This window comes from Winogradskyella sp. 3972H.M.0a.05 (assembly GCF_040493455.1).
Lineage (GTDB): Bacteria > Bacteroidota > Bacteroidia > Flavobacteriales > Flavobacteriaceae > Microcosmobacter.
Window position 1 is genome coordinate 173,015 of the sequence record NZ_JANFDA010000006.1, and the last position, 54,979, is coordinate 227,993.

A 54,979-nucleotide genomic window follows, 5' to 3' on the forward strand; every position below is an offset into this window, starting at 1 on the left:
TGAGATCAACAATGGATTTTGCCATGCAGCGAAATATTGTTGAAGCACTAAATGAACAAGAATCGTGGGATAGAGGGCTTGTGAAAATGTACGAAGGTCTAGCAAACGACTTTGCTTATGTGACACCAAAAGACATTATGATTTTCCCAGACAACCACGACATGAGTCGTATCTATACACAACTCAAAGGAGATATTCCAAATACCAAAGCAGCTTTGAGTTATTTACTCACACTACCTAGAACACCACAAATTTATTACGGCACCGAAATCTTAATGGACGATTTCGATAAGCCAGGAGACCATGGCCTTATTCGTACGGACTTCCCTGGAGGCTGGCAAGGTGATGCAGTCAATGCATTTACAGGTGAGGGATTAGCAGACGACAAGAAAGACATGCAATCTTATCTCAAAAAGGTATTGAATTACAGAAAAACAAGTGATGCGATTCATGATGGAAAAACAGTTCACTTTGCGCCATTTATGGGAACCTATTTCATATACAGAGTCAAAGGTGATGAAACTGTAGTACACATCATCAACAAGAACACAGAACCAATTGAAATAGACCTTAAGCGTCATGCTGAAATGGGCTTAGAAGGAAAAACTTTGAAAAATATTGTCACGGGAGAAACCATGACTTGGGGAGATAGTATCAAATTGTCCGAAAGAGGAAGCACAATATTAACCACTAAACTATGATAACACTTGTCTCAAATTCTACATGGACACTGAGCGGAGTCGAAGTGTAATGCAGAAGGCAAGATTGACATATATAACATGAAGTACATCATTTTCATAATATCGCTATTACTAGTTATCTCTTGTAAGGACACTAATTCAGAAAATGAAAGCGTAACCTTTATTGTTGAAGTACCCAATGATACACCAACTGATAAAGATGTTTACATCTCTGGAAATTTTGAAGGCTGGTCTGGTGGTAGAGAACAGTTCAAACTAGATAAAGAAGACGACAGACATACCATTACAATCCCTGCACATCAAAAAGATATTCAATACAAGTTCACTTTAGGTTCATGGGATTATGTAGAGCGGGATGCAAAAGGCAGTAATATTGAAAATCGATTTTACACATTCAACAAGGCAAATGATGTAGTCGAAATAAAAGTAATATCCTGGGCTGAACCAGACGTTAATCCAACAGCAAACTCTACAGCTTCCAAAAATGTAACCGTTTTGGATAACGCAATGAAAATCCCTCAACTAGATAGAGAGCGAAGAATCTGGATATACACACCTCCGAATTATGAAAATTCAGAGGAGTCCTACCCAGTACTTTATATCCATGATGGGCAAAACGTCTTTGACGTTGCAACCTCTTATGCTGGAGAATGGGAAGTTGACGAAGTTCTTGATAAGCTTCAAACTTTAAACGGATTAGAACTTATTGTTGTTGGAATTGATAATGGCGATGAACATCGTATGAATGAATATGCGCCTTGGGACAACCCTAGAATAGAAAACCCCGAAGGAGACGCTTACCTAGATTTTATTGTCAACACTTTAAAACCAAGAATCGATTCCACTTACAGAACCAAGACAGATAAAGCAAACACAGGAATAATGGGAAGCTCCATGGGTGGATTAATCTCACACTATGCAGGCTTAAGACATCCTGATGTATTTGGTAAAGTTGGTGTATTCTCGCCATCGTTTTGGATTTCTGAAAAAGGATTTGATTATGCGAAGTCCCGAAGTGCATTAGAAGACAACAAGATGTTTTTCTTAATCGGAACAAAAGAAGGTGGTGATATGGTTGAGGATATGGAACGAATGGTAGATGTAATGAAAGCTAACGGTTTCAAGGCCTCAAACCTAAAGTCTAATATTGTTGAAGGCGGAACACATAGTGAAGGCTTTTGGCGAAGTGAATTCCCAGAAGTCATCTGTTGGTTATTCGACAAAACACTTCCAGAAAATTTTCAAATGGAGACTCAAGTCACGGCAAAAAAAGTTACTGATGTAACATTAGCAGGAGGAACATTGATGCGAGTGGATAAATTCCCTACACAAAATATAACACCTCGACCTGTCGATATTTGGCTTCCTGAAAACTATTCCGAAGACAAAAAATATGCAGTCCTCTATATGCATGACGGACAAATGCTTTTTGATGCCAACACGACTTGGAACGGTCAAGAATGGAAAGTCGATGAGTGGGCTTCACGATTAATGAAAGAAAGAAAAACTAAAGACTTTATTGTAGTAGCGATTCATAATATTTCTGAAATCCGTTGGCAAGACTTATTCCCGCAAAAGGCTATGAGCTATCTATCCGATGAAGCAAAAGATAAGCTCACCAAATATGCACTACAACGCAATGCCAATGTAGAACTAAAAGGTGATGATTATTTGAAATTCATTGTTGAAGACGTAAAGCCATTTATTGATACAACGTATAGTGTTCACACCAATAAAGAAAACACGTTTGTTGCAGGTTCGAGCATGGGTGGACTCATGTCTATGTATGCCATTTCTGAATATCCAGATGTTTTTGAAGCTGCTGCATGTATTTCTACACATTGGGTAGGTGGACACGTTATGGAAGACAACCCATTACCCGAAGCTATTTTTGAATATATGAAAGCTAATTTGGCAGCCTCAGAATCGCATCGCTTATACTTTGACTATGGCAACATGACTCTCGATGCACATTATCCGCAATATGCGCCAAGAGTCAATGAAATACTTGCATCAAAAGGATATAATAAAACCAATTCCAAAAACCTGTTTTTTGAAGGTACGGACCATTCAGAAAACTCATGGAATCAACGTTTAGACCAACCACTTACTTTCTTATTAGGCAATTAATGAAGAACCTGTTTTTATACATACTGACCTTTTCCATTTGTGCTTTTGGATTTTCTCAAGACCCAGATAGAGTTTATCAATCACACACACAAGAAAAGGGAAAGCTAGAAGTCATTACTTCAGATGGCACATATATTTTCGATCTGCTCTCCTATGCAACTATGGAAGCTTCTTTTATTCCAAATGGTGAAACATACAATCCTAATTCTCATGCTGTAGTCAATAGAAAATCTGGAATAAAAAAAGTTAAGTATAGCTATAAAGACAATATCATCAATTATGGTTGTAATGGTATTTTGGTAAGTATTACCACATCACCTTTCAAGGTTAGTTATTCTTTTAAAGGACAACCTATTATTTCTGAAAAACGAGGTTATTACAAATCTGCTCACGAACCTATGGAAATGGTCAGCGGAAATATTGTATACGGCACGACCGAAAAAATAGAATTCAATTTAAATTCAGACGAAGCACTCTATGGAGGTGGCGCCAGAGCACTCGGTATGAATCGTAGAGGAAACCGATTACCGCTTTACAATAGAGCTCATTATGGTTACGAAACACATTCAGAACTAATGAATTTCACCTTACCAATTGTATTATCCTCCAAAAAGTACATGGTACATTTTGATAACGCTGCAATTGGTTATTTAGACTTAGACAGTAACAAGAATAACACACTAACCTATGAAACTATCTCAGGGCGAAAAACCTATCAAGTTATAGCAGGAGATTCATGGAAGCAGGTCATAACCAATTACACGAAATTAACCGGTAGACAACCTATGTTACCAAGATGGGCTTTAGGTAATTTTTCCAGTCGATTTGGGTATCATACACAACAAGAAACTGAAGCCACAATAGACAAGTTCAAAGAAGAAGAAATTCCTGTAGATGCTATAATCTTAGACTTGTATTGGTTTGGAAAAGACATCAAAGGCACTATGGGTAATCTTGAAGTCTATAGAGATTCTTTCCCTGATTTTGAAGGCATGGTAAAACGCTTAGATGATAAAGGCATAAAAACCATCACCATCACAGAACCGTTTATTCTGAGCACATCGAACCGTTGGCAAGAAGCAGTAGACAAAAATATTCTCGCAAAAGATACTATAGGAAAACCTGCTCAATATGAATTTTACTTTGGTAATACAGGAATCATAGACATTTACAATCCAAAAGCAGAACAATGGTTTTGGAACATCTATAAAGGTCTAGCAGATAAAGGCGTAGCTGGTGTTTGGGGAGATTTGGGAGAACCAGAAGTATTACCTGCTTGGGTGAACTTTTCAACAGGTACAGCAGATGAAGTCCATAACACTTACGGACACGATTGGGCACGATTAGTCTATGAAGGTTACCAACGAGATTTCCCAGACACTAGACCATTTATTTTAATGCGTGCAGGCTACTCAGGGTCGCAGCGCTATGGTATGATTCCATGGTCTGGAGATGTAAGCAGATCTTGGGGAGGTTTACAATCTCAACCAGAAATCGCGTTACAAATGGGAATGCAAGGTTTAGCCTATATGCATAGTGATTTAGGTGGGTTTGCTGGAGCAAACTTAGATGACGAGTTATATGCACGATGGTTGCAATATGGTGTCTTCAATCCTATCTTCAGGCCTCATGCACAAGAAGATGTTGCAAGCGAACCTGTATTCAGAAGTGAAAAGGCGAAACGATTTGCGAAATATGCAATCCAAATGCGATATAGATTGTTGCCATACAATTATCATTTAATGGCGATAAATCATCTTGAAGGTTTGCCAATGATGCGACCATTATTTTTTGAAGAGCCAGATAATCCTGAGCTATATGATTATTCCAAAACCTATCTATGGGGAGATGATATGCTCGTTTCTCCAGTTTTAGAAGCAGGTAAAAAAGAGCAAGACGTGTATTTTCCAAGAGACTCTAAATGGTTCGATATTGAAACAGACGAACTTATTGAAGGTGGACAAACTAAGATAGTGAAACTTCATGAAGCCTTTATCCCAACCTACGTTAGAGCAGGTGCTTTTATTCCACTAGCCAAAGCAATGCAAAACACAAGAGAGTTCGATGCTAATGCTTTTCAGCTTCATTATTATCATGATGATTCAATCGAAAAATCTGAACGTGAATTCTATTTTGATGATGGACTTACAGCCAATGCAATAGAAAAAAAGCAATATCAGGTTTTAGAATTTGAAGCTGAGCAAAAAGGACGTTGGCTAGAGATTGAACTTGAAGCAGATACAGGTTCAAATTTTAAACCAGAAACAAAAACCATCGCTTTGATACTTCACAATATCGCAAAAGAACCAAAGCGTATCAAGATTGGAAAAGAAAAAGTCAATGGCTCGTACAATTCCAAATACAAAACCCTATCACTTGCTATAGATTGGGATACTTCAGAAGAAAAAGAAATACGAATAAAGTTCAAAAAATAAATTCTAATGAAAAACGCAAAAATTTTACTGCTCACACTTTTTACAATTGCTTTCATTGGATGTAAAGAGGACACCACAAAAGAAAGCGGTTCTCAAGAGGAACAGGCAAAAGAGATTACCAAAAAAATGAAGAAAAAAGAAGTCGTCTATCAGGTCTTTACACGATTATTTGGAAATACAAACACTACCAATAAACCATGGGGAACCATTGAAGAAAATGGCGTCGGAAAATTCAATGATTTTACAGACAAAGCCCTTAAAGAAATCAAAGACCTTGGCGTAACTCATATTTGGTATACAGGTGTACCACACCACGACGTTATTACAGATTACACCAACTATGGCATCTCCAATGATGATGCAGATGTAGTAAAAGGTCGAGCTGGTTCGCCTTATGCCGTTAAGGATTATTACAACGTAAATCCAGACCTAGCTGTCGACCCAGCCAACAGATTAAAGGAATTCGAAGCTTTGATAGAAAGAACACATAATGCTGGTCTTAAACTTATTATCGATATTGTTCCAAATCATGTAGCACGAAACTATCAAGGACTTACCAATCCAGACGGTGTTACAGATTTTGGTGCAGAAGACGATACTTCAGTTCAGTATAACGTCAATAATAATTTCTATTACAATCCAGGCGAAGCTTTTAAAGTTCCAGAATGGAGAGATGGATATTTACCACTTGGAGGAGAGCAACAAGCTACTGTTGATATGGCTTTTGAAGAAAACCCAGCGAAGTGGACAGGCAATGGGTCTAGAGCATCTCAGCCAAATATGTACGACTGGTACGAAACCGTGAAAGTAAATTATGGTATAGACCCAGAAGGCAACAAAAACTTTGACACATTGCCAGAAGGTTATGATAAAGAGGCTTACAAAGCTCACTACGAGTTTTGGCAAGGAAAAACAGTACCAAGCTCTTGGAAAAAGTTCAAAGATGTAGCGCTGTATTGGATCGATAAAGGTGTTGACGGTTTTAGATATGATATGGCTGAAATGGTCCCTGTGGAATTTTGGAGCTATATGAACTCTCATGTAAAAATGAAAAATCCTGATGCCTTCCTATTAGCAGAAGTTTATCAACCACATTTGTATAGAGACTATATCCACAAAGGAAAAATGGATTACCTCTATGATAAAGTTGAATTATACGATACACTTAAGCATGTGATTCAAGGATACGGAAAAACCGACAATATCCCTCCCATTCTTGAAGGCTTAAAAGATATAGAGCACCACATGTTGCACTTCTTGGAAAACCACGACGAACAGCGTATCGCTAGTCCAGATTTTGCTGGAAGTGCTGAAAAGGGAAAACCAATGATGGTAGTTTCAGCCACAGCTTCCACAGCTCCAACGATGATTTATTTTGGGCAAGAATTGGGAGAAGATGGTTCAGAAGATGCAGGTTATGGCAAACCAACAAGAACATCCATCTTCGATTACATTGGAGTGCCTGCACATCAACGTTGGATGAACAATGGAGAATTCGATGGAGGCCAGTCAACAGAGGAAGAAAAGCAATTGAGAGATTTCTATAAACGTGTACTCAACTTTACAATCAATAGTGAAGCGCTTATGGGTAAGTATGCAGATTTGCATGCGTTCAATAGAGAACATACAGAGAACTATGATGATAAAGTTCTGTCTTTTGCTAGATGGAGCGATGAAGAAAAGCTTATTGTCGTTGCTAATTTTGAAGAAACCGCGAAAGAGTTCACCCTAAAAGTTCCTTCAGACATCTCAGCATCTTGGGGCTTAACAGATGGTGACTACGAGTTTAGCGATCAAGTTTATAACAACTATAAAACATCCTTGAACGTGAATGGCTCAGACGTGACTATGGTCATCTCTCTCAATCCTCTCGAATCATTCATCCTTAAACTTAAAGACAACTAAGCATGAAAAAGTTAATGCCAATTCTAATTATCCTTATAGCTTTTATAAGTTGCAAAAACACAGAAGCAAAGAAAAGCGCAGAAGTTATTGAAGTGGAAACACCTTTCGTATGGGAAGCCGCTAATCTATATTTCCTATTAACGGATCGTTTTAATAATGGAGATACGTCAAACGATGTCAATTTTGACCGTACCAAAGAAACTGGTAAACTAAGAGGCTTTGAAGGTGGAGACCTCAAAGGAATTACCCAAAAAATCAACGAAGGTTATTTTACAAATTTGGGTATCAATGCCATTTGGATGACACCAATAGTAGAACAAATTCATGGAGGCACCGATGAAGGCACAGGTGTTACTTATGGGTTTCATGGCTATTGGGCTAAGGACTGGACAAAAATAGACCCTAACTATGGTACAAAAGAAGACTTAAAAGCTTTGGTTGAAGCAGCCCATGCTAAAGGAATTAGAGTGCTTTTAGACGCTGTAATTAATCATACAGGCCCTGTTACCGAAAAAGACCCTGTTTGGCCAAACGACTGGGTAAGAACAGAACCGCAATGCAAATACAATAATTATGACAATACTATTTCCTGCACATTGGTAAAGAACCTTCCAGATATCTTAACCGACAGTAACGAGAATGTTGAATTACCACCTCAACTAGTCGAAAAATGGAAAGCAGAAGGTCGTTATGAGCAAGAAGTAAAAGAACTAGATGGGTTTTTCACAAGAACTGGTCACCCTAGAGCACCGCGATTCTATATCATGAAATGGTTAACCGATTACATCACAGAATTTGGCATCGATGGCTATCGCGTAGACACCGTTAAACATACAGAAGAATATGTATGGCAGGAATTCAAAGATGAATGCGATTATGCCTTTGCAGAATATAAAAAAGATAATCCAGACAAAGTTCTTGACGATAATAACTTCTACTTAGTTGGCGAAGTTTATGGCTATGGAGTTAGTGGAGGTCAATTCTATGATTTTGGAGATAAGAAAGTGAATTATTTCGATGATGCTTTTCAAAGTCTCATCAATTTTGAATTCAAGTGGAATTCCAAAGAGCAAGGTTATCAAGACATATTCAATCGCTATTCCAATCTTTTACAAACAGATCTGAAGGATTATGGTGTACTCAACTATCTAAGTTCACATGATGATGGTCAACCTTTTGATGCTAAGCGCGAAAAACCTTATGAAACGGCGAACAAGCTATTATTATCTCCTGGTACATCACAAGTGTATTATGGTGACGAATCTGCAAGATCTTTAGTTATTGAAGGAACCCAAGGTGATGCAACATTGCGTTCATTTATGAATTGGGATGAAATGCCTCATAAGCAAGATGTCTTAATCCACTGGCAAAAATTAGGTCAGTTTAGAGCTAATCACCCAGCAATAGGTGCCGGAACTCATCAAATGATGACACAAGAACCTTATGTGTTTAGTAGAAGTTATCAAAATGAAGATTATAAAGATAAAGTTGTTATCGGTTTAGGGTTTGGTGAAGAAGAGCAAAACATAGATGTATCAAATATATTTGAGGAAGGAGAAGAAATAACTGATTTTTATTCAGGGCAATCTTATACAGTTAAAGATGGAAAAATAAATGTCCAAGCAGATCATGAGGGCGTTATACTACTCGAAAAAAAATAGTGCTATGCTAAGAGTTTTTGGTTTTTTAATGTGCTTTTTAGCACTATCTAGTTGTTCAAAAGAGATAGAACACACCTCTATATCATCTCCAAATAAGGGTATTCAAATAGACTTTGGTCTTTCAAACAATGGAGAAGCGTATTACCTTGTGAGCCATCAAAGCAAGGTAGTGATTGACACTTCATACCTAGCTTTTGATTTTAAGGATTCAGACCCTTTAAAAGGAAATTTAAGTCTTATCAATTCCAACATTTCAGAATTTAATGAGACTTGGCAAATGCCATGGGGAGAGCAGATAGATGTTGTAAACCATTACAATGAATTAAAAGTACAACTCCAAGAAACTTCAGAATCTCAAAGAAAAGTGAATATCACTTTCAGAGTTTATGATGACGGTATTGGCTTTCGCTACGAGTTCCCAGAACAAGATGGCTGGACGGAAGCTCTGATTGAAGAAGAACATACCGAATTCAACCTCACAGAAGACTATAAAACATTTTGGATTCCTGGTGATTGGGACATTTACGAGCATTTATACAGCACAACCAAACTATCTGAAATTGACGCTAAATCTTACATTCCAAAAACCAACTTGGCACAAACTTACATTCCAGAAAATGCCGTAAATACTCCAGTAACTATGATTGGTGAAGATGGTACACATCTCAGCTTTCATGAAGCAGCCTTAGTAGATTATTCTGGCATGACCTTATTAGTCGATACTAAAAACCTCAACCTCAAAAGCAACTTAGTAGGTTCAGAAAATAGAGATTACAAGGTAAAACGCACTTTACCTTTCAATACACCTTGGCGTACCATTCAAATTACAGACAATGCGCCTGCACTAATAGAATCAAATCTTATTGTCAATCTCAACGAACCAAACAAACTTGGAGATGTGTCTTGGTTTACACCTATGAAATACACAGGTGTTTGGTGGGAAATGCATCTAGGCAAGTCCTCTTGGGATTACGGTATGGAAATGGTTGATGGCAAATGGACAGATACTGGAAAAGCCCATGGACGACATGGCGCAACAACCGAGAACGTTAAGAACTTCATAGACTTTTCAGCAAAAAATGACATTAAAGGTGTTTTAGTTGAAGGTTGGAATACTGGCTGGGAACGATGGATTGGATTTGAAGATCGCGAAGGCGTTTTCGATTTTGTCACTACCTATCCAGATTATGATTTAGATGAAGTTACTAGATATGCTAAAGACAAAGGTGTTGAAATCATCATGCATCATGAAACGTCCTCAGCAACGGACACTTATGAAAAACAACAAGATACTGCCTATGCCCTAATGCAGAAATACGGCATGCATTCTGTAAAGTCTGGTTACGTTGGAAAAATACTCCCAAAAGGTGAATATCATCATGGACAACACATGGTAAACAAATACAACAACGCAGCCATTAAAGCGGCAGCATATGAAGTCGCAGTGAATGCTCACGAACCGATTAAAGCCACAGGACTAAGAAGAACATATCCAAACATTATCTCTCGAGAAGGATTGCGTGGTCAAGAATTCAATGCCTGGGCAGGTGATGGTGGCAACCCTCCAGAGCATTTACCAATTGTAGCATTTACAAGAATGCTAGCTGGCCCCATTGATTTTACACCTGGTATTTTCAACATAAAATTTGACGAGTATAGAAAAGAAAATCAGGTTAACACAACCCTAGCGCAACAGTTGGCATTGTATGTTGTGATTTATAGTCCAATACAAATGGCAGCTGATTTAGTAGAACATTACGAAGCAAAACCAGAACCGCTTCAGTTTATCAAAGATGTTGGTGTAGATTGGGAAATCTCCAAAGTCTTAAATGGGGAAGTTGGTGACTATGTTACCATTGCTCGTAAAGAACGTGACACAGGTGATTGGTTTATTGGTGGGATTACTGACGAAAACTCAAGAGAAATTACTATAGACTTTAGCTTTTTGGATGAGAACACAAACTACGATGCTAAGATTTACAAAGATGCTCCCGATGCACATTGGAACGACAATCCAGAAGCTATAGTTATTGAACAGCAAACGATTAATAGCACATCTCAGCTTACAGTAAAGCTTGCCGAAGGCGGTGGCTTTGCTGTAAGCTTAAAGAAATCCTAATTCGCCTATGAAAGCCTCATTATTAATAATCTGTTTTTGCCTATCGACCACGGTGTATAGTCAAGTGGGTATCGGCACTACAGACCCTCAAAGTACACTAGACATTTATGGAAACTTATCGCTTAAAGTAGTAGGCTATAATGGTGGTCCAGGAGGCTCTGCTACAGTTATAGATGATGGTATTTATCTAAATCTTACACCTACCGCTGGCAATGTTGAGTTTATTTTACCAGATGCTACTACTGTTCCTGGTAGAATATACATTATGCGAAACGTATCCGATAATCAAACAGCTGTTATTTATACATTTGGAGGTAATGCCACCCCAGGTGCTGGAGTTGAGTTCTTCCCAGGCGATAGCAGAATAAGTCTCGGCCCTTTTGGCTCAGTAAGTATGACGCCTGATACTGCTGGTGATGGTGGTGATCGAACCAAGACACTTGTCTTTATAAGTGATGGTTCCAACTGGACCTATGGACACTTAGGTTTTTAAAGTCTTTTTATACTATTCATCCCTTAAATTTTAACACCTTTTCCGGTAACATTTTCGGTGTTATTTAGTCTACTAAATACCGACTAAATGTTTAATTAGTACCTTTGCTAATGACTAATGATTTAAAAATGAAGGTAATTCATTCTAAAAATAAAGACATACAACTACCTTTCAAGCAATATATTAGCTTTAAAAAGGTATTTGAATTTTATAAAAAATATACTGAGGATGAGAATCATCCTTACTATAAATCTGCCGTAGAGATTACAGATCACTTAGGTCAGTACACAGACCTCATCGAAGGGTTTGATGATTTTTCGTTACTCGAAAAGTACAATGCTGAGATCGATTTGATGTTAGAAGGGCTTTTCCCTGAAATCCTAACACTCAATGAGATTAAAGCGGCAAGTATCCCATTTTCGTTTACATCATTTAAATTCTCTAAGCGATTAGAAACTATTATTGAAAATGCAGGTGATGATTATGAGTTTCAGATAAGAAACTTAGAGGAAGACAAAATGTATATCAACGCCTGTGCCATGATTCTTGGGTTCTACTATCAAAAACCAATGGATTTGAAACGTCCATTTTTAATTGATATCCCAAATGTAAAAACAGGTGTTCTACACCATTACCGATTGGCATTTAATGCAGATTTTGCTGAAATAGAAAAGACAGATGCAGCACCAGAGATTACAGACGAAGACTACAAGCTGTTATTAGACAGTTTTGATAATATTGATATCTGGAAGGAAAAGTTCCCTCCAAATAGCTATATCTTCAAGGGGTTTGGCATTATGAACATGTTCGATGTCACTACAGACGAAACGTTATCGTCTATGCGAACTGATCTATTGAGGACTGGTGATGATCTTATCAATAATCTTCAGAATGATCTTAGAGAGTTTTTCAATATCAAAGATTTGATGATGGGATTCTCCATATTTGATGTTCAGAACAATAGCCTTTGTGGCACTAAAGCCAAAAAGTCTAAAAGCTTAATTCTCTCTGGTGAGACTTCAGAAAGCTGTGGTGGCTTTTTCTGTGATCACATTATTGATACTGTGTTTACCAAGAAAGAACCTATCGCAATTTCTAATGTTGACCGATACGGAGAGCTTTCAAACAAAAACCTGTTCTTCAAGCGTCTCAAAGAACGAGGCATTAATAGCATCATTCTGTTACCAATTCAAGCTAATGTTAACAATGACTTAGCTGTTCTTGAAATTGCATCACCAAGACCATTTGAGCTGAATTCCGTAAATCAGCAACGATTACGAGATATTATTCCTGCTTTTGAAGCTGCGGTAGAACGTTCTTCGGAAGAACATAGAAATATCTTAGAGGCAACAATTCAGGAGCATTATACATCTATTCACCCAACAGTAAAGTGGCGCTTCTATGAAGCAGCCGAAAAGTATTTTGGTGAGGTAGAAGCCAAAGAGGATAATCCAAAGATTGATGAAATTGTTTTTAATGACGTTTATCCATTGTATGGTCAGTCAGACATAAAAGGATCATCATTGGCAAGAAATCATGCTATACAGGAAGACTTAACCACACAATTGACTTTGGCTATCAATGTATTGAATGAAGCCTGCAAAAGTGAAAATTTACCAATCTATAAAGAGTTAATGTTCCGTGTAGAAGGCTATCTTACTGAAGTAAAGAAAGGTCTGAAAGCTGGTGATGAGATTGGTATCTTAGATTTCCTGAAGATGGATATCTATCCTGTCTTCAATCATGTTAAGGATATTAATGATGATCTTAAGAAGGTTGTCGAAGTGTATATGAACCGCTTAGATAAAGATCTTCATGTGGTTTACGAAAAGCGTAAAGCCTATGAAGATAGCGTTATGATTCTTAACGATAAGCTTTCAAGATATATAGATAAGAAGCAAGAAGAAGCACAAGGCATGTTCCCGCACTATTTTGAGCGTTACAAAACCGATGGTGTGGAGTACAACATGTATATAGGGCAATCTTTAGTGAAGCATAAAACCTTTGATGAACTATATCTCTACAACCTTCGTTTATGGCAATTGCAAAACCTCTATGAGATGGAGCAAGTAGCGTATAACGCAAGAAAGGATATGGATCATGACCTACAAGTTGCGTCTTTGATTTTGGTGCATAGCAATCCTATGGCTATCAAATTCAGAATGGATGAAAAGCAATTTGATGTAGATGGTGCTTACAACATTCGTTATGAGATTATAAAAAAGCGTATCGACAAAGCACATATCAAAGGGACTAATGAGCGCTTAACAACACCTGGAAAAATTGCGATTGTATACTCACAAACTAAAGATGCGCGTGAGTATAGAAAGTACATCAAATATCTTCAGTCTAAAGGTCAACTAGGCAAATTAGAAGAGTTAGAATTAGAAGATTTGCAAGGTGTTTCTGGGCTTAAAGCGTTGCGTGTTGAAGTTATCTATCAAGAGGATTTCAATGAAAAATCTTCAATCACCATTGATGAGTTAATGGAGGAATTAAAGTAATTTCTTATTTTGTAGAATAAACCAAATGTTTTTTCGACTGGACATTGAGCGGAGTCGAAATGACAAGTCATTAACCATTATATGCGCGACGAAAATTTACCCATTTACAAAGCTGTTATTGATAAATGTCCTGACATAGAGCTGAAAGGCAAGAACATGCTCTATACTTCGGACAATGGCTACATGTTTTCATTAATAAATAAAGCTGGAGAATTTGGGTTTCGATTTTCTGAACAACGCAAAAAGGAACTCATCGAGACTTTGAATACTACAGATTTAAAATCTTATGGTGCTATTATGCGAGGCTATGTAAAAATCCCCGAAAACTTATTTGGCGACACTGACTTACTTGCAGAATATCTCAAGGAAAGTCATGCTTACGTCATGTCTTTAGAACCTAAATAGCGTTTAATTCTTTTTTTGATTTTTTGGATCATTTTGCATCAAGACAAAATAGACAAGACTAATTAATATAACATGCTCAACGCAGCTCTAGGATCTTCTCCTCCACTCTGAAGATAGAATGCCACAGCAAAGGCTATAACACTAACTACAATACCAATCATAAAGACTGTGTATGTTGTTCTAAGAAGATTGTATTTCCTATTGAGTACAAGGCCTAGGAAGTAAAGGTCTTTGGATAAAGATCCATACAGATAATCGCGATCTTGCATCATTTCGTTCATAGCCCATTCAAACTCGGACAGGCTCATCTTGTGGAAATTCCCGAAGAAAATAAGATTCACTTTTTTATTGGCTACATCTTCCTTAGTAAACTTTCCTTTAGTAACATTTGGTCTTGTAGCCATAACAGATAATACGATTGAAGCCACAGTAAACCCTGCAAAAATAACCGTTGGCCAGATAAGATAATCGTTAGATGGATTATCGAGTTTAGACACCAAATTAGACAATACTAATGAAATAATAATCGCATTTACAGACAGTAAGATGTTCGCTTTCGTATCGGCAATATCACTCAAAGTGATATGGTTTCTTAATGCCACTCTGAACATGGTTTCAATACCACGTTCTGGCAGTACTACTTTACTTTTCTTAAAAGCAAGTTCCTCCTTCTTATGTTTTAGCTTTGTGCTTTCTTGCTTAAGTTTCTTTTGAGATTTTAGTAACTGCGCAAGGTTTTTGCCTTTAGCCTTTTCCCAATTCGATGATGCATGGTCTGTATAAAATCGATGATGATTAGATAAGAAATCGATATTCATCTCTAACCATTCACTCTCAGTCATTACTTTTTGCTGTGTTAGCTCCCACTCTTTTCTTAGCAGTGCTTTATAATCTGCATAATTTTTACTCCCTATATGAGCACAATCCGCATCTCTAATGATTTTCTCTAGAATATTCTTAGGCTCATACTCCATTTCTGTAGCCAAAATAATGGCTTCAATAGCTACAATATCTTTTTCTGAAACACTTTCATTTTGTAAAAAGTTGCGTGCAATTAAAGCACTCTGTGCTTCATGTCCCTTAAGCACTTTTGTATACCCTGTGTCATGAAACCATGCTGCTAGAAGCAATTGGTGTGCTTCATCTTCAGCTATTGCTTCACCTTCTATAAGCTCTTGGGTTTTCTCAACAACACCTTTGGTATGTGCCAGATTATGAAACACGAAAGTATTCTCGAGATTCTCATTCAAGTAATTAACAACATACTTTTCAGCTTTTTCAATTAGTGAGCTCATAAGTCTAAAGGATTTATCAAGTAAAAATACTAAACTTTAATTTACCAAAAATTCAAGTATAGATAACGCACTTTTTTGTCGTAAATTATAGCAAAAATTACATCTTGTAATGACCAGCCAAATCTGTAAGGAAATTGGCTGTTTTTCGACTATGTATAAGTTGTAAAAAGCATATCATATTAACTAAAAAAGAAAGGAACCAATAGTATGCTTACATGGAAAGACGTCATTAACTTTTCCGTTAATGGAAACCCAATTCCAGACAGACGTGTCGAGAAGACTGAAGCCGAATGGAAAGCTCAGTTAACTCCAGAACAATTCAGAATTGCTAGGCTAAAAGGAACCGAAGCTCCACATAGTGGCGCCTTGTGTAGTATCTATGACGAAGGCAAGTACAATTGTATTTGTTGTGATACACCTTTGTTCGACTCTACCATAAAGTTTAGTTCTGGTACAGGATGGCCAAGTTTTACACAGCCCATTAAAGATAATGCCATAAAGTACGAAAGAGATACGTCTTATGGTATGGTTAGAGTTGAAGTTATGTGCAACACTTGTGATGCGCACTTAGGGCATGTATTCCCAGATGGCCCTGAACCAAGTGGATTGCGCTATTGCATTAATTCTGAATCTATGCAGTTAGAAAAGGAGGCCACACATGACAACTAAAAACATACAAACAGCAACGTTTGGAGGTGGCTGTTTTTGGTGTACCGAAGCTGTTTTCCAAGAAGTAAATGGTGTAGAAAAAGTAGTTTCAGGATATTCTGGAGGAAATGCTCCAGGGAAACCTACTTATCGTGAGGTATGTTCTGGATTGACAGGTCATGCTGAAGTCGTCCAAGTGACTTTTGATGCGAATGTGATTTCGTATGAAGACATTTTGGTGATTTTTATGACGACTCACGATCCCACAACCTTAAATCGCCAAGGTGCAGATGTTGGCACGCAATATCGTTCCGTAATCTATTATCATGATGATATACAAAAAGAGATTGCAGAAGTCGTCGTTAAAGAGATTACGCCTTATTATGATAATCCAGTGGTAACGGAAATAAGCCCGCTAGATATATTCTATGAAGCAGAAGATTATCATCAAGATTATTACAGAAACAATCAGTCTCAAGGCTATTGTAGCTTTGTAATTACGCCTAAATTGACTAAACTTCGAAAGCTTCAAGCGGATAAGTTGAAATAATTCAAACTAAAAAAGAAAGGACAAGTAACATGTCAAATCATACAGAGCAAGCACAAGTGTTTCATGCTCCCAAATTTAATGTAGACCAATGGATTGATGCTAATGGGCAAAAGACAAGTCCAATTAAGCTTTCAGACTTTAAAGGGAAGTTTAAGATTGTCTATTGTTTTCAAAGCTGGTGCCCAGGTTGTCATAGCAAGGGCTTACCAGACTTAAAGAAAATGGTCGATGCACTAGAAGGAAACGAGGATATTGTGTTTTTAGCTATTCAAACAGTTTTTGAAGGTTTTGAGTCCAACACTTATGAGAAGATCATCAAAACCCAAGAGCAATATGAACTTAAAATCCCTTTTGGGCACGATGCTGGCGACGATGGTAAATCGCGTTCCAACATAATGACCAGTTACCAAACTGGAGGCACGCCTTGGTTTATATTCATTGATAGAAATGATAAGGTTGTATTCAGTGATTTTCATCTAAATCCAGATGCAGCTATTGCATTTTTGAAGGAGATTACCAAATCATGAGTGCAGTAATAAAACTCTATGGCGTAGATCGCTGTCATAAAACTCAATACTACAAAACATTCTTAGGAACTCGTAATCTAGATTACGAGTTCCTAGATGTTGAAGCCAATACAGATTATGCAGAAGAATTGCGTAACTTATACGAGAATAGGAAACTTAATTTCCCTACAATAACCATCGGAACAAAGAAGCTAAGAAATCCATCTGATAAGGATTTACAAAAGTGGATTGATAAATTACTATGAAACTAAATCTAGACGATACGTTCAATATAGAATTACCTGCAGATCCTGTCATGGAGAATACTAGACGACAGGTTTTTGAAGCATGCTTCTCTTATGTAAAGCCAAGAAAACCTTCTGCTACTCAATACATACATGCATCACAAGAAATGGCTAAAGCTCTTGGAATAAAATCCAAAGATTTAGACTCTAAAGCTTTTTTGGATATCTTTTCTGGGAATGAAGTCATGGAAGACTCCAATCCTTATGCGATGTGTTATGGAGGTCATCAATTTGGACATTGGGCAGGTCAGCTTGGAGATGGTCGTGCAATTAATCTTGGCGAAGTTGTTCATGATAATAATCGTTGGGCGCTACAGCTCAAAGGCGCAGGAGAAACACCATATTCCAGAACCGCGGACGGATTGGCTGTATTGCGATCGTCCATAAGAGAATACCTGTGTAGTGAAGCCATGTATCATCTCGGTGTACCAACAACTAGAGCCTTATCTTTAATGTTAACCGGAGATCAAGTGTTGCGAGACATGCTGTACAATGGTAATGCTGCTTACGAAAAAGGCGCTGTCGTTTGTCGAGTAGCACCAAGTTTTTTGAGATTTGGCAATTACGAAATTTTTGCAGCTAGACAAGACCACAAGAATTTAAAAGTCCTAGTGGATTACACTATCAAACATTTCTTTTCGCATCTTGGTGAACCTTCAAAAGAGGTATACTTAAAGTTCTTTCAGAAAGTCACAGATAGAACCTTAGACATGATTATTCATTGGCAGCGTGTAGGTTTTGTACATGGCGTCATGAATACCGATAATATGTCCATCCTAGGATTAACTATAGATTACGGTCCTTATGGATGGCTGGAAGGTTTCGATTTTGGTTGGACACCAAATACCACAGACAAGCAACATAAGCGCTATCGTTATGGTAATCAGCCTAACATAGGATTATGGAATTTATACCAATTGGCAAATGCCTTATATCCATTAATTGAAGCGACTGAACCTCTGGAGACTATTTTAAATTCTTATAAGTCAAATTTTGAAGTCAAGTCTTTGGAAATGATGCGTTCCAAGTTAGGTTTAATCGATACGGATAAAGATGATAAAAAGCTTATCGCTGCTCTCGAAGATTTACTATTAGCTTCAGAAACTGATATGACTATTTTCTTTAGAAACCTTAGCAGATTGAAAAAAGATAATTCTGAAAATGGCTTGAAATTGGTTCATGATGCGTTCTACAATCCAACCGAGATTTCAGATAGTCTGAGGCAACAATGGACTCTTTGGCTTGAAAGTTATACAGAACGTCTTCAAAAAGAATCTTTATCTGATGACGAACGACAAGCTAAAATGAATTCTGTAAACCCAAAATATGTGTTGAGAAATTATATGGCGCAATTGGCAATAGATGATGCTGACAAAGGTGATTATAAACTCATTGACGAGCTATTCAATATGCTCAAAAACCCTTATGATGAACAACCTGAATACGAAAAGTGGTTTGCTAAACGTCCCGAATGGGCTCGACACAAAGTAGGCTGTTCCATGCTATCCTGTAGTTCATAAATACGTTATGTTAGAAAAAATTGCATTAGGAGGTGGTTGTCATTGGTGTACCGAAGCTGTGTTTCAGGCGTTGCTTGGTGTAGAAAAAGTTGACCAAGGCTATGTAGCATCTAGTGGTGATTTTGAAAGTTTTTCTGAAGCGGTTATTGTTCACTTTAATCCTGAAATGATTTCGTTAGAAATACTGATAGAAATTCACTTGCATACCCATAAGGGTACTAGTGACCATTCTATGCGAGACAAATATCGTTCAGCTATCTATACCTATTCAGCAACACAAAACACAACGTGCAAGCAAATTATTGATAGGCTTCAAGATGAATTTGAACATCAATTGATAACCAAAGTTTTACCCTTTGAAACTTTTAAAGCATCGCGCGAAGCCATTCAAAATTATTACAGGAAGAATCCCGAGAAACCGTTTTGCGAAAAATTTATTAATCCAAAACTGAAGTTTCTGTTAAATACTTACGACAAACATGTCGATGAGAATAACATTTTATACAAAACAGTGTAAGTAGAATCATGAAAAGTACTAGACTAAACATACCAAATCATAAAGGCATAAACCTTAACGCTTATTTAGAGCTTCCTGCCAACCAGAAACCAAATTACTACGCCATTTTTGCACACTGCTTTACGTGTAGCAGCACGCTTGGTGCCGTAAAAAATATTAGCAGATCATTGACCAATCATGGTTTTGGTGTATTGCGTTTCGATTTTACAGGCTTAGGAAGAAGCGAAGGGGAATTTGCAGACAGCCATTTTTCAGCCAATGTAGATGATTTAATAGCTGTACATAGCTATATGAAGGAACACTACGATGCGCCTTCATTACTCGTGGGGCATTCGTTGGGTGGTGCTGCAGTACTAGTTGCAGCATCAAAACTAGATGATGTAAAAGCTGTAGCTACTGTAGGCGCTCCTGCAACTGTTGGCCATGTAAAACACTTATTCTCTCATGCTATTGAAGAGGTGCAAGATAAAGGCGAAATTGAAGTCAATATAGGTGGAAGACCATTTGTGATTGATTCCGATTTTGTGAATGATTTTGATAATACCGATTTACCAACAATTGTAAAACAACTAAGGAAGCCACTTCTTATTATGCATTCGCCTTTTGATACTATAGTTGGTATAGAAAACGCGCAACAATTGTATCATAATGCGCATCATCCTAAAAGTTTTGTTACTCTCGATAATGCCGATCACTTATTGAGCAAAACTGAAGACAGTCTTTATGTTGGAGATGTTATAGGCACTTGGGTGAAACGTTATTTTCCAAGGAAAGACAATAGAATTTTGGATACTGAAGGTGAACAGTTAGTAGGTCACCTCAACTTAGTTGAAGATAATTTTACAACCTATATCCAAACCAAGAATCATAGTATCGTAGCTGATGAACCTGCGTCTATTGGTGGCGATGACTTTGGTCCTTCTCCATACGAATACCTCAATGCTGGTTTGGCTGCATGTACAGCTATGACTCTAAAAATGTATGCCAATAGAAAACAATGGGATTTGCAAGAAGTCTTTGTATACATTACCCATTCTAGAAAGCATAGTGATGACTTGAACATAGAGTTAGACAAGCCAACTTACTTAGATCATATCAACAAAAAGTTGAAGTTTGTAGGTAATCTAGATGAGGCACAGAAGCAAAGACTTAAAGAAATCGCTTCTAGATGCCCTGTTCACAAAACCTTAGCTAGTGAGGTGATTTTTAATACTGAAGTGCTTGTTTAGCCCAATGAATAACTTGCCTAGTTTCCTCAAACGTTGTCGAGATGTAATTAAAACAGCACTAGCGATTAGGTCTCGACTGCGCTCGACCTGACACTTTTATTATTGGTAAAAAAGATGATTCGAAGTAACGTTCACTTGGTTTAGTATCGAATTCCACTAAAGAATAAACGTTTAATAATATTCAGTTTGGTTTTAGTGTACTTGTAATATTTCAGGTTTAGTTCTAGCCAATTAGGCTTTTCGAGCATTGCTTTTTGATGTGAAAACGTATCAAAGCCAAACTTACCATGATAGCTTCCAAAACCACTATGACCAACACCACCAAAAGGTAGTTTATCATTCGAATAATTCATAATGGATTCATTAATACTACCACAACCAAATGAAATTTCGCTGAGAATGCGTCTCTTTACTGATCTACTTCCAGAGAAAACATAGCATGATAACGGTTTTTCATACCGTCTGGTAATCGCAATGGCTTCATCTAGGTTTCTATACGTTAATACTGGTAAAATAGGTCCAAATATTTCCTCCTGCATCACAGCGTCATCCAAATTAACAGGATATAAAACTGTGGGTTCTATATATCGTTCACCTTCATTGACATTACCGCCATAATAGACATTATCGTTAGTTAACATACTTTGCAATCGCTTCAGATTATGGTCATTGATGATTTGCAAAAAATTACCTCTATCTATGCTATAATTGTGCTTTTCAATTTCTGCAACCAACTTCTTCAGGAACTTCTCCTTGATATCTTCATGAACCAGAATGTAATCTGGAGCAACACAGGTTTGCCCAGAATTTAAAAACTTGGCCCAAACCATACGTTTTATTCCCATACTAAGGTTTGCATCCTTATGGAAAAACGTTGGGTTCTTCCCTCCCAACTCCAAAGTCACTGGAGTTAAATGCTTGGCTGCAGCTTGATAAATAATTTGTCCAACTTTAGGACTACCTGTAAAGAAAATCTTGTCAAAACGCTGTTCTAATAATGCTGTAGTTTCAGGCACGCCGCCTTCAATCACATGAAAAAAGCCTTTATCAAAATTGGAGTTGATTAGCTCTGCCATTAATGCACTAGTATTTGAGGGCAACTCACTAGGTTTCAGGATTACGGTATTACCAGCTGCAATTGAAGCGATTGATGGTATAAAACACAAATTGTAAGGATAGTTCCACGCTCCAATAACCAGAGTAACACCAAGGGGTTCCTTAAGGATATAACTTCTTGCTGGGAAATTAAAAAAGTTAGTACTGACGCGTTCTTTCCGAGCCCATTGGTCTAAGTTCTTTATCGCATTATCAATTTCATGATAAATAAGATACAACTCAGTGAGGTAGTTCTCTGTCTCAGATTTTTTGAAGTCTTTATAGATAGCCTCATGCAAACGACTTTCATTATCTTTTAGAAGACGTTTCAACGTCTTTAATTGTTCTTTTCTGAACTTTAAAGACTTCGTTCCCTGAGATAAGAAGAAATTTCGTTGAGATTCTAAAAGCGCATCATAGTTCATAGTAGACTTTTTGTAAAAATAGGAATTATTAAAAAGAATCCTTTCCTGTAAAATGTATACGCCTTTCTGTAAAATGTATACATCTGAGATCGAGTTGCATAATACCTTTGTACCAACAATTTAAGTATAATTCGACAAATGCAAGAAGTCAATTAAGTGATGATAAAAAAAACATTAAAAATATTAAAACGCATGTTATTAGGAATATTAGGTGTTATTGTAGCAATAGGAATATTAGGCTTTGTTTTTGTTAATACAAGCCCACAATTTGGAGGCACCCCTTCAGAAGAAAGTTTGGTAAAAATTAACAGCTCTCCTAATTATGAGAACAAGGCTTTCAAAAATTTAGAACACACGCTTCAGAGTACAGGATTTAAATTAAGTACTATTCCAGAGTTTTTTACTTCTGGTAATGGAAAGACACCAACCAAGGAATTACCTCAGAAGAATTTATCTGCTTCATATTTTGAAAACGAATTAAACCAACCTAGAATAACTTGGTTTGGGCATTCTGCTTTGCTAATAGAGTTAGATGACACTACCATTTTTATAGACCCAATGTTAGGAAATGTTCCTGCGCCTCACCCTTTATTGGGAAGTGGACGATTTAACGAAAAGTTACCGATTACTATTGAGGAATTACCAGAGATAGACATTGTATTAATCTCTCACGATCATTACGATCACTTAGATTACGAATCTATTACTAAACTAAAATCGAAGGTAAAACAGTTTTATGTTCCATTGGGTATTAAAGCACACCTTACTGAATGGGGTGTTGAAGGAGATAGAATTCAGGAGTTTGATTGGTGGGAAAGTACCAATTTCAATGACATAGAATTTGCAGCTACACCAGCACGCCATTTTTCTGGACGTGGTTTTACAAGAAATAACACATTGTGGTGTTCTTGGGTGATTAAATCTAAAAACACGAGCATGTTTTTTAGTGGAGATAGTGGTTATGGCAAACACTTCAAAGATATTGGTGAACAATATGGTCCGTTTGATTTTGCGATGATGGAATGTGGACAGTACAATGAGCAATGGTCTCATATTCATATGATGCCAGAAGAAACAATTAAAGCGACTATAGATGTTAGAGCCAATATAATGATGCCAATACATTGGGGTGCTTTTAAGTTGGCATTGCATGCCTGGAATGAACCTGTTATGAGAGCATCTAAAACAGCCTCTGAAAATGGAATTAAAATGCTTACACCAAAAATAGGTGAAGCCATATTGATAAATGATGAAAATTATAGTACCACAGATTGGTGGACAACGATTGGTGAGATTTAAATCATACACCGTTTTTTGATTGATTGGTAGAAAACTGTCGTCCGGAAAACTTTCTTGACGGCAGTTTTTTCTTCTGTAAAATGTATACGCCTTTCTGTAAAATGTATACATCTGAGGTTGCGTCGCATAATACCTTTGTATCAACAAAACTGATAACAATTAAAAAATATAAATCATGAGTACAACAGCATTAATCACAGGAGCATCAAGTGGCATTGGAAAAGAATTGGCTAGAATACATGCTGAAAGCGGTGGCAACGTCATTATTGTGGCGAGGCGACAAGAAAAATTGAACGACCTAAAGGCTGAATTAGAGCAAAAGCATAATGTGAAAGTTATGACTATTGTCAAAGATCTTAGTAAGCCTGAAGCAGCTAGAGAGTTATTTACTGAAGTAAAGCAAACCGGAATCCAAGTAGATTATTTAATCAATAATGCAGGTTTTGGTCTGCGTGGAAAGTTCCATGAACTTTCATGGGAACGCCAACAGCAAATGATTAATCTCAATATGGCAGCACTTACAGAATTGATGTATTTGTTCTTACCAGAAATGATCAAAAGAAATAGTGGTAAAATATTGAACACATCGTCTACGGCTAGTTTTATGCCTGGTCCATTACAAGCCATTTACTTTGCGTCTAAAGCTTATGTAACGTATCTAGGAAATGCCATTGCAGAAGAATTGCACGACACAAATGTTACAGTAACCACACTTATGCCTGGTGCAACAGAAACAGAATTTGCTGCAACGTCTGGTATGGATGAAACTGGCTTATTCGAAAAAACAGTAACTGCACGTTCTGTAGCTGAAGATGGTTACAACGGCATGATCAAAGGAAAGCTAGATGTAGTTTCTGGGTTAACCTTCATGCAAAATATAATGATGAAGTCTCTTCCATTTACACCAAAGAAAATGGTCTTAAAGCAGATTAGACAGATGCAGGAAGTCGAAAACTAATTGTAAGTTTGATATATCTATATATAATGGAAGACATTTTTCATATAAAATCAATTACTGAAGCCAACAAGCTTTTTGGTATGCCACCTCCAAAGCATCCCTTGGTCTCAGTAATGTGGGCAAAGGATTTCCCTGATTTTAATCGGTACAAAGGCGTTAAGTTCAACACTGATCTTTTCATGATATCCTTAAAAGATGGTATTACTGGTTCTATGGGTTATGGTCGTAATAGTTACGATTTTAACGAAGGCACATTAATTTTTTCAAAACCCAATCAGGTGATGTCTTCAGAAGAAAAAAATATAGAAGACAACTCTAAAGGCTGGATGCTTTTGTTTCATCCAGATTTAATTAGAAAATCTGAACTCGGTAGTACTATTAGTAATTACACCTTTTTTGACTACGAAGTTCACGAAGCTTTGCATCTATCCGATGAGGAGCAGGAAACAATCACAGAATTGATACATAAAATAGAAAAAGAGTACAATCAAAATATTGATAAGCATAGTCAAAAGCTAATTATATCCAATATTGAACTAATCCTCGATTATTGTATGCGCTATTATGACCGACAGTTTTATGTTCGTACAAATCTTAATCAAGATCATGTTTCTGAATTTGAACATTTGCTAAAAGAGTATTTCGCTTCCGAGAAGCCTTCAGAACTAGGCTTACCCTCAGTAAGATATTGTGGTGAAGCTCTAAATATGTCACCCAATTACCTCAGCGATTTGCTAAAAAAGGAAACTGGCAAAAACGCTAAAGATCACATTTATGCTTTTGTAGTCAACAAAGCAAAGAATCGCCTCCTTGGAACGACAAACTCCATAAGCGAAATTGCATACGACCTTGGGTTTGAATATCCTCAACATTTTAGTAAGTTATTCAAATCTAAAACAGGCATGAGTCCTGCAAAGTATCGCTCGATGAATTAATTTTATTTAAAGTTTAGCTTCTTTTTTACGTCTAACATTAAATGTCAAAAAAGTCTTAACTTTAAATTTGCATTTAACTAACTCATTTATGAAGCTTAAATATTCCCTTTTAACAGTTGCAAGTCTTGTGCTTATAAGTTCTTGTGCTACTTTCAAGCCTCAATACAAAGATTCTTCTGCACAAGTTGAATTCCCTGATAAGAACATTGCACATTCCTTCTACCTCATTGGTGATGCTGGTAATTCTCCACTAGGAGATACTTCAAATGCCTTAGATATGTTTGCTTCCGAGCTAGATGGTGCTTCGGAAAATAGTACAGCAATTTTTCTTGGGGATAATATTTATGAAAAAGGATTGCCAAAAAAATCTAGTCCCGACTATGAGTTGGCAAAGCATCGCATAAAAATTCAAACAGATGCTGCTGAGAATTTTAAGGGCAGAACAGTATTTATCCCAGGAAATCACGATTGGTATTCTGGTATTGGTGGTCTTAAGGATCAGGAAAAGTTTGTAGAGGATGAATTGGGTAAGAATACGTTTTTACCAGAGAACGGTTGCGCAATAGATAAGATTCATATTTCTGAAGACATAGAATTAATTATTATAGACAGTCATTGGTACGTCACCAACTGGAACAATCATCCTACCATAAATGATGATTGTGATATTAAAACAAGACAAGGCTTTTTAGACGAGTTCGATAGCCTTATTAAAAAAGCACGTGGTAAAACTACAATTGTGGCCATCCACCACCCAATGTATACCAATGGTTCACATGGTGGTCAGTTTACTTTTGCAGATCACATGAAACCGCTTCCTATTCTTGGGACTCTAAAAAATGTGATTAGAAAAACGAGTGGTGTTGCTAACGTAGATCTTCAAAATTCGAGATACAATGAATTAAAAACACGCTTGGTAACATTGGCTCAAGCCAATAAAAAAGTGGTTTTTGTCTCTGGTCATGAGCATAACCTTCAATATTTAATAGAAGACAATCTACACCAAATTGTTAGTGGCTCTGGTTCCAAGGTTTCTGCAGTACGCAATGTTGGCAGCGGACAGTTTGGATATGGTACTCCTGGTTATGCCAAACTCGATGTCTTTGAAGATGGATCTTCGCATGTGACATTCTACTCAACTGATGACCTAGAAATTGTTTTTGAAACGCAGGTTTTCCCTCCTAACGAACTCAAAACTAATGTCAATTATAACGATAATATGGCATCACATACATCTGCATCTATTTATTCTGAAGAAGAAACAGATGTAGGAGGCTTTCACAAATTCCTTTGGGGTGATCGTTATCGAAAGTATTATAGCACAAAAGTTAAAGCTCCAAATGTAAAACTCGATACATTATTTGGAGGGTTGTCACCTGTTAGAAAAGGTGGTGGAAATCAGTCTAAATCGCTTCGGTTAGAAGACGAAAATGGCACACAGTATGTGATGCGTGCTTTGAGAAAACAAGCATTACAATATTTGCAAGCGGTATTATTTAAAGACCAATATATCGAAGGCCAATTCGATGATACTGCTACGGAAGATTTAATCCTTGATATTTTTACAGGTGCGCATCCTTATGCACCTTTCGTTGTTGGTGATCTTGCTGATGCAATAGGCGTATATCATACTAATCCTGTTTTGTACTATGTTCCGAAGCAAGAACACTTAGGTGCTTATAATGATGAATTTGGTGATGAGTTGTATATGATTGAAGAACATACTTCTGAAGGTCATAGTGATAAAGCAAGTTTTGGTTATCAAGACAAGCTATTGAGCACTGACGATATGATGAAGAAGATTCATAAAGATGAAGACATTGTCATTGACGAAGCCTCATATATCAAAGCCAGATTGTTTGATATGCTCATTGGCGATTGGGATAGACACCAAGACCAATGGCGCTGGATAGAGTTCAAAGAAGATGGTAAGAAGGTGTATCGCCCTATGCCTAGGGATCGTGACCAGGCGTTTTCTATTATGTCTGATGGGTTTTTACTTGGTGCTGCTGTGAAGTTAGTCCCAACAGCTCGATTGCTTAGAGAATATAGTGATGACTTAGAAGATGTAAAAGGGGTGAATTTTGAGCCATATCCTTTGGATATGGAATTAATTATGCAATCTGGAAAAGACATTTGGGATGCACAGGTTAAGCACATTCAGGATAACGTTACCGATGCTGTTATCGAAACTGCTTTTATGAATATTCCTGAGGAAGTTAGAGATGAAACGGTAGATGACATTAAGCGCAAACTAAAAGCACGACGTGGAAACCTTCAGAAAATATCGGATCGTTATTATCAGCTTATTAATCAATATGCTGTTATCAAAGGCACTAATAAAGACGATTGGTTTGACATAGAGCGTATGCCTAATGGACAAACCAAAGTCACTGCATATCGAATCAAAAATGGAGAGAAAAAAGACAAGTTCCATGAACGCACTTATACTTGCGATGACACTAAAGAGATATGGATTTATGCCTTAGACGATGATGATATGTTTTATGTGTTTGGTGAAGGTGATAGAGAAATCAAAGTCCGTTTAATTGGTGGACAAAACAATGACACTTACAATATAGAGAACGGCAAACGCATTACTTACTATGATTACAAATCCAAGAACAATACTGTAATTACTAATAAAGGCAAACAAAAGTTTTCTGACAATTACAATACGAATGTCTACGACTATAGAAAATTAAAAAACAATACTGTACAGATTTTACCAAGTCTAGGAGCTAATCCAGACGATGGTTTTAGAATCGGTGCTAATGCAGTATTTACTAACTATGGTTTTGAGCGCAATCCATTTAGTGCGCAACATCAAATTACTGCAGCATACTATTTTGCAACTAGTGGTTTTGATTTTAATTATTATGGTGAGTTTGCCAATCTATTCCCGAACATAAACCTTGGTTTCGAAGCGCACTTTAATAGTCCAAACTATGCTGTAAATTTCTTTGGTTTTGGTAACGAAACTCCAAATCCTGAAGCTGATGAAGATGATGGTCTCGATGTTGATTTAGACTATAACCGTGTAAAAATAAGAACTCTTAGTGCCAAGCCTTCTTTGGTATGGAGAGGACAACAAGGTGGACAGTTTAAGCTTGGTGTGTTATACGAATCTAATGAGGTGGATAGAACTGCAGGGCGTTTCATAAGTATGCTTCCTTCTGACGATGCAGTATTTGACAAGCAAGATTTTTATGGTGCTGAAGCTGAGTATAATTTTGAGAATAGAGATAATGACGCCTTCCCTACTCTAGGAATGCATACTTCGTTGATAGTAGGCTACAAAAACAATGTAAGTACTGAGAAAGGGTTTGGGTACATCATCCCACAATTAGGCTTTGATTATAAACTAGTGCCTAGTGGTCAGGTGGTTTTGGCAACAAATTTTAATGCACACATTAATCTAGGTAATGATTTTGAGTTCTATCAAGGTGCTACATTAGGTGCTAATAATGGTCTCAGAGGTTATCGTTTCCAGAGATTTACGGGGAAAAGTGCTTTTTCCCAATCCACAGATGTACGTTGGAGTTTTAGCAGTTTAAAAACAGGGTTACTTCCAATTCATATTGGTATTTATGGAGGTGTAGATTATGGACGTATTTGGATAGATAATGATAACTCTGATAAATGGAATAACTCTTTTGGAGGAGGTTTCTTTGTCAACATGGCCAAAATGATGACCGCAAATGTTTCTGCATTCAATAGTGACGATGGTCTACGTCTGGCATTTAGATTAGGTTTTGGTTTCTAATGAAAGAACTTTATAAACATCGCTTCGAGATTTTCTTTTGCACTCAGCTCTTTATACTGTTTGGGTCTTTGTTCTTTCCGAGTGTTTTTTTTGAAACCATACTTACTCCTGTTCTCTTTCTGGTTAATGCTGCTGCTGGCATTTTACTAATCTCCAAAAAGAAGAAACTGATGTGGTTTCTAATTATTTTGTTTACAATCTCTCTGATTGTTTTTGGAAGTGATATGATGACAAGAGAGTCTGGGTTTCAGGATAATTTCATTATACGACTTTCGGTCTATTTTGTCTTTTATATGATCGTAACCCATCAAATAATTTTACAAATATGGAACTCTAAAAAGGTTGACAATATTGTAATCATTGGCTTGATGTGTGGTTATATTTCTTTAGGGTTTTTAGCCTTCTTCTTGTTCACAACTATGGAAATAATAGAACCCAATTCATTCAATGGCATTGTTATTCAAACTGAAGGAGCCACCCAAGGTTTAGATTCCATAATGTATTATTCATATATCACATTAATGACCATTGGCTATGGTGATATTACTCCAGCTACACCTTTAGCTCAAAAAGCGGCTATAATTACGGGCTTGGCAGGTCAATTTTATTTAGTTATTGTTACAGCAATTGTTGTAGGGAAGTACATAAAACATTCCTCTAAAGATTAGCTTCTTGGATATAATGATTCTTCAAAAACATTTCAGATTTCTTGTAAAAATCTGAAAAGGTGATTGAAAGTATTTCATAAACGGATTACTTTTGTACATCAACAATACTCAATGGATTATTATTTAATACTAACCGCCTTAGTTACACTTGCAGCTGTTTTTGGCTATATCAATGTTCGATTTCTAAAATTACCCAACACTATTGGGTTAATGCTCATTACCATAGTATACACCTTAGCTGTTTTTGGCTTGAGTTATTTTGATGACACCTTACTTCAAACTGAAATAGAATTTATACGCCAAATTGATTTCAAAGATTTGCTCTTGGATCACATGCTTAGTTTCTTACTCTTTGCAGGTGCTATGCATACTAATTTCCAGCAATTAAAAGTGCAGCGTTGGCCTATACTTTTGTTCTCTACGCTTGGTGTTGTAGTGTCTACATTTTTGGTTGGAATCGCCATGTATTTTGTACTTGGACTTATTGGTCTTGAAACAAACTTTATTTACTGCTTGCTCTTTGGTGCATTAATTTCTCCTACAGATCCTATTGCTGTTTTGGGCATCTTGAAAAAAGCTGGTGTACCCAAAAAACTAGAAACTAAAATTGTCGGTGAATCACTATTCAATGATGGTGTTGGTGTTGTTGTGTTCTTAACCATTTATCAAATTGCTTCTGGTAGTGGTTCTGTAGAAATCTCGGAAATAGCAAAACTGTTTGGTGTTGAAGTGATTGGTGGTATTGCATTTGGATTACTTTTAGGATGGCTTACCTATAGAATGCTGAAGTCTATTGATGATTTTGATATTGAAGTAATTATCACTTTAGCGATGGTAATGGGTGGTACTATTTTAGCTCAAAAACTTCATATTTCTGCACCTTTGGCTATGGTTACTGCTGGATTGGTTGTAGGTAATGATACCATAAGAAGTAATGCAATGTCTGATACTACCGAACTCTATGTCGATAAATTCTGGGAGCTTATTGATATTCTCCTCAATGCCATTCTTTTTGTACTGATTGGGATGGAAATGCTCGTGTTAGTTTACGACAAAAACTATTTCTTGGCTGGAGCTTTAGCAATTCCTATTGTATTGGCTTGTCGTTATGTATCATTATTATTACCTGTAAACCTTTTCAAGAAAAAGCTAGATTTTGTTCCAAAAACGAATACTATAATGACTTGGGGAGGACTTCGAGGTGGTATCTCAATAGCGCTGGCATTAGGTTTATCTCAAGACATGAATAGAGACATGTTTTTGGTAATTACCTATGTGGTGGTGGTATTCTCTATACTGGTTCAAGGATTAACGATTGGTAATCTGGTAAAAAAGATTCAGGCTAAAAACAAATCAGCCTCATCATAAATGACAAGGCTGATAAATATTTTAAAAGTCGTCTTCTAATTAAGACACCGCTTTCAATTTCTTTAAAGTTGTTTTAGTAAGCTTATCTTGTGCATAGGCTTTGGTAACGTTGAGTTTTTTCTCATCGCTCGACGGCATTTCAAACATGGCATCCGTTAATATCGCTTCACACAATGAGCGTAGTCCTCTGGCTCCTAATTTGTATTCAATCGCTTTATCTACAATAAACTCTAAAGCACCATCGGTAATAGCAAACTCTATATCGTCCATGGCAAAAAGCTTCTTGTATTGCTTTATGATAGCATTTTTAGGCTCTGTAAGAATCGCTCTTAGCGTATTGGCATCTAAAGGATTCATGTGTGTTAATACAGGTAAACGTCCAATAATTTCAGGAATCAAACCAAAATCTTTTAAATCCTTTGGAATAATGTACTGTAATAAATTATCATTGTCTACAACCTCATCTGCCTTGGAAGCACTATAACCAACGGCCTGCATGTTCAGACGTTTAGAAATAATACGCTCTATACCATCAAAGGCTCCTCCCGCAATGAACAGAATGTTTTCAGTATTAACTTCAATAAATTTCTGATCTGGATGCTTACGTCCTCCTTTTGGTGGTACATTTACTGTGGTACCTTCAAGCAATTTAAGTAATGCTTGCTGAACACCTTCACCAGAAACATCTCTAGTGATTGAAGGGTTGTCACTCTTGCGTGCAATCTTATCGATTTCATCAATAAAAACGATTCCTTTTTCAGCTTTTTCAAGGTTATAATCTGCAGCTTGTAGCAGTCTCGTTAGAATACTTTCTACATCTTCACCTACATAACCCGCTTCTGTAAGTACAGTGGCATCAACAATTGCCAAAGGCACATTGAGCATCCTTGCTACAGTTTTGGCCATTAATGTCTTCCCTGTACCAGTTTGCCCAACCATAACAATATTGGATTTTTGAATCTCAATACTATCTTCGGATGGTGGTTGTAATAATCGCTTGTAGTGATTGTATACCGCGACAGACATAATCTTCTTGGTATACTCCTGACCAATGATATATTCGTCTAGGAAAGCCTTTATTTGCTGAGGCTTTCTGAGCATCAGCTCAGCAGATAATTCGGAATTATCGCTTTGCTTAGATTCTTCTAAGACAATACCATGAGCTTGTTCTATACAACGGTCGCAGATATGTGCATCCAAACCTGCAATCAACAAATTGGTTTCAGGTTTTTTCCTTCCACAAAACGAACATTCTAACTCTTCTTTTGACATCTAAATTGTATTAAATACTCGCAAAAAGCGATCTTAATAGTTTACCAATATATTAATTTCTAGACAAAACCTCGTCAATCATACCATATTCAAGGGCTTGATCTGCCTTCATCCAGAAGTCTCTATCACTATCTTCATAGACTTTGTCGTAAGGTTTCCCTGAATGTTTACTGATGATTTGGTATAATTCTTCTTTAAGCTTTAAAATCTCTCTGGCAGTAATTTCTATATCGCTGGCTTGCCCTTGTGCACCTCCAAGTGGTTGGTGGATCATGACTCTAGAGTGTGGTAAAGCACTACGCTTTCCTTTTTCTCCTGCACAAAGCAATACCGCTCCCATTGATGCAGCCATTCCTGTACAAATGGTAGCAACATCTGGTTTGATAAACTGCATGGTGTCGTATATGCCTAATCCAGCATAAACACTTCCTCCTGGAGAGTTAACATAGATTTGAATATCTTTTGACGCATCTGTACTTTCCAAAAACAACAACTGCGCCTGAATGATATTGGCTACCTGATCATTGATTGCTGTCCCCATAAAGATGATGCGATCCATCATTAAACGAGAAAACACATCGAAAATGGCAATATTCATTTGACGCTCTTCAATAATATTTGGTGTTAAGCCAACAGGATACATACTACTTATAATTTTGTTGTAATATGTACTACTGATGCCTTGATCTTTTATCGCAAACTTTTCAAATTCTTTTCCGTAATCCATTAATCTTTTTATGTCTAATATTAATTAATAAAAAAAGCGTAAAACCTTACAGTTTTACGCTCTAAATATAAGGATTTATTCAATAACGATTAACTGTAAAATTCTTTTACAAAATCGTCGTAAGTTATCTCTTTTACCTTAAGATTTGCTTCCTCTTTGTATAGTTTTAACAACTTCTGACTCATCAATTGATCTGATAGTCTTTTTACTTCATCTTTATTAGATAAAATACGAGCAGCAATGTCTTCTAATTCTTTTTCTGAAGGGTCCATTTGACCAAATTGAGCCATCTGAGCCTTAATCATATCCATCGCATAAGCTTTTAAGTCTTCAAACTGCACTTGTAGCTTATACTCTTCAATAAGTTTTCCTTCTATCAACTGATAGCGCATGCTCTTTTCAGACTTTTCATATTCTTCTTTAGCTTGCTCTTCAGTCATTACTTCTTCACCTGCTGTCTGCATCCACTTTGTTAAAAACTCAGCTGGAAGATCGAATTTTGTATTATCTACTAGATATTCAGTAACATCATTCAATAATTTCTGATCTCCTTGTTGTGCAAACTGTTTTTCAGAATCTGTTTTAATTCTCTCTTTAAGCTCAGTCACAGACGTTACATTTCCTTTGCCAAACAGCTTATCGAATAATTCCTGATCTAAGTCAGCTAATTCTCTTGAGTTGATCTCATTCACTGTAAAAGTAACCTCAACATCCAAACCGTGAGCATCGTCATGAGATACCTTAAGGAAGGTCATTAAATCGTGATCGTCTTTAAATAACCCTTTGGTCTTTAATGTAATGATGTCATCTACTTTAGCACCTACAAACTTCTTTTCGTTTGCTTTTCCCTTTATCTTATCTAATGAAATTGTTGCAGGAGTATCTATCCCTTTTTCATCGTTGAAGAATACACCTGTAATCTCGCTATCTGATGTGACTTCGTCTTGAGAAACTAACTTACCATATTGCTTTTGAATATGCTCAACTTGGTTGTTGATCATTTTTTCGTCAGCGATAATGTTGTATTGCGTGATGGCTTTTTTTCCTTTTAGCTTTACTTCGAATGAAGGAGCTAATCCTAATTCGAATTCAAAAGTAAACTCATCAGCATCCCAATCTAAATCGTCTTGCGGCTTTGGTAATGGATTACCTAACACGTCTAGCTTTTCTTCAACAAGATATTTACCTAATGCATCCTGAAGCAATTTATTAACTTCATCTACCAAAACAGCCTTACCGTATTGCTTTTTTACCATTCCCATTGGCACATGTCCTTTTCTAAAACCAGGAATGTTTGCAGACTTACGGTAATCGGATAAAATTTTCTCTACCTTATCGCTATAGTCAGCTTTTGCAATATCTACTTTAACTACTGCATTGAGTTCGTCGATGTTCTCTCTTGTAATATTCATCTTTAAAACCTATAAAAATTGGGCTGCAAAAGTACAACTTTTTTAGTATAGAATCCAAACTTATTAGCTTTTACTAAAGCAATAAAAAGTAAAGATTTCTTCTAATTGTAAAATCTTCACAAATAAGAGCTATCATTTTGGCTGTCAAGGCATTTAAAAAATAAAAAGTTTGCCACTTTTTCATTTTTTTTTAGTTTTGCAAATTGTAATATTATTCTGGCATTTATTAGTTTATGATTTTATTTGTCAGGTATTTACAAAACCCAAATTCTATAATATTAATATAATGAAAAACACCCTACTTATACTGATAGCAGCAATAATATCACTTGGTGCTAATAGCCAACAATTTTCAATTAATAGTGATGGAGAATTTTTCTTAAGTTCTGATGTCAGTTTTACTACATCTGGTATTCCTCTAAAACAAAATGGAACTGGTATTGTTATTATTGAAGCTGGAAACACTTGGTCGGCAAACTCTAACGAATACGTTGACGGAAAAGTTATCATTAAAGGTTTGGGAACTACGCTTGTCAATGCTGGAAATGAAGTAAATAGCTCTCCTTTCGCAATTACAACCGCTATTGGAGATGAAGTAGAAGTAGAATATACGCAGGACACACCTCCTTATGGTGATACTTCGTCATTAGGTACCTATTCCCTTAGTGATGTAGAATATTGGACAGTAACAAAGCTAGAAGGAAATTCAGCAGATTTTGACGCTTCTGGTTTTAGTGAAACTATAGGTGCTACATATAATGGAGAATCTTCATTAAACACTCCTATTGTGGTTAGATTAGAATCTGGGAGTTGGGTTCCTTATACTGAAAACCCTGGGTTTGGCACATTCGCATTAGCAGCGAAAACCGAAACACTTAGTATAACAGATAATTCGTTAAGTAGTGATGATTTTGTAGTTTTCGAAAGTTCTCCAGAAAGCATAAAAGTAAAGGTACCGAATACTATAAGCAATTTAGATATTTCTATTTATGACACGCTTGGAAGATTAGCTGCAGATTATTCAAACATTAGACCTCACAGCATCTCGGACGAAGTTTATTTGACTAACCATAATTTACAAGATGGAGTTTACATCATGCATTTTTACGCCAAAGACGAATCTCTTCGTTTCTCAAAAAAGGTGATTATTAGATAATCGACTTTATTTCAAGAATTCTAATACTTCAGAATAAAAATCTTTAGGATTTTCAGCATGTAACCAATGCCCTGCATTTGCTACTGTTCTTATTTCTGAATTTGGAAAATGATTTGGTATAAGGACTTCATCTTGCGGACCGATATATTCTGATTTATCTCCTCTTAGAAATAATGTTGGTTTAGAATAGATTGCGTGTGCTGATAATACTTCACCAACTTCAGCTACTTCCTCTTTTAATATGGGAAGATTCACTCTAAGTCCAAGCCTTCCTTTTTCTACCCAATACAAGTTTTTGAGTAAAAATTGTCGTGTTCCAAAATCTGGAACATAGTCACTAAGCAACTTATCGGCCTCTCCTCTACTGGTTATAGCATCAAAATCTAAACTAGTCAATCCTTCAAGTATTAGGTCATGGTGTATTGGATAAAATCGTGGTGATATATCTGCAACGATCAATTTTGAAACCAACTCTGGGTATTGCGTTGCGAAGCCCATTGCTGTTTTTCCACCCATTGAATGACCCAATACGATACTATCTTCTAACTCGTAATAGTCGCAGTAATGCTTTAAGTCTTCAACCATGACATCATAATTAAACTCATCATGATGAAAACTACGCCCATGATTGCGTTGGTCTATAAGATGAACCTGAAACCCTTCTTCAGAAAATTGACGCCCAAGGGTTTTCCAATTGTCTCCCATTCCCAAGAATCCATGAAGAATAATGAAAGGGGTTCCGTTTTCTCCTATTATGTTTGAATGCAATAACATTATTTTAGTTTATGTAAATACATTTGAATCACATTTTCAATTCCCATATACAAACTCTCGGAAATTAAAGCATGTCCTATTGATACTTCTAGTAAACCAGGAATATTATCCTTGAAGAATTTAATATTGTCCAAAGAAAGATCGTGTCCTGCATTAACACCAAGGCCTATATTGTTGGCAAGTTCAGCACATTTCGTATAAGGTTCTATTGCTTGCGTATTCCCTAATCCATATTGATGTGCAAATGCTTCAGTGTATAGTTCAATACGATCAGTACCTGTTGCCTTAGCACCCTCAACTTGTCCTAAATCTGGATCGAGAAAGATTGAAGTTCTAATGCCATTACTTTTGAATTCTGCGATAACTTCAGACAAAAAATCTTTGTGCTTCAAAGTATCCCAACCTGCATTACTGGTTATAGCATCCACAGCATCGGGAACTAATGTTACCTGTGTAGGTTTTGCCTCTAAAACCATATCGATAAACTTCGGTATTGGATTGCCTTCAATATTAAACTCAGTATATACTACAGGTTTAAGATCACTTACATCTCTATATCTAATATGACGTTCATCTGGCCTTGGATGCACAGTAACACCCTCTGCTCCAAAACGTTGCACGTCTTTTGCAAACTGAACTACATTGGGCACATCTCCACCTCGCGAATTTCTTAAGGTAGCAATCTTGTTTATATTAACACTTAACTTTGTCATCATTGTAATTTGGAGTACAAAAATACAAAGACAAGCAAGCATTTTGTTGTTATTTTTGATTAATTTGCATGGTCAATTCATACCGAGATATGCCTTTACGACATTACATTATTAATGATATAAAACCCTTGAATATTGATGATCCTATTAGTGATCTTCAATTGTTGTTCAATCAATTAACTTACTCGCACATCCCTATCGAAAAAGATGGAACTTATTTAGGTTGTATGTCGGAAACTGATGCGCATTGCTTTGACGGCACTAAATCTATTGTAGATTGCAACTATACTATTGAGGGTTTCTTTGTAAGACCTAAAACAAATTGGCTAGATGTACTTGAAGCTTTTGCTCAAAACAATACGAATATAATGCCAGTGCTTGATGAAAAGAACAACTACCTAGGCTATTACGAACTCAACGATATTATTGGCTTATTTAACGAAACACCATTTTTTTCGGAACCTGGAGGCATTTTGATTGTTGAAAAAGGATTTCAAGACTTTTCTTTTAGCGAGATAAGTCAAATTGTAGAGTCCAATAATGCTAAGTTATTGGGCGCTTTTATTTCTAAAGTAGAAAGTGATGTTGCTCAAATCACAATGAAGATCGGCAATGCAGGTCTTAGCGATGTTATACAGACCTTTAGGCGTTACAGTTATAATATTGTTTCTGGGCATGAAGAAGATTCCTATATCGAAAGCTTAAAAGAACGCTCTGATTATTTAAAAAAATATCTTGATCTATAACTCATGAAAATTGCCATTTTCGGTCAATCCTATCATAATCACACAGAAGACAGTGTAGACATACTTCTAGACTATCTATCTAACCATACCTCTAAAGTTTTCATAGAAAAAGAATTCTACAAGACTATAAAATCAAAGTCTAGTCTGTCTCTCAACAATTTAAAGACGTTTACCGCACTGGACAACACCTATGACCTTATGGTTAGCATTGGTGGCGATGGTACTATTCTTAGAGCTATCACTAGAGTTGAAGACTTATCAATTCCTATTGTAGGTATCAATACAGGACGATTAGGGTTTTTGGCAACAATTCAACCAGATTTTATTACTCAGGCTTTTGACGATATTCTTTCTGGGAATTATAAAATTTCTGAACGCACACTACTTTGTGTAGAAACCAATCCTGAAAACTCTAGCTTAAAGGAAATGAATTATGCACTCAACGAAATTGCTGTGAGTCGTAAGAACACCACATCTATGATTACTGTTGATACGCATTTGAATGGAGAATTTTTAGCATCATACTGGTCGGATGGGTTGATTATTTCAACGCCAACAGGATCAACAGGATATTCATTGAGCTGTGGTGGTCCTATAATTACCCCAGAAGCCAACAATTTAGTACTTACACCTATTGCACCTCATAACCTTAATGTAAGGCCTTTGGTGATTCCGGACAATACAGAGATACAACTCAAAGTAGATGGAAGAGAGGACCACTATTTGATTTCGCTAGACTCCAGAATAGCTACTTTACCCAATTCTGCTATAGTAACCATAAAGAAAGCCCCTTTCAAAATAAAAATGGTCGAATTAATTGACGAAAGTTTTATTGATACACTTCGAAAAAAAATGCTTTGGGGTGAAGATCGTCGCAATTAAATTCGTTTTAACGACAATGAGCAATAAATCAACTATAATGTTGTTTATGTAACAGACTAATGAGCCTAAATTTATTATAGGCTCATCTTATTTGTTATATTTGCAAACTTTTAAAAATCTATGAGATATTTAATCATATTTTTAATGAGTATCGGTTTTATATACAGTTCACATTCACAGATATATGAAGTTGGTGTATTTGTCGGTGGAAGTAACTTCATTGGAGATGTTGGTGCAACAAACTATATTTCTCCAAATCAATTAGCTATTGGTGGGATTGTAAAATGGAATCGAAGCCCAAGACATTCGTTTAGAGCATCAGTCATTTTCTCGGATTTGGAAGGAATAGACGGAAAATCTGATGACCCTAGACGTATCGCCCGTGGGTACAGTTTTAACACAAGTATCTTAGAGATTTCAGCAGGAATGGAGTTTACCTTTTTCGATTTCAATCTACATGACTCTAAGCCAAAAGTGACTCCATATCTTTATACAGGAATATCTACAGCCAATCATAAGAACTATTATTTTTCTAATACGGGAGAGCGTTTAGATGAAGGCACAAGCAGTTGGGCCTATGGCATTCCTATGGTTTTGGGTGTAAAATCAAATATTTCACCCCATTTAATATTAGCAGCAGAAATTGGTGCCAGGTATACATTTTCTGATGAATTAGATGGTAGTGTTCCAGATGCTGAAGAACTTCAAGTGTTCAGTTTTGGAAATACAAATAGCGACGATTGGTATGTGTTTACAGGAGTAACACTTACTTATACCTTTGGTCGTAAACCTTGTTATTGTAATTATTAAATGAATTTAAAAGATCAAATACTTAAGGAAAAGCTTCCTGCACATATAGCTGTTATCATGGATGGTAATGGTCGCTGGGCTAAGAAAAAAGGTATGATGAGAGTAATTGGTCACGAAAAAGGTACTGAAGCAGTAAGACAAACGGTTGAAGCCTCTGCCGAGCTTGGTATCAAACATCTTACCCTGTATGCTTTTTCTACTGAAAATTGGAATAGACCAAAGCTAGAAGTTCAAACACTTATGAAACTTCTGGTTAAGTCTCTGAAAAAAGAAATAAAAACACTCCAAGATAATAATATAAAACTCACTGCAATTGGTGCTTTAAATGACCTGCCTAGTAAAGCTTATAACGAGCTACAAGAGGTTATCGAAAAAACTAAAGATAATGCTAACATGACATTGACTCTGGCCTTAAGTTATGGCTCAAGAGAAGAACTAGTTAGCGCAGTGAAGGTCTTAAGTGATAAAGTTAAAAATAATATAATTTCTGCCGAAAATATTGACGAATCGATTATTAATAAGCATCTTTACACGCAAAATTTGCCAGATGTAGACTTATTGATTCGCACTAGTGGTGAGCAACGAATCAGTAATTTTTTGTTGTGGCAAATTGCTTATGCAGAATTGTATTTTACTGATATTTTATGGCCAGATTTTACAAAGGAAGATTTGTATACTGCCCTAATTAATTATCAAAATAGAGAACGACGATTTGGAAAAACAAGTGAACAACTTTCATAATACTACTTTCTTGAAAAGATCTATAAAACTACTCTTTTGCTTTCTGTTTTTTATATCAGTTACATTGGTTAATGCTCAGGAGGTAAATTATAACTCAGGAAAAACATACACCATCGGAGAGATTACAGTAAGCGGTAACACAAGTTTTAATGCTTCAACTGTAATTTCTTTTTCTAGATTACGAAAAGGAGATAAAATAAAAATCCCTGGTGAAAAGCTGACTACAGCTATTAAAAAGCTTTGGACATCTAACCTCTTTAGTAGTATCGATATCTATATGGTTAAGCAAGAAGGTGATGTAATTGATCTAGAGTTAAGTATAAATGACCTTCCCGAACTTAATGAAGTCTCCATCAGTGGTGTTAAGAAAGGAAAGAAAGACGAGATTGTTAAAGAAAATAAGCTAGACAAAGGTGTTAAGGTTACAGAAAACCTTATTACTACTACAAAAAACTACCTTACAAGAAAGTATCAGGAAAAGGGATACCTAAACACTAAAGTAAATATAGCCACTACAGAAGTTGTTGACTCTATAGAGAAACAACGTGTAGACATGGTGGTTTTTATTGATAAAGGTGAAAAGGTTAAAATCAAGAATATCACTTTTAATGGCAATGAGAAACTAAGCGATAAAAAGCTTAGAAAAGCCATGAAAAATACCAAGAAGAAAAATCCAATTCGTTTTCTAAAACGTTCAAAATATATTGAAGAAAAATACGAAGAGGATCTCACAAGTATTATAGACAACTATAAAGAGAAAGGTTATAGAGATGCCAGAATCATTAAAGATTCTATCATTATTAACGATGATAAGACCATTTCCTTAGCAATAGATGTTGAAGAAGGTGAAAAATACACGTTTGGTAAAATTTCCTTCGTCGGTAATACTGTTTACACAGATGATCAATTAGCCAGAATCCTTAGGATTAGAGAAGGCTCTACATATAATGGTGTGGAGTTAAAAAAACGTATCGCAGACGATTCTAAGCCAGATGCAGTAGACCTTACTAACCTGTATCAAAATAATGGATATCTGTTTTCGAGCATTAACCCAGTTGAAGTAAGTGCCGATGGGAATGTAATTGATTTAGAAATTCGTATATCTGAAGGAAAGCCAGCATATTTCAACAATATCACTGTAGTTGGAAATGATAGAACCAACGATCATGTTATTTATCGTGAATTAAGAACCAGACCAGGACAACTTTACAGTCGTCAAAATGTAATTAGAACCATTAGAGAATTAGGTCAATTAGGATTCTTTGATGCACAGCAAATTTCGCCAAACCTTAAAAACCCAAATCCAAATGAAGGAACTCTGGATATGGAGTATTCGGTAGTTGAGAGAGGATCTAGCCAGATAGAGCTTCAAGGTGGTTATGGTGGTGGTGGTTTCATCGGAACCTTAGGATTATCGTTCAACAACTTTTCATTAAGAAATATTTTCAACAAGGAAGCTTATAAGCCAATTCCTATGGGAGATGGTCAGAGCCTAGCTTTAAGACTACAAGCCAGTCGTTTTTTCCAAACGTATAGCTTCTCATTTAGTGAACCTTGGTTAGGAGGTAAAGAACCTGTAAGACTTTCTACTTCAGCTTCTATTTCGAGACAGTTCTTATTCAACCCTGTAACTAGAGATGCAGATAAAGACAGACGATTTACCATCTATGGTCTTTCGGTTGGTATTGCAAAACGATTAAAAGTTCCTGATGATTACTTCCAATTATCTCAAGCTGTTGGTTTTCAACATTATAGCTTAAAGAATTACAATACAGGATTATTTACATTCGGAAACGGATTCTCAAATAACTTATCCTACACCATAGGGTTAACAAGAAACAATACATATACAGACCCTATCTATCCTACTGGTGGATCAAATTTTGCTGTATCTGCTAAATTCTCGTTACCATATTCGCTCTTTAACAGTACTGACTATAAAGCGTTGAGAACAGAAAGAGAAGATCAAATAGCCATTAGAGACGATGTAAATAACTCTGATGCTGTGAGACAAGATGCCTCTGATCGTGTAGGAGAAATAGATCAAGAGCGTTTTAAATGGTTAGAGTTCTACAAGATAAAATTCAAGGGAGATTGGTATACAAACCCTGTAGACAAGTTGGTACTTAAGTCTGGTATAGAATTCGGATTCTTAGGTGCGTATAACAATGACAGAGGTGTTATTCCTTTTGAGCGTTTCTTCGTTGGTGGTGATGGTCTAGGTAACAGAACATTGGATGGAAGAGAAGTTATTCAGCTCAGAGGATATCCAAACCAATCATTATCATCTCAAGATGGTGGAACCATATATAACAAGTTTTCTTTAGAACTTAGATATCCTATTACCCTTGGACAGCAAGCAAAGATTTATGGATTGACGTTTATTGAAGGTGGAGCTTCGTTTGATAATTTTAGAGATTACAATCCATTTAACATTAATCGATCTGCCGGGTTTGGCCTTAGAATCTTTATGCCAGCCTTTGGTCTATTGGGTATTGACTTTGGTCATGGATTTGACGCATTACCAGGGCAAACGAGAAAGAATGGCTGGGAAACGCATTTTATTATTGGACAACAATTTTAGTTTGGCACGATATTTTCAAACAGCATAATAACGATTTAATCTTTGAGTTAAAATTTTTAGGAATATATTTCGTTTATTTGAAGAATATTAGCTCCTAAAGACAAAATCAACAAGTTGCTGTGGTTTTAGGAATTATGTAGCTTACAAACGAATAAAATTACAACAAGATGAAACATAAAGTTCTTTTTTTACTGACAATAGTTGGTCTATTGAGTTTCACATCTAATGCACAACGTGGTGTAAGAATTGGTTATATAGATACCGAATATATACTACAAAATGTGCCTGAATTTCAACAAGCCTCTACACAGCTAGATAAGAAAGTACAACAGTGGAAAGTAGAAATTGAAAAACGTCTAAATGCTGTTGACCAAAAGAAGAAAGAATTAGATAACGAGCGTGTACTTCTTACGAAAGAACTTTATGAAGAACGCTTGGAGGATATAGCTTTTGAAGAGACTGAAATTCTAGATTATCAACAAAAACGCTTCGGCCCTAATGGTGATCTTATCATTCAGAAGAAACAATTAATGCAGCCTGTGCAAGATCAAATTTTTGCAGCTGTACAAGAAATTGCTGAAACAAAGAAGTTTGATTTTGTATTCGATAAATCTGCTGACGTTGTTATGCTGTATTCGGCGGAACGCTACGATATTAGTGAGCAAGTCTTAAGAACCATTACAAGAACATCTAAAAGAACTCAAGCAAAGAACAAGAAAGAGCGTAAAGAAGCTGAAGAAGAAGAGCTTATTCCTGAAGTTAATGAAGAATTGGATGAACGCAAGAAAGCACAGGAAGACAAAAAAGCTGATCGTGCTAAGCAAATAGAAGAACGCAGAAAGAAACAGCAAGAGTTAAGAGACGCTAAGAAAAAAGAAGCCGAAGCCAGAAGAGCTAAGATTCTTGAAGATCGTGAGAAGGCTAGACAAGAAAAGCTAAATGCTAGAAAAAAGCCAAGTGATAGCTCAGCTACAGCGAAAACTGAAAAGCCAAAAGATAGTTCTGCTACGAAACGTACTGAAGAACCATCTAAAGCGACAAAAGCATTAGACGATGCTAAGAAAACAAGAGCACAACTATTAGAAGAAAAAAGACAACAAAAGCTGAAGGATAGAGAGGCTAGAAAAAAAGCCCTAGAAGAAAGAAAGAAGAAAATATTAGAAGCTAGAAAAAAAGCTAAAGAGCAAAGAGAAGGCACTAAAAAACAAGACACTACCTCGACGAAAAAGAAAGACGATAAAGAGGAAGAAGAGAATAACAATTAACACTTAAATTACATAACACATAAATACTTTTAAAATGAAACAATTGAAAACCCTTTTATTAGCAGCGGTACTATTTGTAGGAGCGACTAGTGTGATGCAAGCGCAGAGTAAAGTTGCTCATATTAACACTAAGGAGTTGATTGAAGCTATGCCAGAGATGAAAAGTGCAAGGGCAGAACTCGAGAAGTTATCTAAAACTTACCAAGCAGATATTCAAAACAGTGTTACTGAACTTCAAAATAAAGTAAAGCAATACGATGCTGAAGCGGCAACTCAAACTCAAGAGGAGAACAACAAGCGTATGCAAGAAGTTGCTGAAATGGAGCAAAGTATCCGTCAATTTCAGGCACAAGCACAAGAAGACATTCAGAAAAAAGAGTTTGATTTATTAAAGCCAATTACTGAAAAAGCTAAAGCAGCTATCCAAAAAGTAGCAAACGATCAAGGTTTTGATTATGTATTAGATTCTACTACAGGTGGAGGCGTTTTAGTACATAACGGAAAAGACCTTTTGGCTGACGTAAAAAAAGAATTAGGGTTTTAATCAAGTATATATATCCCTTAAAAAATTAATCGCTTAAGCTAAGAAGTTTAAGCGATTTTTTTATGTTATAAATTCATCTGGAATTATCTTTGTAAAAAGAATATTTCGTTGCAGCGATTACTGTCTAGCCTATTTATCGGCCTCTATATTATAGCTATGATAAGACCCATAGCACCCTGCTTTGATTATATAATCAACCAAGAATTTATTGCAATGGCTTTGTGTATAAACAAGGACAAGCCAGAATTGCAATGTAACGGTAAATGTCACTTAGCTAAGCAGCTCGAAGAACAAAAAGAATCTAGCTCAGACTCATCCGCTAGAATAGCCTTGGAGCAATACCCTATCGGCTTTGTTTATATTCTGAAACTACCAAAGACTATTAACACACCTTACAAAAAAGAAGATCTACCTACCTATTATAATCTTTATTCATATAGATATAGTAAATCTGTATTTCATCCTCCGAGTGTAGTGTAATCATACTTATTACTAAATAATCACAGTACTTCTCATATTCAAAATTAGAGAAGCATACTGCATTACATTCAATTTAAAAACAAACATATATTTTACAGATGAAAACAATTTTATCTGCAATACTTTGTATTGCAACAACTATACTTATTGCTCAAGAAGACAAAGAACAACAATGGACAGGAAATAGACCAGACGGACATGCACCAATTTCGGTAATGGGAGATCATACTCATGGAAAAGGAGAGTTTATGTTTAGCTACAGATTTATGCACATGAATATGGAAGATCTAAATTTCAATAGTGATAACGCTTCTTTTCAAGATGCATTAGATCGTTATATGGTGACACCTACTAGTATGCCTATGCAAATGCATATGATAGGAGTAATGTATGCACCTAGCAATCGTGTCACATTAATGGTAATGGGAAACTACATTACTAGCGACATGGACCATCTAACACGTATGGGTGGAACATTTACTACTAAATCTTCAGGATTTGGAGACCTCAAAGTTGGTGCCTTGTATAAACTATTCAATAAAAACAGGCAACAAATACATGCCAATGTTGGAGTTTCAATTCCAACAGGAAGTATTGATGAAACAGATGTAACTCCTGCATCGTCTCCAAACGAAGTTATTCTCCCTTATCCAATGCAAATTGGCAGTGGAACTTTTGATGCTGAAATTGGCTTAACATATCTCAAACAATGGCAAAACCTCTCCTTTGGAGCACAAGGTAAAGCCTTATTCAGAATTGGTGAGAATGACAACAATTATAGCTTAGGGAACAAGTATACCATAACGACATGGAGTGCCTACAAAGTAAGTAACTGGTTAAGTTTTTCAGGAAGAATGGAACTTGGAGCCATTGAAGAAATAGATGGTGTTAACCCAGTGCTTAATCCAATGATGGTTATTACTGCCGATACCAACAACTCCGGAATGACATATGGTAACGCAGGCTTAGGATTTAATCTTTATGCTGATAAAGGCTACTTAAAGAATTTTAGACTTGGTTTTGAAGCTTCACTTCCTCTGTTTCAAAATATGAATGGTATTCAATTGCGACAAAAAGAAACAATTACAGTTGGTCTTCAATATGCTTTTCACTAAAAAGGACTGTTAATAAAATCATTAAAGCTACTCGGTACCGAGTAGCTTTTTTATTTTTGTGACTATGAGTTCTAATCCTATAGGTATATTCGATTCTGGTGTTGGAGGTACTTCCATATGGAAGGAAATTCACCAACTCTTACCAAATGAGGATACAATCTACCTAGCCGACAGTAAATATGCGCCCTACGGCCCTAAGGGAAAGAAGCGTATCATTGAGCTTAGCATAAAAAACACAGAACTTCTTCTCAGTAAAAACTGTAAACTTATCGTTGTGGCTTGCAATACTGCTACAACCAATGCTATAGATTATTTACGCAAAACTTACGACGTACCATTCATTGGTATAGAACCAGCCATAAAACCAGCTGCCTTAAGTACCAAAACGAAATCGATTGGTATTCTTGCAACAAAAGGAACTTTGAGCAGTGAGCTCTTTCACAAAACCAGTGATCTTTATGCTAACGGTATTGAAATTATTGAGCGAGTTGGTGAAGGTCTTGTCCCTTTGGTTGAAGAGGGAAAAATTGAATCCAAAGAGGCTAAAACCCTATTAAAGAAATATATTGATCCAATGCTTCAAGCTAATATTGACTATTTGGTATTGGGTTGTACACATTACCCGTATCTAATCCCTGTGATAAAAGATCTACTTCCAGAGGGTGTTTCTATAATAGATTCTGGTGAAGCCGTAGCCAAACAAACCAAAGCAGTTTTAGAGCAAAACAATCTTCTGAATACATCTTCAACAGAAGCAGAAAATCACTTCTACACCAACGATAACCCGGAAGTTATTCAGTCATTAATAGGTGATGCGTTTAAGGCAGAATATTTAGACTTTTAGTAGTAAGGTATCATTCCTTACACTGACCTATTCTTTATGAAATTAATTTTTGTTTATAATGCCAATTCTGGTAAACTAAACGCATTACTAGACTCAGGTCATAAATTGTTTAGTCCTAATACTTACAAGTGTCAATTATGTGCAATAACGCATGGAACATTTTCTGAGAAAAAACAATGGAAACAATTTAGAGAGAATACCAATCTAGATATGGAGTTCTATCATATAGATGAATTTGAAGCACAATATCCGGACGCTAACTTTAAATTTCCGATTATTCTGAAAGAAGAACTCGGAAAATTAACTACAGTAGTTTCTTCTGAAGATTTTAAAGATATAGAAGATATTGAGGCTCTAATTAATAGAATCAATACATGTGTGAAATCTCGCCTTACTGCTTAAACCAGCTCGAATACTTTATATAATTATTAGCAATACGCTCTATTTCTCCAGTAAGTAACTCAGGACTTACATCTTTGACTTTTTTTGCGGGTACTCCTGCATAAATACTTCCAGCTTCAATAATAGTATCTTTGGTAACTACAGCGCCAGCCGCAATGATACTATTAGACTCTACAACACAGTCATCCATAATGATACTTCCCATACCTACCAATACATTATCGTGGATTGTACATCCATGAACAATAGCATTGTGTCCTATGGAAACATTATTACCAATATTTGTGGGTGATTTTTGATACGTTGCGTGGATTACTACACCATCTTGTATGTTGACCTTATCACCTATTTTAATGTAATGCACATCACCGCGAACTACTGCATTAAACCACACACTACAGGCGTTTCCCATGACTACATCACCAACAATGGTCGCATTTTCGGCTACAAAACAATCTTCAGGAATCAGAGGGGATTTGCCCTCTACTGGTAAAATAACTGGCATCAGGATAAGTCTTTTAATTTGGGAATTAAATTACTTAAAATAAGCTAACAGATCAGCTTTTTTTGAAGCAGAAACCATTATTTCTTTACCATTACTAAGTACTACGCTTCCTCCCTTTCCTTTGACGTATTTAATCACTTCATTCACATTCACCAAATAGGACTTATGAACTCTAGCAAAACTCGAGTCTTTCAATGCCAATTCAAAATATTTCAAAGTCTTACTAACTAGCTTCTTCCTCTCATTGTTTAGATAGATTTCAGTATAGTTATCATCTGCCTTGCAGTATAGAATATTTGAAGCCTCTATGACTTCAAAACCATCTTGTTGTGGAATCGTAATCTTTCCATTAACGTTATTGGTCTTAGGAACTAATACCTGGTTCTGTAATGCATCTTCCTTGGTCTTAATTTCAGTAACATAATCTACCGCCTTTATCAATTCATCAATAGAAATTGGCTTCATTAAGTAGTACGACGCATGTGCATTTAAGGCATCAATAGCATAATGATTATAGGCCGTTACAAATATGGTTTCAAAATCAACATCACCAACCTTATCAAGCAAATCAAACGCATTACCATAAGGCATTTCTACATCTAAGAAAACAAGGTCGAGATCATTATTTCTAATTAAAACCAATGCTTCATCGACATTTGCTGCTTCTCCAAGTACAGTAACATTGGGACAGTATTTAGTTAAATAATTGCGTAGTATTTCTCTACTAGTTTGCTCATCCTCTACTATAATTGCGTCTAATTTCATCTAATCCTTTTTTAGTGTTACTATTACTTTTGTCCCTACATCTTCTTCATCCTGAAAATCCTCAATACTCACATCCACTCTATCCTTATACATCTCATTAAGAATCGCAACACGCTTTTTAATGTTACCCATTCCTTTTGAGTTTTGTTTCTTCTGATTCATGGTTTTCATCTCTTCAGAACGCTTTCTACCAATACCATCATCAGAGATTGTAATTGTTAATTCATCATCTTTATGTTGATTGATATCAATAAGTAATTCCCCTTTATCTTTTTTGTAGCGTAGACCATGCCACACTGCGTTTTCAATATATGGCTGAAGCAACATTGGTGGAATCTGAAACGCCTCTACTTCAATCGATTCATCCACAGATACTTTGTAATCGAATTTATCTTTAAACCTGAAGTGCTCTAACTTTGCATAAAGTTCTATAAGTTCTATCTCTCTTTCGAGAGGAATAAAATCTTCTTCACTATTCTCTAAAACCGATCTCATAAGTAATGAAAAATCTGAAAGATACTTATTAGCGGTTCTCTCATCGTTTGAAGCTATAAAGCTGTTTACAGAGTTCAAAGCATTAAAAATGAAGTGAGGATTCATTTGGCTTCTGAGGGACTTTAGCGCTAATAAGTTATTTGCCAATTTTTGCTGCTTTATCGATTTATACATAAAATACCCTGAAAACAATAGCAACAAGAGTCCTCCAATTAAAGAATAAATGATGAGTTCCTGTCGCTTGTTCCGCTCAATAGTTACTTCATATTTACTAAGAGACAACTGACGTTCACTTTCTAATCCAGTAATTCTATTTTGATTTTCGGTTAGCTTTCTGCTGAATCGTGCAGCTTGCGAAATCTCTTGCTCTTTTCGGATATAGAGTTCGTCAACAATATCTTTATAATCTCTATATGTCTCTAAAGCCTTATCGTAATCTCCTGCACTTTCATACACATCCGATAGTTTTTTTGTAGCATCCTTTTTTACAATAAGATCTTCTCTGGTATCCGCAATTTCGATACTCTTCTCTAAATAAGGTATTGCATTGTCATAATCCTTCTGAAGAAAGTACGCATTTCCAATTTTATAATTTTGTTTCTGAGGCGTGAGCGCACTTTCATTATTTATTATTGAATCTGTTTCAATACCAACGATTGTATTAATCGCTTCTTTTCTCAATTCTATCTCATCATCATAAGACTGGTTTTCATTTTCAAAATCAGCCACCTTTACTTTCTCCTCAAGGCCTCTTTGCAGGTTTTCCTCTGTTGCCAGATTTAATGACTTAGAATAATAATCCTTGGCCTCTTGTTTCTTACCTTTTGCATTGTAGGCTTCAGCTATTTTAGAATTAAAGTCAGTAACCTTGGGGGTGATTAAGTGTTTTTTAGCAATCTCCAACCCATCATTAAAGTTTTCAATAGCGACGTCAAAGTTATTTATATCGAAATTTGTGCTCCCAAGCCCTTGGTAAAACTCTGTCTTCTGCCAATTGCTTAAGTCTTCGACATTAATATCATCATAAGTTCCAAAACTCTTATCATACTTCTTATCTAAGCGATATGCTTCCGCTAGCTTAAGCTTTACATCATTGGTCTCGGAATTCTGTAAACTGATCTTATAATTGGTGATAGCCAAGTCGTATTGTTTCCAAAACATGTAAATATCTGCCGACACCTCATAGGCTTCTGCATTCTGTGACTGCGATCGGCTAACGTTAAGTGCATCTAGAATAAATTGTATACCACGTTCAGCATCTTTCTTCTTATACGTTTCTGCAGAATCTATAAGCGAATTAAACGCCTTTACACTAAACTTATTTACTGATCTGGAATTAAACTTGGACAGCTCTGGTTCGACCTCTACAGTAATCCGTTGATTGTCTTTAATTGTGTAATACACCGTTTGAAAACCATCATGCTTTACAATAAGCAAATCTCCTTCCCTAGCCTGAATATTAAATTTCCCTGAGTCATCTGTTTTTGTATATACCGCTCCATTTATCTCAATAACCACATCAGAGATAGGCTTATAGGAATCTCGTTCTATAACAGATCCTTTAATATCAAAAACAGCTTCCTTTTCTTCAAGTTTACTCTCGGTCTTCTTCTTAACTCTTTCATTTTGAGCAACCGAAAAATGTCCCAATAAAAGAAAGCAACACAATATATAGCGGAGTATTGACTTCAAAATATCAATTTTCAAAGATTAAACTTACATCCTTTTATTGATTAAAGAAAATGGACAAACCAAGTTAGGGCTTATTTAACATATAAAATTTCATGGCTTGCTCATTAAGACTAACGCTTCACTCATTCATTTATGAGATTGCCTAATTCTCCTTTTTTTTTGAAAAAAGTTGATTCTAGGTTTACACCGTTAATCAAAAAACGTAAATAAAATGAACAAATCTCTTTTAATGAGGCTACTCATCATAGCCTTGTTTTACAATAGTTATGCCCAGCATAAAGGAAATTATAGCAATATCGATCAAAGTATATCGCGTCAAAATATACTTTCCAAAGCTGGTAATGCAATAATATATAATCCCGTAATAGGTCAACGCATTAATAGACCCTTATCACCTACCAATCAGTTAATAATAGACGTACAGGCACTTCAAAATGTAGTTGCTTCCAGCTATACGGCAATTTTTAATATCTCACAGATAGCACCTACTGCTGAAGAAGCAAATAGATTAATGAGCGAACGCATAGGAAATATAAAAAAGTCATTATCAGCTGAAGGAATTTTAGAAAAGGACATTGCAATTGATGTTATCTCTTTTGTCCCTGTGTATGAAATAGAAGTTGAAAAAAAACTCTTTAGTAAAACATACACTGAAGTTCCTAAAGGTTTCGAATTACAACAGAATATTCATATTCGATTTACCAAGACACATCAATTCGAACCTATACTAACTGCCTGTGCTAAGGAAGAAGTATACAACCTAGTAAAGGTAGATTACTTTATTGAAAATATTAGGGAAGTATATAGCAATCTACAAGATAAACTACTAGAGGTTATAGACGATAAAAAAGCCTATTATACAACTCTAGGCTTTGACCTTACTGATTATAACATTTCCATAGCAGATGATAAGTACTGCTATTTTCCTAAAGACTTTTATCAAAGCTATCAAGCTTTCAATAGTATTTCATTCGAAGCCTTAAAGAAGAATAAAGGCGTTACTAAAGCCAAAAAGCAAACATCTTATTATTATCAACCACTTACTTATGAAAACTATGACATAGTTCTAAATCCATCAATTTTAGAACCTGTTGTACAAATAGGTATGCACATAAAATTAGTCTATACACCAAAGCCAAAAGAAAATAAAAAAGAAGAATCAAAAATAGAGACCAAACACAAATATTATGTGATATCACCAAATGGTCCTATAGATGTACAAGAATTAAAAACACAATAAAAAGAATTAGGACATGAAAACATTTTTAAAAACTTCGGTGTTAAGTATTATGATTTTAGGTGCATTGTCTTGTAACGCCAATGCTAAGCCTAAAAAAGACACAGCAAGCATCATCGAAAAAACAAAGAACTCGGAAGAAAAAAAGCAATATATCAAAGTTGCGTTATTATTAGATACTAGCAATAGTATGGATGGCTTAATTGACCAAGCAAAGGCTCAACTTTGGGAGATTGTAAATGAACTGTCGTACGCTAAGTGTGAGGAAAAAAAGCCAAATCTTCAAATTGCTTTATATGAATATGGTAACGATAGGTTAAATGGTGATGAAGGCTATATAAGGCAAGTATTAGGATTTAGTAACGACCTTGATGAAATTTCAAAAGAACTATTCTCACTAACAACAAATGGAGGTAGTGAATACTGTGGTCATGTAATAAGAACATCTTTAAACCAGCTAAATTGGGGAAATAATGAAGATGACTTAAAAATGATATTCATCGCTGGAAACGAGCCGTTTACACAAGGAAAGATTAGCTATAAGGATGCTGCTAAAATAGCTCACAAGAATGACGTAACTGTGAATACTATTTTTTGTGGGGATTATAATCAGGGAATATCTAGCTACTGGAAAGATGGCGCTGACCTAACACATGGAGATTATATGGCTATAAACCATAATAAGGCTACCGTACATATTGCGTCTCCTTACGATAATACAATCTTAGAATTGAACATTAAACTCAATAAAACCTATGTTGGTTATGGTAAAATAGGAAAAGAAAAAATAGCAATGCAAGCTGAACAAGACGCTAATGCCATATCTTATAGTAGTGCAAATGGTGTAAGTAGAACGGTAAGCAAAAGCTCTCACTTATACAAAAACTCCTCTTGGGATTTAGTAGATGCTGAAGAAACTGAAGATTTTAAGTATGAAGACCTTAAAGAAGAACAACTTCCTAAAGAATTAAAAGGGAAAAGCAAATCACAGATTAAGTCTTATATAGCTAAAAAACGAGCAGAACGAAAAGCCATTCAAAAGCAGATTCAAGATTTAAATTTGAGACGTAGAGATTATATTAAATCTAAATCAAAAACAAATAATGGTCTAGAAAGCGCAATGATTGAAGCGATTAAATCACAAGCGAAGAAGAAAAACTATCAATGGTAGTGTGTCACTAGAGAAAGAAAAAAGCCTTGAAATTATTCAAGGCTTTTTTCTTAATATATGTTTTTGTTAGTTAACCGCTGGACAGTTACATTCAAACTTCTCTCTTCTACAATTGAAGTTATATCCAAGTGTTAACTGGTGAAATCCTCCATTATTAAAAACTACTGAGTTTGCTTGGTAAGAATACGTATAAGCAAACACAAAGTTGTTATAATCTACACCAACAAAAGGAGTAAAATATTGAAGTTTTTGGCTGCTCACACCAGATCCATCTAAAAATTCAGCACCATCTAAACTTCTTCTATAAGAAAGTCCTCCCCAAACTCTACCAAAATCCATTTCCTTATATACCTTGGCGTTAAGGTCAAAAGAAGATTCCTTAGTAGCATCCCTATACATAAACATTATAGAAGGCTCATAACTCCACTCACTACCAAACTTACTAAATGTATTACCTACAGATAATAAATAAGTTCTTAAATTATTGAAGCTTAATCCCTGCTCGTTAAAGTTTACACCATCATTATTAAGAATATTCTTTACCGTAGCATGCGCATAGAAGTCTATAAAATGATAAGAGAACCCAAAGTCAATGTTGAAATTTGTAGCACTCTGCTCTATCCCTTCAATAAGCGGATCGAACCCTTCGTTGATAAACTCTGTTTCATCCAATTTATATTGAATAAACCCTGCGCTTAAACCAAACGAAAGCATATTAAGATCTATCTCATTTCTCGAAAACATTAAATGATACGCAAAAGTAGCATATCCTCCAACCTGAGAATGGTACCCATTAGAATCATTAAATAAAATACCTCCAATACCAACTGGAGAATCGCCTACTCTACCATTTACACTTAGAGTCTGCAAACTAGGTGCATCATCTACACCAAACCATTGCTTTCTGGCAGTTAATCTAACTTTTGCACAGTTAGCTACCCCTGCCATAGATGGGTGTATTAAATAATAGTTATCGGTTAAATAATCTGAGTAAACGGGTAATCCCTCTTGTGCTACTAGGTTCTTGGTAAAAAATCCAAGAATTGCTATTAAACAACATGTTTTTAATTTCATATTTATCGTTTTAGGGCAAAATGGGCTTTAAATTCTGTTCTTTGCTCTGAGTTCGGGTCGTCGTACTCCACCAGGAACCAGTAGTCATTGGTGGGCATCAACTCCCCATTGTAGGTACCGTCCCAGCCAGACCCCT

48 protein-coding genes (1 of these 48 only partly in view) are annotated in these 54,979 nt (G+C 36.1%); 36 read left to right on the plus strand and 12 right to left on the minus strand.

The features are described 5' to 3' along the window. The 9 genes from NCE97_RS13010 to NCE97_RS13050 all read left to right on the plus strand — a co-directional run. Positions 1 to 701, plus strand: partial view of a glycoside hydrolase family 13 protein gene (locus tag NCE97_RS13010; RefSeq protein WP_353779710.1) — the end only. It extends 1,231 nt beyond the left edge of the window; the window shows 701 of its 1,932 coding nt (coding positions 1,232-1,932); its start codon lies beyond the left edge, outside the window; it ends in the stop codon at positions 699 to 701. Between the two features lie 78 nt (positions 702 to 779). Further along, on the plus strand, positions 780 to 2,831 hold the full coding sequence (locus NCE97_RS13015) for an alpha/beta hydrolase-fold protein (RefSeq protein ID WP_353779711.1): 2,052 nt from the start codon (positions 780 to 782) through the stop codon (positions 2,829 to 2,831). Next, positions 2,831 to 5,266 (plus strand): TIM-barrel domain-containing protein, encoded by a 2,436-nt coding sequence (locus NCE97_RS13020; protein ID WP_353779712.1) that lies wholly within the window; start codon positions 2,831 to 2,833, stop codon positions 5,264 to 5,266. The genes NCE97_RS13015 and NCE97_RS13020 overlap by 1 nt, the downstream gene beginning before the upstream one ends. Before the next feature lie 6 nt (positions 5,267 to 5,272). Continuing rightward, complete coding sequence (locus NCE97_RS13025; protein WP_353779713.1) at positions 5,273 to 7,171, plus strand: alpha-amylase family glycosyl hydrolase; 1,899 nt, start codon at positions 5,273 to 5,275, stop codon at positions 7,169 to 7,171. 2 nt (positions 7,172 to 7,173) lie between these two features. After that, positions 7,174 to 8,832 carry an alpha-amylase family glycosyl hydrolase gene (locus NCE97_RS13030; protein ID WP_353779714.1) on the plus strand — a complete coding sequence of 553 codons (1,659 nt, stop codon included), beginning with the start codon at positions 7,174 to 7,176 and terminating at the stop codon, positions 8,830 to 8,832. 4 nt (positions 8,833 to 8,836) lie between these two features. Next, the gene (locus tag NCE97_RS13035; RefSeq protein ID WP_353779715.1) at positions 8,837 to 10,951 is read left to right on the plus strand and encodes a glycoside hydrolase family 97 protein; all 2,115 of its coding nucleotides are present in this window, start codon (positions 8,837 to 8,839) and stop codon (positions 10,949 to 10,951) included. Between the two features lie 7 nt (positions 10,952 to 10,958). After that, a complete protein-coding gene (locus tag NCE97_RS13040) occupies positions 10,959 to 11,444 on the plus strand; it encodes a hypothetical protein (RefSeq protein WP_353779716.1) in 486 nt (161 codons plus the stop codon). 128 nt (positions 11,445 to 11,572) lie between these two features. Then, a complete protein-coding gene (locus NCE97_RS13045) occupies positions 11,573 to 13,948 on the plus strand; it encodes a GAF domain-containing protein (RefSeq protein ID WP_353779717.1) in 2,376 nt (791 codons plus the stop codon). Between the two features lie 81 nt (positions 13,949 to 14,029). Next, positions 14,030 to 14,353, plus strand: a complete 324-nt coding sequence (locus NCE97_RS13050; RefSeq protein WP_353779718.1) for a hypothetical protein — start codon at positions 14,030 to 14,032, stop codon at positions 14,351 to 14,353. A gap of 62 nt (positions 14,354 to 14,415) precedes the next feature. Here the strand turns inward: NCE97_RS13050 and NCE97_RS13055 are convergent, their stop codons facing one another. Further along, positions 14,416 to 15,648, minus strand: a complete 1,233-nt coding sequence (locus NCE97_RS13055; protein ID WP_353779719.1) for a Pycsar system effector family protein — start codon at positions 15,646 to 15,648, stop codon at positions 14,416 to 14,418. A 207-nt stretch (positions 15,649 to 15,855) separates the two neighbouring features. Between NCE97_RS13055 and msrB the strand changes: the two genes are divergently transcribed. Genes msrB through NCE97_RS13090 form a run of 7 tightly spaced genes read left to right on the plus strand, consistent with a single transcriptional unit; the run spans position 15,856 to position 20,923 of the window. Beyond that, positions 15,856 to 16,317 (plus strand): peptide-methionine (R)-S-oxide reductase MsrB, encoded by a 462-nt coding sequence (msrB, locus tag NCE97_RS13060; protein ID WP_353779720.1) that lies wholly within the window; start codon positions 15,856 to 15,858, stop codon positions 16,315 to 16,317. Continuing rightward, positions 16,307 to 16,846: a peptide-methionine (S)-S-oxide reductase MsrA gene (gene msrA / locus NCE97_RS13065; protein ID WP_353779721.1), complete on the plus strand. Its 540-nt coding sequence runs from the start codon at positions 16,307 to 16,309 to the stop codon at positions 16,844 to 16,846. The genes msrB and msrA overlap by 11 nt, the downstream gene beginning before the upstream one ends. Before the next feature lie 29 nt (positions 16,847 to 16,875). Next, entirely contained in the window at positions 16,876 to 17,373 is a 498-nt protein-coding gene (locus NCE97_RS13070) for a peroxiredoxin family protein (RefSeq protein ID WP_353779722.1), read from the plus strand. After that, positions 17,370 to 17,618 (plus strand): glutaredoxin family protein, encoded by a 249-nt coding sequence (locus tag NCE97_RS13075; RefSeq protein ID WP_353779723.1) that lies wholly within the window; start codon positions 17,370 to 17,372, stop codon positions 17,616 to 17,618. The genes NCE97_RS13070 and NCE97_RS13075 overlap by 4 nt, the downstream gene beginning before the upstream one ends. Next, the gene (locus tag NCE97_RS13080) at positions 17,615 to 19,177 is read left to right on the plus strand and encodes a protein adenylyltransferase SelO (protein WP_353779724.1); all 1,563 of its coding nucleotides are present in this window, start codon (positions 17,615 to 17,617) and stop codon (positions 19,175 to 19,177) included. Before NCE97_RS13075 ends, NCE97_RS13080 begins: the two co-directional genes overlap by 4 nt. A gap of 7 nt (positions 19,178 to 19,184) precedes the next feature. Further along, positions 19,185 to 19,694 (plus strand): peptide-methionine (S)-S-oxide reductase, encoded by a 510-nt coding sequence (locus tag NCE97_RS13085; protein WP_353779725.1) that lies wholly within the window; start codon positions 19,185 to 19,187, stop codon positions 19,692 to 19,694. An 8-nt stretch (positions 19,695 to 19,702) separates the two neighbouring features. Then, positions 19,703 to 20,923: a bifunctional alpha/beta hydrolase/OsmC family protein gene (locus tag NCE97_RS13090; protein WP_353779726.1), complete on the plus strand. Its 1,221-nt coding sequence runs from the start codon at positions 19,703 to 19,705 to the stop codon at positions 20,921 to 20,923. Positions 20,924 to 21,063: 140 nt separating this feature from the next. On the opposite strand, the gene NCE97_RS13095 is transcribed toward NCE97_RS13090, so the two are convergent. Beyond that, a complete protein-coding gene (locus NCE97_RS13095; protein ID WP_353779727.1) occupies positions 21,064 to 22,443 on the minus strand; it encodes an aldehyde dehydrogenase in 1,380 nt (459 codons plus the stop codon). Between the two features lie 192 nt (positions 22,444 to 22,635). Between NCE97_RS13095 and NCE97_RS13100 the strand changes: the two genes are divergently transcribed. The 6 genes from NCE97_RS13100 (at position 22,636) to NCE97_RS13125 (ending at position 31,437) form a co-directional block, all read left to right on the plus strand. Further along, positions 22,636 to 23,742 carry an MBL fold metallo-hydrolase gene (locus NCE97_RS13100; RefSeq protein WP_353779728.1) on the plus strand — a complete coding sequence of 369 codons (1,107 nt, stop codon included), beginning with the start codon at positions 22,636 to 22,638 and terminating at the stop codon, positions 23,740 to 23,742. A 175-nt stretch (positions 23,743 to 23,917) separates the two neighbouring features. After that, positions 23,918 to 24,700: an SDR family NAD(P)-dependent oxidoreductase gene (locus NCE97_RS13105; RefSeq protein ID WP_353779729.1), complete on the plus strand. Its 783-nt coding sequence runs from the start codon at positions 23,918 to 23,920 to the stop codon at positions 24,698 to 24,700. 26 nt (positions 24,701 to 24,726) lie between these two features. Then, a complete protein-coding gene (locus NCE97_RS13110) occupies positions 24,727 to 25,635 on the plus strand; it encodes a helix-turn-helix domain-containing protein (RefSeq protein WP_353779730.1) in 909 nt (302 codons plus the stop codon). 88 nt (positions 25,636 to 25,723) lie between these two features. After that, complete coding sequence (locus NCE97_RS13115) at positions 25,724 to 29,401, plus strand: metallophosphoesterase (protein WP_353779731.1); 3,678 nt, start codon at positions 25,724 to 25,726, stop codon at positions 29,399 to 29,401. Further along, positions 29,401 to 30,069, plus strand: a complete 669-nt coding sequence (locus NCE97_RS13120; protein ID WP_353779732.1) for an ion channel — start codon at positions 29,401 to 29,403, stop codon at positions 30,067 to 30,069. Before NCE97_RS13115 ends, NCE97_RS13120 begins: the two co-directional genes overlap by 1 nt. A 111-nt stretch (positions 30,070 to 30,180) precedes the next feature. After that, positions 30,181 to 31,437: a cation:proton antiporter gene (locus tag NCE97_RS13125; protein ID WP_353779733.1), complete on the plus strand. Its 1,257-nt coding sequence runs from the start codon at positions 30,181 to 30,183 to the stop codon at positions 31,435 to 31,437. A 39-nt stretch (positions 31,438 to 31,476) separates the two neighbouring features. On the opposite strand, the gene clpX is transcribed toward NCE97_RS13125, so the two are convergent. The 3 genes from clpX to tig all read right to left on the minus strand — a co-directional run bounded on the left by clpX (position 31,477) and on the right by tig (position 34,848). Continuing rightward, positions 31,477 to 32,709 carry an ATP-dependent Clp protease ATP-binding subunit ClpX gene (gene clpX / locus NCE97_RS13130; protein WP_353779734.1) on the minus strand — a complete coding sequence of 411 codons (1,233 nt, stop codon included), beginning with the start codon at positions 32,707 to 32,709 and terminating at the stop codon, positions 31,477 to 31,479. 52 nt (positions 32,710 to 32,761) lie between these two features. Beyond that, on the minus strand, positions 32,762 to 33,436 hold the full coding sequence (gene clpP / locus NCE97_RS13135; RefSeq protein WP_353779735.1) for an ATP-dependent Clp endopeptidase proteolytic subunit ClpP: 675 nt from the start codon (positions 33,434 to 33,436) through the stop codon (positions 32,762 to 32,764). Between the two features lie 89 nt (positions 33,437 to 33,525). After that, positions 33,526 to 34,848 (minus strand): trigger factor, encoded by a 1,323-nt coding sequence (gene tig / locus NCE97_RS13140; protein WP_353779736.1) that lies wholly within the window; start codon positions 34,846 to 34,848, stop codon positions 33,526 to 33,528. 286 nt (positions 34,849 to 35,134) lie between these two features. Between tig and NCE97_RS13145 the strand changes: the two genes are divergently transcribed. Next, entirely contained in the window at positions 35,135 to 36,004 is an 870-nt protein-coding gene (locus tag NCE97_RS13145; RefSeq protein WP_353779737.1) for a T9SS type A sorting domain-containing protein, read from the plus strand. Between the two features lie 6 nt (positions 36,005 to 36,010). On the opposite strand, the gene NCE97_RS13150 is transcribed toward NCE97_RS13145, so the two are convergent. Continuing rightward, the gene (locus NCE97_RS13150) at positions 36,011 to 36,778 is read right to left on the minus strand and encodes an alpha/beta fold hydrolase (RefSeq protein WP_353779738.1); all 768 of its coding nucleotides are present in this window, start codon (positions 36,776 to 36,778) and stop codon (positions 36,011 to 36,013) included. Beyond that, positions 36,778 to 37,491, minus strand: a complete 714-nt coding sequence (locus NCE97_RS13155) for a pyridoxine 5'-phosphate synthase (RefSeq protein ID WP_353779756.1) — start codon at positions 37,489 to 37,491, stop codon at positions 36,778 to 36,780. The genes NCE97_RS13150 and NCE97_RS13155 overlap by 1 nt, the downstream gene beginning before the upstream one ends. Positions 37,492 to 37,580: 89 nt before the next feature. On the opposite strand from NCE97_RS13155, the gene NCE97_RS13160 reads away from it, so the two are divergent. The 11 genes from NCE97_RS13160 to NCE97_RS13210 all read left to right on the plus strand — a co-directional run bounded on the left by NCE97_RS13160 (position 37,581) and on the right by NCE97_RS13210 (position 47,904). Then, on the plus strand, positions 37,581 to 38,237 hold the full coding sequence (locus NCE97_RS13160; protein WP_353779757.1) for a CBS domain-containing protein: 657 nt from the start codon (positions 37,581 to 37,583) through the stop codon (positions 38,235 to 38,237). Between the two features lie 3 nt (positions 38,238 to 38,240). Further along, positions 38,241 to 39,119 (plus strand): NAD kinase, encoded by an 879-nt coding sequence (locus NCE97_RS13165; protein WP_353779739.1) that lies wholly within the window; start codon positions 38,241 to 38,243, stop codon positions 39,117 to 39,119. Positions 39,120 to 39,263: 144 nt separating this feature from the next. Beyond that, positions 39,264 to 39,929, plus strand: coding sequence for a type IX secretion system protein PorG (porG, locus tag NCE97_RS13170; RefSeq protein ID WP_353779740.1), 666 nt, complete (start codon positions 39,264 to 39,266; stop codon positions 39,927 to 39,929). Then, on the plus strand, positions 39,930 to 40,670 hold the full coding sequence (gene uppS / locus NCE97_RS13175; protein ID WP_353779741.1) for an undecaprenyl pyrophosphate synthase: 741 nt from the start codon (positions 39,930 to 39,932) through the stop codon (positions 40,668 to 40,670). It abuts the gene before it with no gap. Next, positions 40,642 to 43,254 carry an outer membrane protein assembly factor BamA gene (gene bamA, locus NCE97_RS13180; RefSeq protein WP_503066120.1) on the plus strand — a complete coding sequence of 871 codons (2,613 nt, stop codon included), beginning with the start codon at positions 40,642 to 40,644 and terminating at the stop codon, positions 43,252 to 43,254. The genes uppS and bamA overlap by 29 nt, the downstream gene beginning before the upstream one ends. 167 nt (positions 43,255 to 43,421) lie before the next feature. Then, entirely contained in the window at positions 43,422 to 44,519 is a 1,098-nt protein-coding gene (locus tag NCE97_RS13185) for an OmpH/Skp family outer membrane protein (protein WP_353779743.1), read from the plus strand. 34 nt (positions 44,520 to 44,553) lie between these two features. Then, entirely contained in the window at positions 44,554 to 45,063 is a 510-nt protein-coding gene (locus NCE97_RS13190) for an OmpH/Skp family outer membrane protein (RefSeq protein ID WP_353779744.1), read from the plus strand. A 213-nt stretch (positions 45,064 to 45,276) separates the two neighbouring features. After that, complete coding sequence (locus tag NCE97_RS13195; protein ID WP_353779745.1) at positions 45,277 to 45,543, plus strand: hypothetical protein; 267 nt, start codon at positions 45,277 to 45,279, stop codon at positions 45,541 to 45,543. A 98-nt stretch (positions 45,544 to 45,641) separates the two neighbouring features. Further along, on the plus strand, positions 45,642 to 46,658 hold the full coding sequence (locus NCE97_RS13200; RefSeq protein ID WP_353779746.1) for a transporter: 1,017 nt from the start codon (positions 45,642 to 45,644) through the stop codon (positions 46,656 to 46,658). Positions 46,659 to 46,722: 64 nt separating this feature from the next. Then, entirely contained in the window at positions 46,723 to 47,502 is a 780-nt protein-coding gene (gene murI / locus NCE97_RS13205) for a glutamate racemase (protein WP_353779747.1), read from the plus strand. A 36-nt stretch (positions 47,503 to 47,538) separates the two neighbouring features. Further along, positions 47,539 to 47,904, plus strand: coding sequence for a GTPase (locus tag NCE97_RS13210; protein ID WP_353779748.1), 366 nt, complete (start codon positions 47,539 to 47,541; stop codon positions 47,902 to 47,904). On the opposite strand, the gene NCE97_RS13215 is transcribed toward NCE97_RS13210, so the two are convergent. The 3 genes from NCE97_RS13215 to NCE97_RS13225 are packed head-to-tail and all read right to left on the minus strand — an operon-like array spanning position 47,894 to position 51,361. Further along, complete coding sequence (locus NCE97_RS13215) at positions 47,894 to 48,409, minus strand: gamma carbonic anhydrase family protein (protein WP_353779749.1); 516 nt, start codon at positions 48,407 to 48,409, stop codon at positions 47,894 to 47,896. The two genes, NCE97_RS13210 and NCE97_RS13215, sit on opposite strands and share 11 nt — an antisense overlap. Positions 48,410 to 48,439: 30 nt before the next feature. Then, the gene (locus tag NCE97_RS13220) at positions 48,440 to 49,174 is read right to left on the minus strand and encodes a LytR/AlgR family response regulator transcription factor (RefSeq protein WP_353779750.1); all 735 of its coding nucleotides are present in this window, start codon (positions 49,172 to 49,174) and stop codon (positions 48,440 to 48,442) included. Beyond that, positions 49,175 to 51,361 carry a histidine kinase gene (locus NCE97_RS13225; protein WP_353779751.1) on the minus strand — a complete coding sequence of 729 codons (2,187 nt, stop codon included), beginning with the start codon at positions 51,359 to 51,361 and terminating at the stop codon, positions 49,175 to 49,177. It lies immediately after the preceding gene. 211 nt (positions 51,362 to 51,572) lie between these two features. On the opposite strand from NCE97_RS13225, the gene NCE97_RS13230 reads away from it, so the two are divergent. Together NCE97_RS13230 and NCE97_RS13235 are read left to right on the plus strand one after the other, a co-directional pair. Continuing rightward, positions 51,573 to 52,601 carry an SIMPL domain-containing protein gene (locus NCE97_RS13230; RefSeq protein ID WP_353779752.1) on the plus strand — a complete coding sequence of 343 codons (1,029 nt, stop codon included), beginning with the start codon at positions 51,573 to 51,575 and terminating at the stop codon, positions 52,599 to 52,601. Positions 52,602 to 52,614: 13 nt separating this feature from the next. Further along, positions 52,615 to 53,769, plus strand: a complete 1,155-nt coding sequence (locus NCE97_RS13235) for a vWA domain-containing protein (RefSeq protein ID WP_353779753.1) — start codon at positions 52,615 to 52,617, stop codon at positions 53,767 to 53,769. Between the two features lie 66 nt (positions 53,770 to 53,835). Here the strand turns inward: NCE97_RS13235 and NCE97_RS13240 are convergent, their stop codons facing one another. Beyond that, entirely contained in the window at positions 53,836 to 54,843 is a 1,008-nt protein-coding gene (locus NCE97_RS13240; RefSeq protein ID WP_353779754.1) for a PorP/SprF family type IX secretion system membrane protein, read from the minus strand. 2 nt (positions 54,844 to 54,845) lie between these two features. Next, a complete protein-coding gene (locus NCE97_RS13245) occupies positions 54,846 to 54,941 on the minus strand; it encodes a hypothetical protein (protein ID WP_503066123.1) in 96 nt (31 codons plus the stop codon). Positions 54,942 to 54,979 lie beyond the last annotated feature (38 nt).

What these genes read in the sequence shown, in the direction of transcription:
- NCE97_RS13015 (WP_353779711.1), top strand. Translation starts at nt 780, where the DNA reads ATGAAGTACATCATTTTCATAATATCGCTATTACTAGTTATCTCTTGT.
- NCE97_RS13020 (WP_353779712.1), top strand. Translation starts at nt 2,831, where the DNA reads ATGAAGAACCTGTTTTTATACATACTGACCTTTTCCATTTGTGCTTTT.
- NCE97_RS13025 (WP_353779713.1), top strand. Translation starts at nt 5,273, where the DNA reads ATGAAAAACGCAAAAATTTTACTGCTCACACTTTTTACAATTGCTTTC.
- NCE97_RS13030 (WP_353779714.1), top strand. Translation starts at nt 7,174, where the DNA reads ATGAAAAAGTTAATGCCAATTCTAATTATCCTTATAGCTTTTATAAGT.
- NCE97_RS13035 (WP_353779715.1), top strand. Translation starts at nt 8,837, where the DNA reads ATGCTAAGAGTTTTTGGTTTTTTAATGTGCTTTTTAGCACTATCTAGT.
- NCE97_RS13040 (WP_353779716.1), top strand. Translation starts at nt 10,959, where the DNA reads ATGAAAGCCTCATTATTAATAATCTGTTTTTGCCTATCGACCACGGTG.
- NCE97_RS13045 (WP_353779717.1), top strand. Translation starts at nt 11,573, where the DNA reads ATGAAGGTAATTCATTCTAAAAATAAAGACATACAACTACCTTTCAAG.
- NCE97_RS13050 (WP_353779718.1), top strand. Translation starts at nt 14,030, where the DNA reads ATGCGCGACGAAAATTTACCCATTTACAAAGCTGTTATTGATAAATGT.
- NCE97_RS13055 (WP_353779719.1), bottom strand. Translation starts at nt 15,648, where the DNA reads ATGAGCTCACTAATTGAAAAAGCTGAAAAGTATGTTGTTAATTACTTG.
- msrB (WP_353779720.1), top strand. Translation starts at nt 15,856, where the DNA reads ATGCTTACATGGAAAGACGTCATTAACTTTTCCGTTAATGGAAACCCA.
- msrA (WP_353779721.1), top strand. Translation starts at nt 16,307, where the DNA reads ATGACAACTAAAAACATACAAACAGCAACGTTTGGAGGTGGCTGTTTT.
- NCE97_RS13070 (WP_353779722.1), top strand. Translation starts at nt 16,876, where the DNA reads ATGTCAAATCATACAGAGCAAGCACAAGTGTTTCATGCTCCCAAATTT.
- NCE97_RS13075 (WP_353779723.1), top strand. Translation starts at nt 17,370, where the DNA reads ATGAGTGCAGTAATAAAACTCTATGGCGTAGATCGCTGTCATAAAACT.
- NCE97_RS13080 (WP_353779724.1), top strand. Translation starts at nt 17,615, where the DNA reads ATGAAACTAAATCTAGACGATACGTTCAATATAGAATTACCTGCAGAT.
- NCE97_RS13085 (WP_353779725.1), top strand. Translation starts at nt 19,185, where the DNA reads ATGTTAGAAAAAATTGCATTAGGAGGTGGTTGTCATTGGTGTACCGAA.
- NCE97_RS13090 (WP_353779726.1), top strand. Translation starts at nt 19,703, where the DNA reads ATGAAAAGTACTAGACTAAACATACCAAATCATAAAGGCATAAACCTT.
- NCE97_RS13095 (WP_353779727.1), bottom strand. Translation starts at nt 22,443, where the DNA reads ATGAACTATGATGCGCTTTTAGAATCTCAACGAAATTTCTTCTTATCT.
- NCE97_RS13100 (WP_353779728.1), top strand. Translation starts at nt 22,636, where the DNA reads ATGTTATTAGGAATATTAGGTGTTATTGTAGCAATAGGAATATTAGGC.
- NCE97_RS13105 (WP_353779729.1), top strand. Translation starts at nt 23,918, where the DNA reads ATGAGTACAACAGCATTAATCACAGGAGCATCAAGTGGCATTGGAAAA.
- NCE97_RS13110 (WP_353779730.1), top strand. Translation starts at nt 24,727, where the DNA reads ATGGAAGACATTTTTCATATAAAATCAATTACTGAAGCCAACAAGCTT.
- NCE97_RS13115 (WP_353779731.1), top strand. Translation starts at nt 25,724, where the DNA reads ATGAAGCTTAAATATTCCCTTTTAACAGTTGCAAGTCTTGTGCTTATA.
- NCE97_RS13120 (WP_353779732.1), top strand. Translation starts at nt 29,401, where the DNA reads ATGAAAGAACTTTATAAACATCGCTTCGAGATTTTCTTTTGCACTCAG.
- NCE97_RS13125 (WP_353779733.1), top strand. Translation starts at nt 30,181, where the DNA reads ATGGATTATTATTTAATACTAACCGCCTTAGTTACACTTGCAGCTGTT.
- clpX (WP_353779734.1), bottom strand. Translation starts at nt 32,709, where the DNA reads ATGTCAAAAGAAGAGTTAGAATGTTCGTTTTGTGGAAGGAAAAAACCT.
- clpP (WP_353779735.1), bottom strand. Translation starts at nt 33,436, where the DNA reads ATGGATTACGGAAAAGAATTTGAAAAGTTTGCGATAAAAGATCAAGGC.
- tig (WP_353779736.1), bottom strand. Translation starts at nt 34,848, where the DNA reads ATGAATATTACAAGAGAGAACATCGACGAACTCAATGCAGTAGTTAAA.
- NCE97_RS13145 (WP_353779737.1), top strand. Translation starts at nt 35,135, where the DNA reads ATGAAAAACACCCTACTTATACTGATAGCAGCAATAATATCACTTGGT.
- NCE97_RS13150 (WP_353779738.1), bottom strand. Translation starts at nt 36,778, where the DNA reads ATGTTATTGCATTCAAACATAATAGGAGAAAACGGAACCCCTTTCATT.
- NCE97_RS13155 (WP_353779756.1), bottom strand. Translation starts at nt 37,491, where the DNA reads ATGACAAAGTTAAGTGTTAATATAAACAAGATTGCTACCTTAAGAAAT.
- NCE97_RS13160 (WP_353779757.1), top strand. Translation starts at nt 37,581, where the DNA reads ATGCCTTTACGACATTACATTATTAATGATATAAAACCCTTGAATATT.
- NCE97_RS13165 (WP_353779739.1), top strand. Translation starts at nt 38,241, where the DNA reads ATGAAAATTGCCATTTTCGGTCAATCCTATCATAATCACACAGAAGAC.
- porG (WP_353779740.1), top strand. Translation starts at nt 39,264, where the DNA reads ATGAGTATCGGTTTTATATACAGTTCACATTCACAGATATATGAAGTT.
- uppS (WP_353779741.1), top strand. Translation starts at nt 39,930, where the DNA reads ATGAATTTAAAAGATCAAATACTTAAGGAAAAGCTTCCTGCACATATA.
- NCE97_RS13185 (WP_353779743.1), top strand. Translation starts at nt 43,422, where the DNA reads ATGAAACATAAAGTTCTTTTTTTACTGACAATAGTTGGTCTATTGAGT.
- NCE97_RS13190 (WP_353779744.1), top strand. Translation starts at nt 44,554, where the DNA reads ATGAAACAATTGAAAACCCTTTTATTAGCAGCGGTACTATTTGTAGGA.
- NCE97_RS13195 (WP_353779745.1), top strand. Translation starts at nt 45,277, where the DNA reads ATGGCTTTGTGTATAAACAAGGACAAGCCAGAATTGCAATGTAACGGT.
- NCE97_RS13200 (WP_353779746.1), top strand. Translation starts at nt 45,642, where the DNA reads ATGAAAACAATTTTATCTGCAATACTTTGTATTGCAACAACTATACTT.
- murI (WP_353779747.1), top strand. Translation starts at nt 46,723, where the DNA reads ATGAGTTCTAATCCTATAGGTATATTCGATTCTGGTGTTGGAGGTACT.
- NCE97_RS13210 (WP_353779748.1), top strand. Translation starts at nt 47,539, where the DNA reads ATGAAATTAATTTTTGTTTATAATGCCAATTCTGGTAAACTAAACGCA.
- NCE97_RS13215 (WP_353779749.1), bottom strand. Translation starts at nt 48,409, where the DNA reads ATGCCAGTTATTTTACCAGTAGAGGGCAAATCCCCTCTGATTCCTGAA.
- NCE97_RS13220 (WP_353779750.1), bottom strand. Translation starts at nt 49,174, where the DNA reads ATGAAATTAGACGCAATTATAGTAGAGGATGAGCAAACTAGTAGAGAA.
- NCE97_RS13230 (WP_353779752.1), top strand. Translation starts at nt 51,573, where the DNA reads ATGAACAAATCTCTTTTAATGAGGCTACTCATCATAGCCTTGTTTTAC.
- NCE97_RS13235 (WP_353779753.1), top strand. Translation starts at nt 52,615, where the DNA reads ATGAAAACATTTTTAAAAACTTCGGTGTTAAGTATTATGATTTTAGGT.
- NCE97_RS13240 (WP_353779754.1), bottom strand. Translation starts at nt 54,843, where the DNA reads ATGAAATTAAAAACATGTTGTTTAATAGCAATTCTTGGATTTTTTACC.
- NCE97_RS13245 (WP_503066123.1), bottom strand. Translation starts at nt 54,941, where the DNA reads ATGCCCACCAATGACTACTGGTTCCTGGTGGAGTACGACGACCCGAAC.